This is a genomic window from Variovorax sp. JS1663, from assembly GCF_002157355.1.
GTDB lineage: Bacteria > Pseudomonadota > Gammaproteobacteria > Burkholderiales > Burkholderiaceae_C > Variovorax.
The window spans coordinates 1-51,621 of the sequence record NZ_LYMK01000049.1; the positions used below are offsets into that span (position 1 = coordinate 1).

Genomic DNA, 51,621 nt, shown 5'->3' on the forward strand with positions numbered 1-51,621 from the left:
TTGCTCACGTCGCTCACGTGCACCTTGCCACCGGTCAGTTGCCAGATCAGCCAGCTGTCCACCGTGCCGAAGGCCAGCTCGCCGCGCGCGGCCGCCGCGCGGGCACCGGGCACGTTGTCGAGCAGCCAGCGCAGCTTGGTGCCGGAGAAGTAGGCGTCGATGACCAGGCCGGTCTTCTGCTGGATCACGCCGGTCATGCCGTCCTCGCGCAGCTTCGCGCACAGCGGCTCGGCGCGCCGGTCCTGCCAGACGATGGCGTGGTGCACGGGCTGGCCGGTCTTCCGGTTCCACAGCACCGTGGTCTCGCGCTGGTTGGTGATGCCCACGGCGTGGATGTCCGAGGCCTTCAGCTTCGCCTTGGCCAGCACCTCGCGCGCGGTCGCCAACTGGCTGGTCCAGATCTCCATGGGGTCGTGCTCGACCCAGCCGGGCTGCGGGTAGATCTGCGTGAGCTCTTTCTGGGCGATGGCGACGATGCGGCCTTCGTGGTCGAAGACGATGCTGCGGGAGCTGGAGGTGCCCTGGTCGAGGGCGAGCAGGTAGGTCATGGGATGTCCTCGTTCACGCGGATTCAATGTTCGCGTGCGATCTCGCAGCGTACTTGCGCTTGCTCGAGCAATTCGGGGAAGGGCGCCGGCGGATCGGCGTCGGTGTAGAGGCAGTCGATCTGCGACAGCTTCGCCAGCTCCACCATCGCGGGCCGGTTGAACTTGCTGGCATCGGCGGCCAGCCACACTTCGCGCGCCTGGGCGATGATGGTCTGCGCCACCTTCACCTCGCGCAGGTCGAAGTCGCGCAGCGTGCCGTCGGCCTCGATGCCGGAGACACCGATCACCGCGATGTCGACCTTGAACTGGCGGATGAAGTCCACCGTGGCCTCGCCCACGATCGCGCGGTCTCGCGGACGCACCGAGCCGCCGGCCACGATCACCTCGCAATTCGGATTGCCGCTCAGGATGGCCGCGACATTGAGGTTGTTGGTGATCACCCGCAGCCCGGCGTGATGCATCAGTGCCTTGGCGATGGCCTCGGTGGTGGTGCCGATGTTGAGGATCAGCGAACAGTCGTTCGGCACCCGCGCTGCCACTGCGCGCGCGATGCGCGCCTTGCCTTCGGCATGCAGGCTTTCGCGCTGCTGGTAGCCGATGTTCTGGATGGTCGAGCTCGGCACCCGCACGCCACCGTGGAAGCGCGTCAGCAGGCCCTCGTCGGCCAGGCGCTGCACGTCGCGGCGCACCGTCTGGAGGGTCACTTCGAGCATGTCGGCCAACTGTTCGACGGTGACCGATCCGCGCGCGCGCACGGTGTTGAGGAGCTTGAGTTGGCGGGGATTCGAATTCACGCGAGCAATGAGGGGGCAGGGCGCGTCACTTTAGAACGAAAGAAAACGAATGGACTTGAGGGTTAACACCAGGGAAAATCGCGCATTAAGGAACCAAAATGAAAAAAAGCGAAAACGCCCTAGGCGAGATCCGTGAAAAAAGTCACAGCAACGTGAGTGTCCGCCCTTCATCCTCTTCGGCCCAGCAGGCCACCTGCGACGTGCTCATCGTCGGCGGTGGCATCAACGGTTGCGGCATCGCACGCGACCTGGCCGGGCGCGGCTGGCGGGTTCTGCTGTGCGAGAAGGACGACCTGGCGGCGCACACCTCGTCTTCCTCCACCAAGCTGATCCACGGCGGCCTGCGCTACCTCGAGTACTACGAGTTCTCGCTGGTGCGCAAGGCCCTGCAGGAGCGCGAGGTGCTGCTTCGCAGCGCGCCGCACATCATGTGGCCGCTGCGCTTCGTGATGCCGCACGATCCCTCGATGCGGCCGACGTGGATGGTGCGCATCGGCCTCTTCCTCTACGACCACCTGGCGCGGCGCGAGGTGCTGCCGGGCTCGCGCGGGATCGATCTGCGCGCGCATCCGGCCGGCGCGCCGCTCAAGCCGGCGTGGACGCGCGGCTTCGTCTACTCCGACGGCTGGGTGGACGATGCGCGGCTGGTGGTTCTCAACGCGCTCGATGCGCGCGCCAAGGGCGCCGAGGTGCTGACACGCACGCGCTGCCTGAGCGCGCAGCGCGACGCCCAAGGCTGGACCGCGGTGCTGGAAGGCCCGGCCGGCCGGCGCACGGTGCGCGCCCGCGCGGTGGTGAACGCCGCGGGGCCCTGGGCCGAGGCCTTCCTGCGCGGCGTGGCGCAGCCCGCCCGCGGCGAGGCCCTGGCCACGCGGCACCTGCGGCTGGTCAAGGGCAGCCACATCGTGGTGCCGCGCCTGTTCGAGCACGACCACGCCTACATCTTCCAGAACCCGGACAAGCGGATCATCTTCGCGATCCCCTACCAGGACGCCTTCACGCTGATCGGCACCACCGACATCGAGCTCGGGGGCGACGACCCCGGCGCGGCGCGCATCGCCGCGGAGGAGATCGACTACCTCTGCACGCAGGCCAGCCGCTATTTCGAGAAGCCCATCCGGCCGGCCGACGTCGTGTGGACCTACTCGGGCGTGCGCCCGCTGCTCGACGACGCCTCCGGCGACCCCTCGGCGGTGACGCGCGACTACATGCTCGAATCCAACACCACGGCCGCGCCGCTGCTGTCGGTGTGGGGCGGCAAGATCACGACCTTCCGCAAGCTCGCGGAGGACGCGGCCGACGAACTGGGCCGCATGCTGGGCGAGGCGCGCCCGGCCTGGACAGAGGGTGCCTTCCTGGCCGGCGGCGACCTGTCGGCATGGATCGGCGCGGCGCGCCGGCCCGACGAGGATTTCGAGCGCTTCGTCTCGGCGGTTCGTGCGAAGCATCCCTGGCTGGAGGCCACGTTCGCGCGCCGGCTGGCGCGTGCCTACGGCGCCCGCATTGCGGCGGTGATCGGCGACGCACAGGCAATGGCCGACATGGGCGAAGCGGTGGCGCCTGGCCTGCATGAGCGCGAACTGCGCTACCTGCGGGACGAGGAATGGGCGCGCAGTGGCGAGGACGTCCTCTGGCGCCGCTCCAAGCTCGGCCTGCACTTCACACCCGAGCAGCGCGAACGCGTCGACACATGGATGCGGCAGCAGGCGCGCATGCCGCGGCAGCAAGAGCAAGAAGGAGTTGCATGCAACTGACACTCGAGCGCGTCACCAAGAAGGTGGGTGCGCAGACCTGGCTCTACGAGCAGAGCATCGCGCCGAAGCGTGGCGCGGTCACGGTGCTGCTCGGCGCCACCCAGTCCGGCAAGACCAGCCTGATGCGGCTGATGGCCGGGCTGGACACGCCCACCGAGGGCCTGGTCCTGGTCGATGGCAAGAACGTGACCGGCGTGCCGGTGCGCGAGCGCAATGTCGCGATGGTCTACCAGCAGTTCATCAACTACCCCTCGCTGAAGGTGGCCGACAACATCGGCTCGCCGCTCAAGCTGCGCGGCGAGAAGAACATCGAGGCGCGCGTGCGCGAATTGGCGGAGAAGCTGAGCATCGGCCAGTTCCTCGACCGCTATCCCGCCGAGCTGTCGGGCGGCCAGCAGCAGCGCGTGGCCCTGGCGCGGGCGCTGGCCAAGAACGCGCCGCTGGTGCTGCTCGACGAGCCCCTGGTCAACCTCGACTACAAGCTCCGCGAGGGCCTGCGCGAGGAACTCACCCAGCTGTTCGCCACCGGCGACTCGACCGTGATCTACGCCACCACCGAGCCCGGCGAGGCGCTGCTGCTCGGCGGGCACACGGCGGTGATGGACGCGGGCGAGCTGCTGCAGTACGGGCCCACCGCCGAGGTCTTCCATGCGCCCCAGTCGCTGCGCGTGGCGCGTGCGTTCAGCGACCCGCCGATGAATCTGCTGGCCGGCCGCGTGGCTGCCGGCGGCATTCAGCTCGCGGGCGGGCCGCTGGTGCCGCTGACGCTGTCGGCGGGCATCGAGGGCGCCGTGACGGTGGGACTGCGCGCCAGCGCGCTCGACGTGGCGGCCCGCGAGGGCGACATCGCCATTCCCGGCAGGGTGGAGCTGGCCGAGATCTCGGGCTCCGACACCTACGTCCACGTCGAGACCCTGGTGGGCGAACTGGTGGCGCAACTCACCGGCGTCCACCGCTTCGAGCTGGGCACCGCGATCACGCTGTATTTCCCGGCCACGCAGGCCTATGTGTTCGACGCGTCGGAGCGCTTGGCCGTGGCGCCCGCCTGGCGGCGCAAGGGTGGTTGACATGGCACGCATCGACCTCGACCTGGCCCACGCCTACCGGCCCAACCCCACGCAGGAGAGCGACTACGCGCTGCTGCCGCTGACCATGAGCTTCCGCGACGGCGGCGCCTACGCCTTGCTCGGCCCCTCGGGCTGTGGCAAGACAACCATGCTCAACATCATTTCGGGCCTGCTGGTGCCCTCGCGGGGCACCGTCAGCTTCGATGGGCGCGACGTCACGCATGCGTCACCGCAGGAACGCAACATCGCCCAGGTGTTCCAGTTCCCCGTGATCTACGACACCATGACCGTGGCCGAGAACCTCGCCTTCCCCCTGCGCAACCGCAAGCTCCCCGCCGCGCAGATCAAGAAGCGCGTGGGCGAGATCGCCGAGATGCTGGACATGAGCGGCCAGCTCAACCAGCGCGCCGCGGGCCTGGCGGCCGACGCCAAGCAGAAGATCTCGCTGGGCCGCGGGCTGGTGCGCAGCGACGTCTCGGCCGTGCTCTTCGACGAGCCGCTGACCGTGATCGATCCCAACCTCAAGTGGCAGCTGAGGCGCAAGCTCAAGCAGATCCACCGCGAACTCAAGCTCACGCTGATCTACGTCACGCATGACCAGGTGGAGGCGCTGACCTTCGCCGAGGAGGTGGTGGTGATGACGCGCGGCAAGGCGGTGCAGGTGGGCAGCGCCGACGCGCTGTTCGAGCGGCCGGCCCACACCTTCGTCGGCCATTTCATCGGCTCGCCGGGCATGAACTTCCTCCCGGCGCAGAGCAGCGGTTGGTCGCTGGAGGTCGCGGGGATGCGGCTCACCACCCAGCGGACCTTGCCGGAGGGCGCGCTGAAGCTCGGCATCCGGCCCGAGTACGTGACGCTCGCCGAGCCCAACGCGCCCGGCGCCCTGCCGGCGACGGTGATGCAGCTGCAGGACGTGGGCACGCACCAGATGCTGACCGCGCAGATCGGGGAAAGCGTGATCAAGGCGCGCCTGGATTCCGATGCGGCGGTGCCGCCCAAGGGCGAGGCGGTGTGGCTGAAGGTGGTGGACACGCACACCTGCTTCTATCGGGACGAGGAGTTGGTCGCATGAACGGCAACAACAAGCCCATCAACCAGAAGGCCTGGTGGCTGGTGCTGCCGGTGCTGCTGTGCGTGGCCTTCTCGGCCATCGTGCCGCTGATGACGGTGGTCAACTACTCGGTGCAGGACATCATCTCGCCCGAGCGCCGCGTGTTCGTCGGCACCGAATGGTTCGCCTCGGTGATGCGCGACGACGAGCTGCATGCCGCGCTCGGCCGGCAGCTCGTTTTCTCGCTGGCGGTGCTGCTGGTGGAGATCCCGCTGGGCATCTGCCTCGCGCTGTCGATGCCGGCGACCGGGTGGAAGTCTTCCGCCGTGCTGGTGATCGTCGCGCTGTCGCTGCTGATCCCCTGGAACGTGGTCGGCACCATCTGGCAGATCTACGGCCGCGCCGACATCGGTCTGCTGGGCTACGCGCTGCAGAAGCTGGGCGTCGACTACAACTACACCGGCAGCGCGGGCGATGCCTGGTTCACCGTGCTGGTGATGGACGTCTGGCACTGGACGCCGCTGGTCGCGCTGCTGTGCTATGCCGGCCTGCGTTCGATCCCCGACGCCTACTACCAGGCCGCGCGCATCGACGGCGCCAGCCGCTTCGCCGTGTTCCGCTACATCCAGCTGCCCAAGATGCGCGGCGTGCTGATGATCGCGGTGCTGCTGCGCTTCATGGACAGCTTCATGATCTACACCGAGCCCTTCGTCCTCACCGGCGGCGGCCCGGGCAATGCCACCACCTTCCTGAGCCAGTACCTGACGCAGAAGGCCGTGGGCCAGTTCGACCTGGGCCCTGCGGCGGCCTTCTCGCTGATCTATTTCCTGATCATCCTGCTGCTGTGCTTCATCCTCTACAACTGGATGCAGCGGGTCGGTACGCAGGAAGCGGAGGTGGAGAAATGAACGAGAAGAGATTCCGCAAGCGCAGCATCTTCCTGCTGCTCTACATCCTGTTCGCCCTGTTGCCCATCTACTGGATGATCAACATGAGCTTCAAGACCAACGAGGAGATCCTGTCGAGCTTCTCCTTCTTCCCGCAGCAGTTCACCTGGGCCAACTACGCGCGCATCTTCACGGACGAGTCCTGGTATTCGGGCTACATCAACAGCCTGATCTACGTCGGCATCAACACGGTGGTCTCGCTGACGGTGGCGCTGCCGGCCGCCTATGCCTTCTCGCGCTATTCCTTCCTCGGCGACAAGCACATTTTCTTCTGGCTGCTGACCAACCGGATGACGCCGCCGGCGGTTTTCCTGCTGCCTTTCTTCCAGCTCTACACCACGGTGGGGCTGATGGACACGCACCTGGGCGTGGCGCTGGCGCACCTGCTGTTCAACGTGCCGCTGGCCGTGTGGATCCTGGAAGGCTTCATGAGCGGCATTCCGCGCGAGATCGACGAGACGGCCTATATCGACGGCTATTCCTTCCCGCGCTTCTTCCTCACCATTTTCCTGCCGCTGATCAAGGCGGGCGTGGGCGTGGCCGCCTTCTTCTGCTTCATGTTCAGCTGGGTCGAGCTGCTGCTGGCGCGCACGCTGACCAGCGTGAATGCCAAGCCCATCGTGGCGACCATGACGCGCACGGTGAGCGCCTCGGGCATGGACTGGGCCACGCTGGCGGCGGCCGGCGTGCTGACGATCGTGCCGGGCGCGATCGTGATCTGGTTCGTGCGGCACTACATCGCGAAGGGCTTCGCGATGGGGCGGGTCTGAGGCCAACAACAAGAAAGGAGTGCTGGATGTTCGAATGGATGGTCTGGACCACCCCGGTGGCCGTCTTCTTCTGCTGCATCGCGCTGATGCTCGTGTGCATGACCGTGTGGGAAATCAAGTCGCCCACCACGCTGCGCCGCGGCTGGCTGCCGATGGAAACCACGCGCGGTGACCGGCTCTTCATCGGGCTCTTGGTCGCCGCCTACATCAACCTGATCTACATCGGGCTGGCCGGCAAGCTCCAGGAATGGATGGAGCTGGAGGCCGAACCCTCCATCTGGATCAGCTTCGTGCTGTCGATGCTCGTCCTGGCGCTGATCATGCGCAAGGGTTGAAAGAATCCATTGCTGCTCCACCACGCTTTGTTCACCCCCATGTCGCACGAACCCGCCTCTTCAGTCGGGGAACACCGCGGAACCGGCTTTGCCGGGCCGCTGGTGTTGCCCCCGGCGAGGGGGTTGGCGGACCACACGAAGTGGGGAAGCCTGGGGGAGAGCTCTATTCCACGCTGTCCGGCTCTTCGCTTTCCCGGGGCCGGGATCTGCACAACACCGGGAAGCAACTCGAGGAGACATTCATCATGAAGATTCGCTACACAGCGTTGGCACTGGCAGCGGCCGCCTGTGCCATGCAGAGCGCGGGGGCCGGCGAGGCAGAGGCCAAGAAGTGGATCGACAGCGAATTCCAGCCGTCGACCCTGAGCAAGGAGCAGCAGACGGCAGAGATGAAGTGGTTCATCGACGCCGCCAAGAAGCTGCAGGGCAAGGGCGTGCGCGAGATCTCGGTGGTGTCGGAAACCATCACCACGCACGAGTACGAGTCCAAGACGCTCGCCAAGGCCTTCGAGGAGATCACCGGCATCAAGGTCAAGCACGACCTGATCCAGGAAGGTGACGTGGTCGAGAAGCTGCAGACCTCGATGCAGTCGGGCAAGTCGATCTACGACGGCTGGATCTCCGACTCCGACCTGATCGGCACGCACTACCGCTACGGCAAGATCATGAACCTGACCGACTACATGGCCGGCAAGGGCAAGGAGTACACCAACCCCGGGCTGGATCTGAAGGACTTCATCGGCACCAAGTTCACCACCGCGCCGGACGGCAAGCTCTACCAGCTGCCCGACCAGCAGTTCGCCAACCTCTACTGGTTCCGCGCCGACCTGTTCGCGCGCCCGGACCTGAAGGAAAAGTTCAAGGCCAAGTACGGCTACGACCTGGGCGTGCCGCTCAACTGGAGCGCGTACGAGGACATCGCCGAGTTCTTCAGCGTGGACGTGAAGACCATCGACGGCAAGCCGATCTACGGCCACATGGACTACGGCAAGAAGGACCCGTCGCTGGGCTGGCGCTTCACCGATGCCTGGCTCTCGATGGCCGGCACCGCCGACATCGGCACGCCCAATGGCCTGCCGATCGACGAGTGGGGCATCCGCGTGGGTGACGACAAGTGCACGCCGGTGGGTGCCAGTGTGTCGCGCGGCGGCGCCACCAACTCGCCCGCGGCGGTCTACGCGCTCACCAAGTACGTGGACTGGATGAAGAAGTACGCGCCCAAGGAAGCCACCGGCATGACCTTCGGCGAGGCCGGCCCGGTGCCGGCGCAGGGCCAGATCGCGCAGCAGATCTTCTGGTACACCGCCTTCACCGCCGACATGACCAAGGCCGGCCTGCCGGTGGTCAATGCCGACGGCACGCCCAAGTGGCGCATGGCGCCTGGCCCGAACGGCCCGTACTGGAAGCAGGGCATGCAGAACGGCTACCAGGACGTAGGCTCGTGGACCTTCTTCGCCGCCCATGACGAGAACCGCACGGCGGCCGCGTGGCTCTATGCGCAGTTCATCACCGCCAAGACCACCTCGCTGAAGAAGACCATGGTGGGCCTGACGCCGATCCGCGAGTCCGACATCCAGTCCAAGGCGATGACCGACATGGCGCCCAAGCTGGGCGGGCTGGTCGAGTTCTACCGCAGCCCGGCGCGCGTGGCCTGGTCGCCCACCGGCACCAACGTGCCCGACTACCCCAAGCTCGCGCAGCTGTGGTGGAAGAACGTGGCCGAGGCCGTGACGGGCGAGAAGACCCCGCAGAAGGCGATGGACAACCTGGCCGACGAGATGGACAACGTGATGGCCCGCCTGCAGCGCGCCGGCATGGCCAAGTGCGCGCCCAAGCTCAATGCCAAGGGCGATCCGAACAAGTGGCTGAGCGACCAGCACGCGCCGTGGAAGAAGCTGGCCAACGAGAAGCCCAAGGGCGAGACCATCGACTACGAGAAGTTGCTGACCGCCTGGAAGGAAGGCAAGGCACGCTGAGCGCCTGAAGGCGCCCTGTTCCGAGGGCTGCGGTGCGAAAGGCACCGCAGCCCTTTTTGCTTTGGGGTCTGTGCCTTTGCTAGCCTTCGCGGATGCATGGACGACGCGATCTCATCCTCCTGGCCGCGGCCCTGCTGCTGCAGCGTGCCCATGCGCAGCAGGGCGGCGATGCGATGGCCGGGCGCCTGCGTGCCGGGGGCTGTGCACTGCTGTGGCGCCACGCGCAGACCACGCCGGGCGTCGGCGATCCGCCCGGCTTCAGCCTGGCGCAGTGCAGCACCCAGCGCAACCTGAGCGATGCGGGCCGCGCCCAGGCGCGCGCGGCCGGCGAATGGTTCCGCAGCCGCGGCCTGGCGCCACGCGCGGTGCGTTCCAGTGCCTGGTGCCGCTGCAAGGACACGGCGGACCTGGCCTTCGGCGCGCACGAGTCCTGGACACCCCTCAATTCGAGCTTCGGCAATGCCGCGGTCGCGCCCGAGAACCGGTCGCTGCTGCTGGCGGGGCTGGCGCGCATCCCGGCGGGCACCTTCGAGGTGTGGGTGACGCACCAGGTCAACATCACGGCCTTCACCGGCGAAGCGGTGGCGATGGGGGAGGCGGTGGTGGTGGACCGCGACGGCCAGGTCGTGGCCCGCGGAGGCTTCGGCGCCTGATCAGCCGATGGCCTGGCGCAGGTTGAAGCGGGCCTGTGCCTCGCGTTGCGCGCGGATCGACGGCGTGAGGTAGAGCGGCTCGCGCGCCAGGAAGGCGCCGAGGATCTGGCGCCGCCTCGGCTCGAAGACCTCGGGCGGCACGTGCGCGTATTCGATGCGGATCTGCCGCTCGTATTCGGCGAAGCGCTCGATCGGCGCGCCGAGGATGGCAAGGTCGATGTCGACCAGCAGTTGCGCATCGGCATCCTGCGGCTGGGCCTGGTGCCGGGTCGCCATCACCAGCGCGTGGACGCGCTGCGCGGCATCGGCCGGTGCGCCGGCGCCCAGCAGCGCCTGCCGAGCCCAGTCGGCGCTCAGCGCCTCGTTGTCGTGCCGGTGCACGTCGTAGATCGCGTCGTGGAACCAGAGCGCCAGCGCGATCTCGGCCGGCCGCCGCGCGTGGGTGCGCTCGCGGGCCAGGCCTTCGAGGCATTCGTCCAGGTGCTGCAGGGTGTGGTAGGCGCGATGCGGTTCGCCGTAGCGCGCCTGCAGGCCGGCAAGCAATGCGTCATCGGGCGCAGCCGTGCCGAGTTCGCGCCATGCGTCGAGCCAGGCCGCGCGGCGCGCCTCGGGCTGCATCGCCTATGGCTCCATCGCGGCGCGCACCTCGCGCCCGAGGTCGATCACCGACATCGCGTAGTAGCTGCTCCAGTTGTAGCGCGTGATCACGTAGAAATTCTGCGTGCCGGCCACGTAGCTGGGCGCGTCCGCGCCGTTCTGCAGCTCGATCAGCGCCAGCAGGCCCTTGTGCTTCAGCGCGTCGCCCTCGAGCACGGCGCCGCCGGCCACGAAGGCGTCGGCGCTGAAGCTGGGCAGGATGTCGGGGGCCAGCAGCACGTCCTTCTTGAGTCGGGCCTCGTCGAAGCCGACGGCGTAGATCGAGGGCATGCCCGGCGTCCAGCCGAAGGCCTTGAAGTAGTTGGCCACCGAGCCGATCACGTCGGCCGTGTTGTTGACCAGGTCGATGCGGCCATCGCCGTCGTAGTCGATCGCGTACTTGGCGATGCTGCTGGGCATGAACTGCGGCATGCCCATGGCGCCGGCGTAGCTGCCCACCGGCACCATCGGGTTCTCGGCGGTGCGGCTCTCGGTGCTGAGGAAGCTCTCCAGCTCGCCGCGGAAGAAGGCCTGGCGCTCGGCCGCGCGGGGGTGGCCCTGCGGGAAGTCGAAGGACAGGGTGGCCAGCGCATCGATGACGCGGAAGTTGCCCATGTTGCGGCCGTAGATGGTCTCGACGCCGACGATGCCGACGATGATCTCGGCCGGCACGCCGAACTCGGCCTCGGCCCGCGCCAGCGTGTCGGCATTGGCGCGCCAGAAGCGCACGCCGGCGCCGATGCGCGCCGCGTCGATGAAGCGGCTGCGGTAGACGCGCCAGTTCTTCGCCGTGCCGCGCGGCGCCGGCAGCATCAGGCGCGGCACGTTGGGCAGCAGGCGCGCGTTGCCGATGGTGGCGCGCACCCAGGCGCGGTCGAGGTTGCGCCGCGCGGCCACGTCGTCGGCGAAGCGCATCGCGTCCTCGCGCATGGCGTAGGGCGTCTCTCCGCGCACGACCTTCTGCGCCGCGGCAGGGAGGATGGTGAGGGCGGCGCCCAGGAGGACGAGCGTCGACGAGAGGAGGGCGGTCGGAAGGAGGCGGCGCATGGGGCTCGATTGTGCCGCCCGCGTGCTGCCGGCCCGGACGGGACACATGTGGTTTCAGCGCGGCCAGGACAGGCGCCGGAACTCGGCGCGCAGGGCGGCGAGGCCCGGTCCCGGCGTGGCGGCGTAGCGCTGCGCCTCGAGCTTGAGCAGCCAATCCTGCGCCGCCTGCGCACCGCCGCCGAAGCGCTCGGCCAGCCGGGCCGCCATCTGGCGCGGCGGCGCCGCCTCGGGCAGCTCGATGCCGGCCTGGGCCAGCCGTGCACGCGCCTGGCCCAGGAGCCTGAGCCAGGGGTCGTGCTGGCTGCGTTCCCACAGCGTCCAGCCGGCGCCGGCGAGGCTGGCCACCACCAGCAGGAGCAGCAGCACCGTCGCCAGGTCCTCGAGGCTGGGCGCGTCGAAGCCCAGGTTCTTGAGCAGGTCGAGCTGGCGGTTCTGGGTGTAGTTGAGCACCCACTGGTTCCAGCCGTTGTTCAGCGCCTCCCAGGCGGCGCGAAGGTTCTGCGCCAGCGTGGGGCTGACCGCGACCATCGCGCCTGCGAACAGGCCCGGTTGCGGCGCCAGCCGCTGGAACTGGCCGATGCGGTCCGGCGAGATGGCGGCGGTGGGATCGACCCGCACCCAGCCCCTGCCTTCCTGCCACACCTCGGCCCAGGCATGGGCGTCGCTGTGACGCAGCGTCCAGTAGTTGTCCACGCCGTTGATCTCGCCGCCCTGGTAGCCGGTGACGATGCGCGCCGGGATGCCGAGGGCGCGCATCAGCACCACGAAGGCCGAGGCGATGTGCTCGCAGAAGCCGGCCTTCTTGTCGAACCAGAACTCGTCGGCGGTCTCGTCGCCGTACACGTCGGGCTCCAGGGTGTATCTGTAGCCGCCGGTGCGCAGGCGCTGCAGTGCGGCCTGCACGAAGGCCGGCGTGTCCGCGCCGGCGAGCGCCGGGTCGCCTTTCATCTGTGCGGCCAGCGCGGCGGTGCGCGGGTTGGAGCCGGGCGGCAGCGCCGCGAGGTTGCGCAGGCTGGCATTGCGGCGCAGCGGCCCGCTCTCGAAGCGGGTGAAGCTGCGGGCGCGGTAGCGCACCATGTCGCTGATCGGCCGGGTCGCCGCCCATTGCAGCTCAGGCGTGCCGAACAGCTCGTAGCCGGGCAGTTCGGGTTTGGCAGGAGTGGCATCCAGCGTGAGCAGCCAGGGGCGGTTGCTTGGCTCGAGCGTGACCTCGTAGCCGACGGCCTGGCCCTGCACGCGCAGGTCCTGCGGCGCGGCGCCGCGCGAGAACAGCGGCGCGGCGGTCCATTCGCGGCCGTCGAACTGCGTGAGCACCGGGCCGCGGAAATACAGCTCCTGCTGCGGCGGCGCGCGGTCGCCGTCGAACTTGATGCGCGCCGCGATGCCGTCGTCCAGCGCGAGCCGCGCGATGCTGCCGACCTTCATGCTGTTCGACAGGCCGGTGCGGCCGGCCATGGCGTCGCTGGGCGTGCCCCACAGCGGCGCCATGCGCGGGAAGAGCAGGAACAGCGCCAGCATGATCGGCGCGCCGAGCAGCGCCATCCATCCTGCCGTGCGCCCCGCCTGCATCAGCGGTGGCCGGCCCACCGGCATGTGGGCGTTGACCAATGCGGTCAGCAGGCCCAGCAGCGCCAGCAGCATCGCGAAGGCGGTCGGGAGCGACTGCGAGTAGAAGAAGTTCGTGAGCATCGTGAAGAAGCCCAGGAAGAAGACCACGAAGGCATCGCGGCGCGCGCGCAGCTCCAGCGTCTTGAGCGCCAGCAGGATCACGATCAACGTGACGCCGGCGTCGCGGCCGAGCAGCGTGCGGTGGGTGGCGTAGGTAGCGGCCAGCGTGACGGCGAGCAGGGCGATGCGCCACCACTTGCCCGGCAGCGGCTTGGCCTGCACGGCCAGCGCGCCGCGCCACAGCAGCACGACGGCCGCGAGGGTGCTGCACCACCAGGGAATGTGGGGAAGCTGCGGCAGGAGGATGAGGGCGATGACCGAGAGGAGGAAGAGGGTGTCCCGGGCTTCTCGGGGGAGGGACTGGAGCTTGCGGGAGAGGTTCAGCATAGCGCCAGCACCTCCAGGCACCGCCGGCGGTGCGCTTCCCCTTGTGCCGGCGCCACCGTCCTTCCCGCGACCCGCAAGCCGTAGTCCACGCCCAGCCGATCCGCCATCAGCACCCACGCGCAAAGCCGCGACACCCGTCCCTCCGGATCTCCCAGGCCCGTCGCTTGCGCATCCAGCCACAGCTCCTGCCGCTGCGCCTGCTGCGTGTCCCGGCTCACGAGCTCTTCCGACCCGACGGCCTGCGCCCGTGCCGCGCGCTTCCACACCACCAGCTTCAGCGGATCCCCGCGCCGGTAGGCCCGCACCCCGTCGTACTCGCCGGCCACGCTGGCCCGCAGCGCCGAAGAGGCGGCCTGCCCGGCCAGCGGCTCGCCTGGCGGCAGCGGCGGCGGATGCAGTTCGGGGGCCGGGTACACCAGCACCTGCGCAGCCGGCCGCCACACGGTCCACACGCGGAAGGTGCCGAGCGGAAAGCGGGTCTCGGCCGTCAACGTCGGAACCGGGTGCAATCCGCGCCGGTCGGCCTTGAACGCGACCTCGACCGTCTCGCTGCCCTGCGCCGGCACGTCGCTCCAGGACCACAGCCCGCTGTGGCGGACCGCCAGGCCGATGCCGTAGCGGGTGCTCCGCCGGGTGTTGCTCAACACCACGCGCAGGACGGCCGCCGCCCCCGCGTACTGCGGATCGGGCGCCATCAGCCGCAGCCCCAGCCCGCGCAGCGTTCCATGGCTCACGTGCATGCCGACCGCCACGCTGCCCGCCAGCAGGAAGGTCAGCAGGTAGCCCAGGTTGAGCTGGTAGTTGATGGAGCCGATCAGCAGCAGCAGCAGGGTGGCAGCCAGCATCCAGCCCGCGGGCGTGGGCACGATGTAGACGTTGCGCTGGGTGAGCTCCAGCGTGTCGGAGGGCGGCCGGCGCGACAGGAACCAGCCGTCGACACGCGCGCGGACCGGTGCGAGGAGGCGCGCGGCCGGGTTCACGGGAGGGGGACGGCAGCGATCATGGCGCGCACCTGCTCGAACGCGCCGCGGCCCGCATCGCCGACCGGGGTCATGCGATGGGCGACGGTCTGCGGCAGGACGGCCTGCACGTCGTCCGGTGCCACGTAGTCACGGTTGGCCAGCAGGGCCTGCGCCTTGGCCGCGCGCAGCACCGCGATGCCGGCGCGCGGCGACAGGCCCTGCAGGAACCAGCGGCCGGAGCGGGTGGCGGCGATCAGGTCCTGCACGTAGTTCAGCAGCGGCTCGGCCGCATGCACCTGCAGCACGCGCTGCTGCAGCGCGGTGAGCTCGCCTGCGGTGAGCAGCGCCGGCAGGCCCGCCAGCATCTCGCGCCGGTCGGCGCCGGCGAGCAGGGCGCGCTCGGCGGCGCGGTCGGGGTAGCCCAGCGAGATGCGCATCAGGAAACGGTCGAGCTGCGACTCCGGCAGCGCGAAGGTGCCCAACTGGTCGTGCGGGTTCTGCGTTGCGATCACGAAGAAGGGCGTGGGAAGAGGGCGGGTCTCGCCTTCGACCGTGACCTGCTTTTCTTCCATGGCCTCGAGCAGGGCGCTCTGGGTCTTGGGGCTGGCGCGGTTGATTTCGTCGGCCAGCAGCACCTGCGTGAAGACCGGGCCGGGGTGGAAGACGAAGGACTGCTGCCCGCGGTCGTAGATCGCGACGCCCGACAGGTCGCCCGGCATCAGGTCGGCGGTGAACTGGACGCGCGAGAACTGCAGGCCGAAGGTGTGGGCGAGCGCATGGGCCAGCGTCGTCTTGCCCACGCCCGGCACGTCCTCGATCAGCAGGTGGCCACCGGCCAGCAGACAGGCCACGCAGTCGCGCACCTGCGCCTCTTTGCCCACGATCACCGTGTTAAGCTGACCGAGCAAACTGGCGAGCTTCGCGGCGACGTCCATTTTTGTATCCATATGCAAACAATACCGTAAGCCCTGCGGCCTTGTGCCGCATGAGCCTACGCCGTGACCGACCATGGGCAAAACCGGCTATTTCACACACCGCGACTGCTGGAAGCACGACATGGGCATGGGCCATCCGGAGTGCCCCCAGCGACTCGACGCCATCGAGGACCGCCTTCTGCTGACCGGCGTGGCCGATGCACTTGAGCGCGGCGAGGTGCCGCTGGCCACGCTGCCGCAGATCACGCGGGCCCACAGTGTCGCGCACATGGAGCACCTGGAGGCGCTCAACGACCGCCTGGTGGCCGACGAGCCTGCCGGCGGCCCGAGCTACGCGCAGCTCGATCCCGACACCGCGCTCACGCGCTTCACCATGCTGGCGGCCCGGCGTGCGGCCGGCGCGGCCATCGCGGCGACCGACGCGGTGATCTCCGGCGCGCTGGACAACGCCTTCTGCGCCGTGCGCCCGCCCGGCCACCATGCCTGCCACGACAAGGCGATGGGCTTCTGCTTCTTCAACAACGTCGCGGTGGGCGTGCGCCATGCGATCGAGGCGCACGGCCTGGAGCGCGTCGCGATCGTCGACTTCGACGTGCACCACGGCAACGGCACCGAGGACATCTTCAGCAACGACCCGCGTGTGCTGATGGTGGGCATCTTCCAGCATCCCTTCTATCCCTACAGCGGCACCGACCACCCGGCGTCCAACATGCTCAACCTGCCGGTACCGGCCTACACCAAGGGCATGGACGTGCGCGAGCTCATCGAAGCCTGCTGGATGCCACGGCTGGAGGCCTTCCGTCCGCAGATGGTCTTCGTGAGCGCGGGCTTCGACGCGCACCGCGACGACGACCTGGGCCAGCTGCGGCTCAACGAGAGCGACTTCGCCTGGATCACCGAGCGCATACGCGACGTCGCGCGCCGCCACGCCCAGGGACGCATCGTGTCGATGCTGGAGGGCGGCTACAACCTGGATGCGCTCGCCGCCAGCGTCGAGGCGCACGTGCGGGTGCTGGCGGATCTCTGAGCTGATGAATTTCGACGATTTCACGCAACGCCTCTCGCGGATCGACGCACAAAGCCTCTGGATCGAACTGGCCGTCCTTGTCGGGTGCGTGGCCCTGGCCTGGGGCATCTCCCGCTGGTTCGGGCGCGATCAGCCCAAGGAATCGATCTGGTTTGGCGAGCACACCTTCGACGGCCTGCTGTTCCCGCTGCTCGCGCTGGTGCTGACCGATCTGGCGCGGCGCTTCACGCTCGACTTCCAGCCGGTGCTGGTGCTGCGCATCGCGGTGTCGGTGTTCGTGTCACTGGCGGCGATCCGCTTCTTCGCGCGTGTGCTGCGGGTCGTGTTTCCCGCCTCTGCGCTGGCACGGCTGGTGGAGCGCACCATCTCGTGGATCGCCTGGGTCGCTGCCGTGCTGTGGATCGTGGGCCTGCTGCCCGCGGTGCTCGCCGAGCTGGACAATATCTCGCTGTCCTTCGGCAAGAACCAGGTCAGCCTGCGCACGATGCTCGAGGGCGCGCTGTCGGCCGCGCTGGTTCTGGTGGTCGCCCTGTGGATCGCGTCGACGGTGGAGACGCGCATCCTGCGCAATGCGCTCACCGACCTGTCGATGCGCAAGGTGGCCTCCAATGCGCTGCGCGCCGTGCTGCTGCTGATCGGCCTGCTGTTCGCGCTCTCGGCGGTGGGGGTGGACCTCACGGCGCTGTCGGTGCTCGGCGGCGCCCTCGGCGTGGGCCTGGGCTTCGGGCTGCAGAAGCTGGCGGCCAACTACGTCAGCGGCTTCGTGATCCTGCTGGAGCGCTCCATCCGCATCGGCGACAACGTGAAGGTGGATGGCTTCGAGGGCCGCATCACCGACATCAAGACCCGCTACACGCTGGTGCGGCAGGGCAATGGGCGCGAGTCGATCGTGCCGAACGAGTCGCTGATCACCAGCCGGGTCGAGAACCTCTCGGTGTCGGACCTGAAATTCAACCTCACCACCGCCATCGTGGTCGGTTACGACAGCGACGTGGCCCGCGTGCAGTCCATCCTGTGCGATGCCGCCCGGGCGCAGCCGCGGGTGATCGCCGACCCGGCGCCGGTCGCCTTCCTCACGAACTTCGCGCCCGACGGACTGGAGTTCACGCTCAACTTCTGGATCGCCGACCCGGACAAGGGCAAGGACAACGTGCGCTCGCCCATCAACGTCGCCATCCTCGAAGGGCTGCGCCAGGCCGGCATCGACATTCCCTATCCGCAGCGCGTGCTGCGTGTTGAATCGTTACCTCCGGGTCTATCCGGAACGAGCGAAGCTCGCCTATAATCGTAAAAAAGCACGGTCGTTCTTTTTTCTGCATCGCAGAACGTCGTGATTGAAGTGGACAGTTTGAGAGAGGACCGGTGCCTAAAATCTTCGGTTCCCCTGCACCCCCAGTTTCGCAATTCAATGGAGTCACGCCAATGAAGGTCCTGGTCCCCGTCAAGCGGGTCGTCGATTACAACGTCAAGGTGCGCGTCAAGTCCGACGGCACCGGAGTCGACATCGCCAACGTCAAGATGAGCATGAACCCCTTCGACGAGATCGCCGTCGAAGAGGCGGTGAGGCTCAAGGAGAAGGGCGTTGCCACCGAGATCATCGCCGTCAGCTGCGGCGATGCGAAGTGCCAGGAAACCCTGCGCACCGCCATGGCCATCGGCGCCGACCGCGGCATCCTGGTGGAGACCACCGAAGAGCTCCAGCCCCTGGCCGTGGCCAAGCTGCTCAAGGCCCTGGTCGACAAGGAGCAGCCCCAACTGGTCATCCTCGGCAAGCAGGCCATCGACGACGACGCCAACCAGACCGGCCAGATGCTGGCCGCGCTGGCCGACCTGCCGCAAGCCACCTTCGCCTCCAAGGTCGAAGTCGCCGGCGACAAGGTGAGCGTCACGCGCGAAGTGGATGGCGGCCTGGAGACCATCTCTCTTTCTCTGCCCGCAGTCATCACCACCGACCTGCGCCTCAATGAGCCGCGCTACGTCACGCTGCCCAACATCATGAAGGCCAAGAAGAAGCAGCTCGACACCGTCAAGCCCGAGGACCTCGGCGTGGACGTCAAGCCGCGCCTGAAGACCCTGAAGGTCAGCGAGCCGCCCAAGCGCGGCGCCGGCATCAAGGTGCCCGACGTGGCCACGCTGGTGGACAAGCTCAAGAACGAAGCCAAGGTGATCTGAGGGAAGACTGACATGACCGTACTCGTTATCGCAGAACACGACCACGCCACCGTCAAGCCGGCGACCCTGAACACCGTGACCGCGGGGATTGCCTGCCAGAGCGGCGATGTGCATGTGCTGGTGGCCGGCGCCAATGCGGCAGAAGCCGCGGCCGCGGCCGCCAAGATCGCCGGCGTGGCCAAGGTGATCGCTGCCGACAGCCCCAGCCTGGCGGAGAACCTCGCGGAGAACGTGGCCGCTCAGGTGCTGGCCATCGCCAAGAACTACAGCCACATCCTGTTCCCGGCGACGGCCAACGGCAAGAACGTGGCGCCGCGCGTCGCGGCCAAGCTGGACGTGGCGCAGATAAGCGACATCACCAAGGTGGACAGCCCCGACACCTTCGAGCGGCCGATCTACGCCGGCAACGCCATCGCCACCGTGCAGAGCAGCGATGCGATCAAGGTGATCACGGTGCGCACCACCGGCTTCGACGCGGCAGCCGCCACGGGGGGCAGCGCCACTGTGGAGAACGCCGAGGGCGTGGCCGACAGCGGCAAGAGCAGCTTCGTCGGACGGGAAGTGACCAAGAGCGAACGCCCCGAACTGACGGCGGCCAAGATCATCGTCTCGGGCGGCCGTGCGCTGGGCAGCGCGGAGAAGTTCCAGGAGGTGATGGCGCCGCTGGCGGACAAGCTCAACGCGGGCCTGGGTGCATCGAGAGCAGCCGTCGATGCGGGCTACGCCCCCAACGACTGGCAGGTGGGCCAGACGGGCAAGATCGTCGCCCCGCAGCTGTACATCGCAGCCGGCATCTCCGGCGCGATCCAGCACTTGGCGGGCATGAAGGACTCCAAGGTGATCGTGGCGATCAACAAGGACCCGGAGGCGCCGATCTTCTCGGTGGCCGACTACGGGCTGGAAGCGGACCTGTTCACGGCCGTGCCGGAGCTGGTCAAGGCACTCTGAGCGCCACATTCGACTGAAGACAGGGCATCGTTCGCGATGCCCTTTTCGCATCCGCCTCGCCCCACGTCGCATTGGAGACACCATGAGCTACACCGCCCCCGTCAAGGACATGCTGTTCGACATCGAGCACCTCGCGAACATCGCGCAGGTGGCGCAGATGCCGGGCCTGGAGGACGCCGGCCTCGAAACCGCGCAGGCCGTGCTGGAGGAATGCGCGCGCTTCAACCAGGACGTGATCGCGCCGCTCAACGTGGCGGGCGACAAGCATCCCTCGTCCTTCAAGGACGGCAAGGTCGCGACCACGCCGGGCTTCAAGGAAGCCTTCGCCCAGTACGTGGCGGGCGGCTGGCAGGGGCTGCAGCATCCGTCCGAGTTCGGCGGCCAGGGCCTGCCCAAGACCATCGGCGCGGCCTGCGGCGAGATGCTCAACTCGGCCAACCTGAGCTTCGCGCTGTGCCCGCTCCTGACGGATGGCGCGACCGAGGCCTTGCTGACGGCCGGCTCCGACGAACTCAAGGCGATCTACCTCGAGAAACTCGTGAGCGGCCAGTGGACCGGCACCATGAATCTGACCGAGCCGCAAGCCGGCAGCGATCTCGCGATGGTGCGCAGCCGCGCCGAGCCGCAGCCCGATGGCACCTACAAGATCTTCGGCACCAAGATCTTCATCACCTACGGCGAGCACGACATGGCCGAGAACATCGTGCACCTGGTGCTCGCGCGCGTGTCCGGCGCGCCGGAGGGCGTGAAGGGCATCAGCCTGTTCGTGGTGCCCAAGTTCATGGTCAACGCCGACGGCTCGCTGGGCGCGCGCAACGACGTGCATTGCGTCAGCATCGAGCACAAGCTGGGCATCAAGGCGTCGCCGACGGCGGTCCTCCAATATGGGGACCATGGCGGCGCCGTCGGCTACATCGTCGGCGAAGAGAACCGCGGCCTCGAGTACATGTTCATCATGATGAACGCCGCCCGTTATGCGGTCGGCGTGCAGGGCATCGCCCTGGCCGAGCGGGCCTACCAGCACGCGGTGGCGTACGCGAAGGAACGGGTGCAGAGCCGCCCCGTCGACGGCTCGATCAACGCCAGCGCGCCGATCATCCACCACCCCGACGTCAAGCGCATGCTGATGACGATGCGCGCCTACGTCGAAGGTTGCCGCGCGATGGCCACCACCGCGGCGGCGGCCTACGACGCGATGCACCACCATCCGGATGCGGAAACGCGCCGGCAGAATCAGGCCTTCTACGAGTTCATGGTTCCGCTGGTCAAGGGCTACAGCACCGAGATGAGCCTGGAGGTCGCATCGCTGGGCGTGCAGGTGCATGGCGGCATGGGCTTCATCGAGGAAACCGGCGCGGCGCAGTACCTGCGCGACGCCAAGATCCTCACCATCTACGAAGGCACGACCGCGATCCAGGCCAATGACCTGGTGGGCCGCAAGACGGCGCGCGACGGCGGCCAGGTGGCCAAGGCGATCGCGGTGCAGATCGAGAAGACGGAGGCCGAGCTGGGCGAGAGCGGCAGCGCCGCCGCGGCCTCGATGGCCGCGCGCCTGAAGGCGGCGCGCGAGGCCTTCCTCGACGTGGTGGGCTTCGTGGCAGGGCAGACCAAGGCCTCGCCCAACGCGGTGTTCGCCGGCAGCGTGCCCTACCTGATGCTGGCGGGCAACCTGGCCGCGGGCTGGCAACTGGCCCGCTCGCTGCTGGCGGCCGAGCGGCTGGCCGCGGCCGGCACCGACGTCGACTTCATGAACGCCAAGATCGCCACCGCCCGCTTCTACGCCGAGCACATCCTCAACAAGGCACCCGGCCTGCGCGACAGCATCGTCGACGGCGCCGGGAGCGTGACGGCGCTCGCGCTCGAAGCCTTCTGATCACACATCTTTCACATCCTGAACCCGGAGATTCCATGTCCAAGCTTCCTCCCGTGCTTGCCAAGCTTCCCCTGCCGATCATCGGCTCGCCGCTGTTCATCATCAGCAACCCCAAGCTGGTGATTGCGCAGTGCAAGGCGGGCGTGGTGGGCGCGATGCCCGCGCTCAATGCGCGTCCGGCCTCGCAGCTGGAGGACTGGCTGGCCGAGATCACCGAGGAGCTGGCGGCCTACGACAAGGCCAACCCGGACAAGCCGGCCGCACCCTTCGCGATCAACCAGATCGTGCACAAGAGCAACGACCGGCTCGAGCACGACATGGAGATGGTGGTCAAGTACAAGGTGCCGATCGTCATCACCTCGCTGGGTGCGCGCACCGACGTCAACGACGCGGTCCACAGCTACGGCGGCGTGACGCTGCACGACGTCATCAACAACGCCTTCGCCCGCAAGGCGATCGAGAAGGGCGCCGACGGCATCATCGCGGTGGCGGCCGGGGCCGGCGGCCACGCGGGCATCAAGAGCCCCTTCGCGCTGGTGCAGGAGATCCGCCAGTGGTTCGATGGCCCGCTGGCCCTGTCGGGCTCGATCGCCACCGGCGGCGCGGTACTGGCGGCACAGGCCATGGGCGCCGACTTCGCCTACATCGGCACCGCCTTCATCGCCACCCAGGAGGCGCGCGCGAGCGACGACTACAAGCAGGCCATCGTGGAGGGCACGTCGGACGACATCGTGTACTCCAACCTCTTCACCGGCGTGCACGGCAACTACCTTGCGCCCAGCATCGTGGCCGCGGGCATGGACCCGGCCAACCTGCCGCAGGGCGACGTGAAGACCATGAATTTCGGCGGCGGCGAGGGCAGCAAGGCCAAGGCCTGGAAGGACATCTGGGGCTCGGGGCAGGGCATCGGCGCGGTGACCGAGGTCGCCAGCGCCGCGGCTTTCATCGACAAGCTCAAGCGCGAGTATGAGGAAGCGCGCCAGCGCCTCGCCATCTGAGCACAGCCCCATGTCAGAACTTCCCGTACCGATCGCGGCATCGCGCATGCCGTTGCTCGACACGGTGAAAGGGCTGGCCTGCGTGCTGATCGTGGGTCACCATCTCGCGCGCTACGGCCCGCTGCCGGAAGGCGCATCGCCGCTGGCCCCGCGGCTGTTCGAGTGGCTGGCCCAGGATGGCCGGCTCGCGGTGCAGGTGTTCCTGGTGCTGGCGGGCTTCCTGGCGGCGGGCAGCCTTGCCCCCGAAGGCCTGCTGCGGATCGACCGGCCGTTGGCGCGCGTGTTCCAGCGCTACGGCCGTCTGGTCATGCCCTATCTGGCGGCGCTCAGCTTCAGCGTGCTGGTGGCGGCGCTGGTGCGGCCCTGGCTGAACGACGAGGCGGTGCCGGCCGCGCCGGGCATGGCGCAGCTTCTGGCGCACGGCCTGCTGCTGCAGGATCTGCTCGGCTACGAGGCGCTGTCCACCGGCGTGTGGTACGTGGCGATCGATTTCCAGCTCTTCGTGCTGGCGCTCGCGGCGATCGGCCTGGCCGGGGTGCTGCAGCGGCGCGCATCCCTGGCGCCGGAGCGCGCGCGCTGGCTGGCGGTGGCGCTGGTGCTGCTGCTGGCCGTCGCCTCGCTCGCGGTGTTCAACCGCAATGCGGCGCTCGACGACACCGCGCTCTATTTCTTCGGCGCCTACGGCCTGGGCATGCTGGTGTTCTGGATCGGGCGTGCCACGCGGCGCAGCACCTGGCGGTTCGCAGTGGCCCTGCTGCTGCTGGTGGGCGCATCGGCCCTGGCGCTGGAGTGGCGCAGCCGCATCGCGATCGCGCTGGTCACGGCGCTGCTGCTGGCGGTGGCCCAGCGCCGCGAGCACCTCTCGCTGGCCGCCTGGCCGCCGCTGGTGGGGCTGGGGCGCATTTCGTACTCGCTGTTCCTGATCCATTTCCCGGTGCTGCTGCTGGTGAGCGCCGTGGTCGAGCGGCTGGCGCCGGACAGGCCATGGATCGACCTGTTCGGCCTCCTGCTGACCTTCGTCCTGTCGGTCCTGGCGGCGGTCGCGCTGTACCGCTGGGTCGAGTCGCGGCCGGCCACCTGGCGCGGCGTGCTGGCGCTGTTCGCGGCCCTGCTGGCTTGCGGCGCGGTGGCGCCGGCCTGAGAAAAAAGAGCTCAGCGCCGGGCGGCGAGCGCCTGCGCGTAGTGGACGCCGAAAGTCTGCGCCACCACGTCCCAGTCGTAGCGCTTGGCACGCTGCTGCGCCGACGCCGACATCGCGATGCAGCGATCGGCGCCGAGGCCGGCGAGTTCGCGCACCACCGCCATGTCCGATGCGCTGCCGTCGAAGCCGAGAAAGAAGCCGTTGACCGCGCGTTCGACGAAGCCGTTGATGGGGGCCATGTCGCGGCACAGCACGATCTTGCCGGCCGCCATCGCCTCGAGGATGCCGATGCCGAAGCCCTCGTACTCGCTGCCGGTCACGAACACGGTGCGCTGCCGCAGCTCGCGCAGCAGGTCGGCGTCCTCGATGTAGGGGTGCAGGCGGACAGATTGTTCCAGCCGCAGGGCGGCGATCTGCGCCTGCAGCGAGGCGCCGAGATTGTCGAAGTCCGGGCCCGCGATCAGCAGGTCGATCGCGATGCCCTGGTCCCGGGCCATCGCGACGGTGTCGATGACCGCGTCGATGCGCTTGTTGCGCGACCAGCGGCCCCAGTAGATCCACTTCGTGGGATCTGGCGGGCCTTCCAGCCGGCCCTGCTGGAACTTCGAGAAGGCGATGCCGTTCTCGCACTTCTCGACCCGGTCCGAGAAGCCGCTGAAATAGGCCCGGTCCGATTCGCTGCTGGCGAGGATCTTGTGGTAGTGGCGCAGCAGCAAGCGCATCAGCAGGCGCTCGTGCAGCCACTTGATCGCGCCATGCCGGGTCGTATGGCGAAAGCCGCCGTGCGTGCTGAGCACGGCGGGAATGTGGCGGCACTGCAGCAGCACGTTGCCGGTGAGCATCATCAGTTGCGGGTCGTGCACGTGCAGCAGGTCATAGCCCGCGGCGAGGCGGCCGAACTCGCGCGCATAGCCGGCCAGCCGGTTGCCGACCACGGGCACGCGGTACACGGTGATGCCGTCGAATTCGGCAACGGAGAAGCTCGTGTTCTTCGCCGAGACGTGGGCCACGTCGACGCGGCGGCCCTGGCTGGAGCTGCGCACCGCGAGCTCGCGCACGACCGACTCGATGCCCCCCACTTCGGGGAAATAGGTCGGCGTGATCGAAAGAATCTTCATGGCGCCGTAGCTTAGCGGGTGCAGGCTGCGGTTCCGGGATGGCACTGCGGTGTTGCATTGCCAGGAGGGGACTCATCCCGTATGATTGTGGAAATTTCAGAAAATACTGAAATTACACGAATTCAGAAATGCCACCCTCCGAGCCCAGACCCGCCGCGCTGCCGTCCCTGGCTTCGCCCAGCCTGGCCGGCTTCGCGCAGGGCACCGCCGCGCTGCTGTGGCTGCCGCAGGCGGCGTTGCTGGCCTGGGCGGTCGAGCGCCTGGCGCGAGGCGAGGGGCTGGCGGCGGTGCTGCTGCCGGCGCTGGGCATCGCCCTGCTGGGCGCATTGCGCGCGGGCTGCGAGGCCTGGGGCATGCGGCGCGTGTTCGTCCGGGCGCGCGAGGCGCTGTCGGTCCTGCGGGCACGGGCGGCCTCGGCCCTGGCCGCGCATTCACCGCTGGACCGGGCACGGCCGGCCTCGGGCCTGGCGGCCAGCACGATCGCGGAGCAGGCCGAGGCGGTGGTGCCCTACCTGGTGCGCTACGCCCCGGCGCGCTGGCGGGCGGCGGTCGTGCCGCTGGCGATCCTGCCGCTGGTGGCCGTTCACTCGTGGGTTGCGGCGCTGGTCCTGCTGGTGGCCGCCCCGCTGATCCCGCTCTTCATGGCCATCGTGGGCTGGCGCGCCCGGGCCGCGAGCGAGGCCCACATGGTCGAAGCCGGCGGCATGCAGGCCTTCCTGCTCGACCGGCTGCGCGGGCTGGCCAGCCTGCGCGCCCTCGGTGCCATCGAGGCCACCGCGCTGCGGCTGGGCGAGGCGGCGCAGTCGCTGCGCTGCCGCACGATGGCCGTGCTGCGCATCGCCTTCCTGTCCTCGGCCGTGCTGGAGCTTTTCTCGGCGCTGGGCGTCGCGATGGTCGCGGCCTACGTCGGCTTCCACCTGCTCGGCCATTTCGAGTTCGGCACCTGGGGCCGGCGCCTGAGCCTGGGCGAGGGCCTGTTCGTGCTGCTGCTGGCACCGGCCTTCTTCGAGCCGCTGCGCGAGCTGTCCGCGGTATGGCATGACCGCGCCGCCGGCGAAGCGGCCCTCGCGTCGCTCGACCGGCTGGCGGAGGGCCGGATGGTCCTGCCCGGCGCGCACACCGGTCCCGTGGCCGTCGATCGTGGCGAATCCGGCCCGCCCTCGGTGCATCTGCACGGCCGGGCGGGGGCTCTCGCCGACGGCGCACCGGTCTTCGACGCCTGCGATCTCCACATCGCGCCCGGCGAGCACGTGGCGCTGATGGGCGCCAGCGGCGCCGGCAAGACCTGCCTGCTCAGCCTGATCGCCGGCCTGATGCCTGCGCAGGGCCGCATCGCGATCGGCGGCGTGCCGCTGAACGATCGCAGCGCAGCCTCGCTGCGCCGGCGCATGGCGTGGATGGGCCAGAAGCCCCACGTGTTCGCCGGCTCGGTGGCCTCGAACGTGGCGCTCGGCCGTGCCGGCGTGCACGCGGCACAGGTCGAGGCCGCGATGCGCTTCGCCGCGCTCGATGCGGTGGCGCAGGCGCGACCGGGCGCCAGCCTGGGGGAGGGCGGCCGCGGCCTTTCGGGCGGCGAGGCGGTGCGGCTGGCGCTGGCCCGGCTGGCCGCGCATCCGGAGGCCGATCTGCTGCTGGTGGACGAGCCCACGGCCCACCTGGACAGCGAAACGGCCGCGCGCGTGGCCGATGCGCTGGTCGCGCTCGCGCACGGCAGGACGCTCATCGTCGCGACCCACGATCCCCTGCTGGCCGCGCGCATGGACCGGGTGATCCGTCTCGAGGCGATGCCTGCGGAGGAGGCCGCATGAAGGCCTGGCGCGACCTGCGCGCAGTGGCCCAGGCCTTGTGGAACGCCGAGCGCCGCCGGCTGGCGCTGGGCGCCGGCCTGGCCGCGCTCACCGTGTTGATGGGCATGGGGTTGCTGGGCCTCTCGGGCTGGTTCATCACTGCCACCGCCCTGGCAGGCCTGCAGGCGGCGTCCGCCATCATGTTCGACGTGTTCATGCCCTCGGCCGGCATCCGCCTGCTGGCGCTGGGCCGCACTGCCGCCCGCTATGGCGAGCGGCTGACGACGCACGACGCCACCTTCGCCGTGCTGGCCACGCTGCGCGTGCGCCTGTTCCGCGGCTGGGCCCGGCCCGATGCGGCGCGCCGGCTGCTGGCGCGGCCCGCGCGGCTGCTGTTCCGGCTGAGCGCCGACATCGACGCGCTGGAGTCCTTCTACCTGCGCCTGCTGGTGCCCGCTGCCGCGGCACTCGGCGCGGCCCTGCTGGCCGGGTTGGTGCTCGGCGCCATGCGTCCCTGGATGGGCCTGCTGCTGGCCCTGTGGCTGCTCGGCGCGGGTTGGGGCATCGCCTTGCTGCTCGCGCGGCGCGCGCGGCCGGCCGCCGTGCGGCGTGCGCAGGCCATCGAAAGCCTGCGCGCCCGCGCCATCGACCTGGTCGCCGGCCAGACCGAGCTGGTCATGGCCGGCCGCATCCAGGCCCAGCAGGAAGCGCTGGCCGCGGCCGACCGCCACCTGGCCGCGGCCGATCTCGCCCTGAATCGGCTGGAGGCCGGCGCCGGCGCGGCCTACGGCATGGCCGGCGCCCTGACCCTGGCCGCGGTGTTGCTGGCGGTGGGCCTGCTGACCGGCGAAGGCGCCATCGGCGCGCCCGCAGCAGCCCTCGCGCTGCTGATGGCCTTGAGCGCCATCGAGCCCTTCGCCGCCCTGCGCCGCGGTGCGTTCGAGGCGGGCCGCGCCTGGCTCGCCGCGCGGCGCCTGGCGCCGTACATGGCAGCCGGCGCGGAGGCCTCGGCCGTTCCCGCATTGCCCGACGACGGCTTGGCGCTGCAGTCGCGCGAACTGGTGCTGATTCACCCCGGCAGCCGCGTGCCCGCGCTGCAGCACGGCACCCTGGCCCTGGCCGAGGGCGAACACGTGGCCGTGATCGGCGCGAGCGGCGCCGGCAAGTCGACCCTGCTCGCAGCGACGGCTGGCGAACTGGCGCCCGCGGGCGGCGAGCTGCGGGCGCTGCCCGCCTGCCTGCTGACCCAGCGCATCGACCTGTTCCAGGACAGCCTGCGCGACAACCTGCGCCTGGCCGATCCGGAGGCCGACGACGCGCGCCTGTGGTCCGCGCTCGCGGCGGCCGGCCTGGCGGACGAGGTGCGCGCCTTGCCCCACGGTCTGGCCACCCTGCTCGGCGAGGGCGGCCTCGGCCTGTCGGGCGGCCAGTCGCGCCGGCTCGCGCTGGCCCGCCTGCTGCTGCGAGACCTGCCCTTCTGGCTACTCGACGAGCCGACCGAGGCGTTGGACACTGCCACCGCCCATGACGTCCTCAGGCGGCTGCGCGCCCAGGCTGTGGGCCGGACGCTGTTGATCGCCACCCACCTGCGGCGCGAGGCCGCGCTGGCGGACCGTCTGCTCGTGATGCAGTCCGGCCGCATCGTGGCCGACCTGCGGCGCGGCACGACGGCCTTCGAGGCCGCATTGAACGCATTGCGGCCGGACTAGAGAACCGGACTGAAGAACACGGAAGGAAGAAACCCCATGGACCTCGACATCGTTGCACTCTCGCGCTTCCAGTTCGCGCTCACGGCGCTCTACCACTTCCTGTTCGTGCCGCTGACCATCGGCCTGGCCGTGATCGTCGCCATCATGGAGACGGTCTACGTCATGACCGGGCGCACCATCTGGCGCGACATGACGAAGTTCTGGGGCCTGCTCTTCGGCATCAATTTCGCGATGGGCGTGGCCACGGGCGTGGTCATGGAGTTCCAGTTCGGCATGAACTGGAGCTACTACAGCCACTACGTCGGCGACGTGTTCGGCGCGCCGCTGGCCATCGAGGGGCTGATGGCCTTCTTCCTCGAGGCCACCTTCGTCGGCCTGTTCTTCTTCGGCTGGGACAAGCTGTCCAAGGTCGGCCACCTGGTCACCACCTGGGCGGTGGCCATCGGCTCCAACTTCTCGGCGCTGTGGATCCTGATCGCCAACGGCTGGATGCAGAACCCGGTGGGCGCCGCCTTCAACCCGCAGACCATGCGCATGGAGGTGACCGACTTCTTCGCCGTGCTGACCAACCCGGTGGCGCAGGCCAAGTTCGTGCACACCGTGTCGGCCGGCTACACGGTGGCGGCCATCTTCGTGCTCGGCGTGTCGGCCTGGTACGTGCTGCGCGGGCGGCATCTGCAACTGGCCAAGCGTTCGATGACGGTGGCGGCTTCCTTCGGCCTGGCGGCCTCGCTGTCGGTCGTGGTGCTGGGGGATGAGAGCGGCTACCTCTCGACCGAGCACCAGAAGATGAAGCTCGCCGCGATCGAGGCGATGTGGAAGACAGAGCCGGCCCCGGCCGCCTTCACCGCCTTCGGCTTTCCCGACCAGAAGACGCGCGAGACGCACTTCGCCGTCCACATCCCGGCCGTGATGGGCCTGATCGGCACCCGCTCGCTCACCACCGAGATTCCCGGCATCGACGAGTTGGTGCACCGCGCCGAGCTCAACATCCGCGTTGGCATCTCGGCCTACGACGCGCTGCAGAAGATCCGCGAGGCCGGCAGCAGCGCCGCCGTGCCGGAATCGGCGCGCAAGATCTTCGAGAACAACGGGTATGCCCTGGGCTACGCGCTGCTGCTCAAGCGCTACGTGGACGACCCGCGCAAGGCCACGCCCGAGCAGGTCGCCCAGGCCGCGCTCGACACCATCCCCCCGGTGGCGCCGCTGTACTGGGCCTTCCGCATCATGGTGGGCCTGGGCATGTTCTTCATCCTGCTGACCGCCACCTTCTTCGTGCTGTCCGCGCGGCGGCGGCTCGATGCCCATCCCTGGCTGCTGCGGCTCGCTGTGTTCGCGGTCCCGCTGCCGTGGCTCGCGGCGGAGTGCGGCTGGATCGTGGCCGAGGTGGGCCGCCAGCCCTGGGTGATCGAGGGCGTGCTGCCGACCGCGGTCGCGGTGTCGAACCTCGGCGCTTCCACGGTGCTGTTCACCATCGGCGTCTTCACGCTGATCTACACCGTGCTCTTCGTCATCGAGATGAAGCTGATGCTCAAGGCGATCCGCAAGGGCCCCGAGGAGCACCCCGTGCCGCCGCCGGCGGCCTACCGCGCCGAGGCGGACCCCGAACTCGCTGCCGCGCTCCCGCGCGCCCCGCTCGCCGCCGCCGACTGAAGGAGGAGAACGACCATGGTCCTGCACGAACTGATGTCCTACGAAGCCCTGCGCTTCATCTGGTGGCTGCTGATCGGCGTGCTGCTGATCGGCTTTGCCGTGACCGACGGCTTCGACCTGGGCGCCAACATGCTGCTGCCTTTCGCCGGCCGCAGCGACCTGGAGCGGCGCGTGATCATCAACAGCGTCGGCCCGGTGTGGGAGGGCAACCAGGTCTGGCTGATCCTCGGCGGCGGCGCGATCTTCGCGGCCTGGCCGCAGCTCTATGCCGTGTCCTTCTCCGGCTTCTATCTCGCGATGTTCGCGGTGCTGGTGCCGCTGATCCTGCGGCCTGTGGCCTTCAAGTTCCGCAGCAAGCGCGACGAGCCCGCCTGGCGTGCGCGCTGGGACTGGACCCTGTTCGTCACCGGCCTGGTGCCCTCGCTGATCTTCGGCGTGGCCATGGGCAACGTGCTGCAGGGCGTGCCCTTCCGGCTCGAGAGCGACATGCGCATCTTCTACGAGGGCTCCTTCCTCGCTCTGCTCAATCCATTCGCCTTGCTGTGCGGCCTGGTCTCGGTCGCGATGCTGCTGATGCACGGCAGTGCCTGGCTGATGCTGAAGGCCCAGGGCCCGGTGGCCGAGCGCGCACGCAGCTACGGCAGCGTGGCGGCGCTGCTCACGCTGGTGCTCTATGCGCTGGCGGGCCTGGTGATGTGGTCCTGGATCGACGGCTACCGCGTGACCGGTGCGCTGCCCACCGGCGGCCCGTCGAATCCCCTGCTCAAGACGGTGGCCCACCAGCCCGGCGCCTGGTTCGCGAACTTCGCGGCGCATCCCTGGTTGTGGGCCGCGCCCGGCCTCGGACTGGTGGGGCCGCTGCTGGCCTTCGTCGGCATGCGCGCACGGCGCGAGGGCCTGGCGCTGCTGGCGAGCGCGCTTGGCATTGCGGGCATCATCCTCGGCGTGGGGGCCTCGATGTTCCCCTTCATCCTGCCTTCGTCGCTGGACCCGCGCGCCAGCCTCACGGTGTGGGACTCGTCCTCGAGCCACCTCACGCTGTTCATCATGCTGGTGGTGACGGCGATCTTCATCCCGATCATCGTGGCCTACACCAGCTGGGTCTACAAGGTGCTGTGGGGCAAGGTGGATGCCGACGCCATCCGCGACGAGCGCACCCACGCTTACTGATCTTCGAGCAAAGGAAACGAACCATGTGGTACTTCGCCTGGCTGCTGGGACTGCCGCTGGCCGCGACCTTCGCGGTGCTCAATGCGATGTGGTACGAGCTGATGGACGACGAGGCGATCCGGCGGGACAAGCTGGAGAAGCCTTGAGCTTCCCGCGCGGGTTCAATCCGGGGCCTTGGCCTTCCGCTTCGCCCCTGACAGCCGGTCCTTGAACTCCAGCACCTTGGTGACCGTCGCGCCCATGCCCATCAGCTGTATGGCCGTGTCGGGCGCCAGGCGCTGCACGTCGTCGAACCACTTCATCAGCCGGTCGATCAGGTCGTGCATCTCGCGCATGCGCTGCTGGGCATGGCGTTCCTCGTCGCTGGCAGGCTTCTCGAGCAGGGCCATGCGCAGCATCGACAGCGTGGGCTCGATCTCGCGCCGGCGCCGCTCCTCGGCCAGCACGCGGAAGATTTCCCATACGTCGGAGGGCGCCTCGAAGTACTCGCGCCTGTCGCCGGGCTGATGGCGCAGCTGCACCAGGCGCCAGCTCTGCAGTTCCTTGAGGCCCATGCTCACGTTCGAGCGCGAGAACTCCAGCGCTTCCGCGATCTCGTCCGCGTTGAGCGCGCGCTGGGAGATGAAGATCAGTGCATAGATCTGGCCGACGGTGCGATTGATGCCCCACTTGCTGCCCATCTCCCCGAAATGAGCGATGAACTGGCGGCTGAGCGGGGGCAGGGCGTCGGTAGGCATCGGCCGATTCTCGGGCCGAATTGCTGTAGCTTCAAGAAAGACTGAAATTTCTGCACGCTGCCGAAGGGGCAGGGCAGCCAGCGCGGTTACGCCCAGGGCGTGGGCGCCGGCACCTCGCACACCGGCTCGACGTCCACGCTCTTGAAGTCGGCCGGCGAGACGATCTCCAGGTACTCCATGTCGGGCGAGTAGTCGAACAGGTAGTGCCGGATGCCCGGCCTCTGGTGCACCACGTCGCCGGCCTGCACCAGCGTCTCCTGGTTCTCGTACATGAAGCGGGCCCAGCCCTTGATCATGATCACGATCTGGAAGTCCGCCTCGTGGCGGTGCCAGCCGGTGCCCGCTTCCGGTGCCATGTTGGCCTTGACCAGATGCGCGATCACCTTGCCGTGCGTCGCGTCGGCGATGCCCAGGTCGCGGTACAGGAAGAAGTCGCGCAGGCCGCCCGACACGTAGTCGGTGTCGCCGGGCTTGACGTGGGAGAACTTCGTGTCGGTGCGGTCCAGCATGAAAGCTCCTTGCAGGGTGGGGATGCGGCACCGCAGCATGCATAAAGCATTCCTGCGTCTTCGCCTTGACAAGAAGGTGCGGCGCTTCGACACTCAACCATATGGTTCACTCTGAAGCCGATATCCCGGATGCCGCCAGGCTCGATGCCGTTTTCGCCGCGCTGTCCGATGCCACGCGGCGCGCGGTCCTCGAAAGGCTGGAGCAGGGCGGCGGCCTCACCGTGAGCGAACTCGCGCAGCCGCACGGCATGTCGCTCACCGGCTTCATGAAGCACCTGCGTGTGCTGGAGAACGCCGGGCTCGTGTCCCGCACGAAGGAGGGCCGCATCGTGCGTTGCGAGCTCTCGCCGCAGCCCATGCAGGAGGCCGCCGTGTGGATGTCGCGCTACGAGAAATTCTGGGCCCGGCAGCTCGATGCCCTGGGCCGCTTCCTGTATCACCAAGAGGAAACCGAATGGCGAAGCCTGCCACCCGAGACGAAGAACGCCCCTCCCTCACCCTCCGCCGGCACTACGAAGTCGCCGCCGAGAAAGTCTGGCGGGCGTGGACCGACCCGCAGGCGCTGAAGCTGTGGTTCGGCCCCGCAGAGATCGTCTCGGTGCCGGTGGCGGAGGTCGACCTGCGCGTGGGCGGGCGCTTCCGCGTGGTGATGCTGGCCGAGGACGGCGAGCGCCACGAGGTCAGCGGCGCCTACCGCGAGATCGAGCCGCACCGCAAGCTGGTCTTCAGCTGGGCCTGGGTCAGCACGCCCGAGCGCGAATCGCGGGTGACGGTGCTGATCGAGCCAGCGGGCAGCGGCTGCGAACTGGTGCTGCGCCATGAGCAGTTCTTCGACGAGGCCGCGCGCGCCGGCCACGAGCATGGCTGGACCGGCTCGCTGGTGAAGCTCGATGCCTTGCTGGCCGGGGCCTGATGACCGCGCCGCCGGTCGCCGATGCCGGCGGGCCGTCGGTCCGCGCGGCGGCGGATGCGATCTACCGCAACGAGTCGCGCCGCATCTTCGCGACGCTGGTGCGCCTGCTCGGCGATTTCGACCTGGCGGAGGAGGCGCTGCACGATGCCTTCCGCGCCGCGCTCGAGCAGTGGCCGGCGCAGGGCGTGCCGGCCAATCCGCGCGCCTGGCTGGTCTCGGCCGGGCGCTTCAAGGCCATCGACGGCATCCGTCGCCGCGCCCGCTTCGAGGGCTGGGACGAGGCGGCGGCCGAGGCCATCGCCGATCCCGCGCTGGCCTGGGACCAGCGCGACCCGGATGCAGAGGCCCTGGAGGACGATCGCCTGCGCCTGGTTTTCACCTGCTGCCATCCCGCGCTCCCGCCTGACGCGCAGGTGGCGCTGACGCTGCGCGAGGTCTGCGGCCTTGCGACCGAGGCCATCGCCGCGGCCTTCCTGCTGCCGGCGCCCACGATCGCGCAGCGTATCGTGCGGGCCAAGGCCAGGATCCGCGAGGCAGGCATTCCCTACCAGGTGCCAGTGGTCGCCGAACTGCCCGAGCGGCTCGACGTGGTGCTGCGCGTGGTCTACCTGGTGTTCAACGAGGGCTATGCGGCCTCTTCCGGTGCGGTGCTGACGCGGCCGGACCTGTCGGGCGAGGCGATCCGGCTGGGGCGGCTTCTGGTCGAACTGCTGCCCGAGCCGGAGGCGATCGGGCTGCTGGCGCTGATGCTGCTGCACGAGTCGCGCCGCGCGGCGCGCACGACGGCCGAGGGCGAAATGGTGCTGCTGGAGGAGCAGGACCGCCGCCTGTGGAACCCGGCGCTGATCGGGGAGGGCAGCGCGCTGGTCGAGCGTGCGCTGCGCTCGCGCCGCTTCGGGCCCTACACCTTGCAGGCCGCCATCGCCGCCGTGCATGCCGAGGCGGCCGATCCAGCCGCGACCGACTGGGCGCAGATCGCCGGCCTCTACGACGTCCTGCTGCGCGCCGAGCCCTCACCAGTGGTGGCGCTCAACCGTGCGGTCGCGATCGCCATGCGCGACGGGCCGGGCACAGGGTTGGCACTCATCGACGAACTGCTCGCGCCCGGCGAGCTCGCGGACTACCACCTGGCGCATGCGGCGCGGGCCGACCTGTGCCGGCGCCTGGGCCGCACGGCCGAGGCGCGCGCTGCCTACGAGCGCGCGCTGTCGCTCGCGCGCCAGGCGCCGGAGCGTCAGTTCCTCCTGCGGCGGCTGGCCGCGCTGCCGCCGGCGAAGGATTCATCTTGAAACACGTTCGTCGGCCGGCGGTTGCGTTCGATGTCGATTCCGTCGGTGCCCGTTCGACCAGAGGCATCCCCAACCCTTCAAGGAGATGCAAGTGAAATACCTCTGCCTCGTGTACTTCGACCCGGCACTGCTGGCGTCGATGCCGCCCGGCGAGCGCGACCGGCTGGACAACGATTCGATGGACTACGACGAGACGCTCGAAGCCCGCGGCCAACTGGTCATCGCCGAAGCCCTGCAGCCGCCTGAGACGGCGAAGGTCGTGCACACGCGCGGCGGCGGCCTGTCGCAGACCGATGGCCCCTTCATCGAGACCAAGGAACAACTCGGCGGCTTCATCCTGGTCGACGTGCCGGACCTCAACGCCGCCATCCAGGTCGCCTCGAAAATCCCGCTGGCGAAGTACGGCGCCATCGAGGTCCGGCCCATCGCCAAGGTGGAGAGGAGCGCACCATGAAATACCTCTGCCTGATCTTCGCCACCGACGCGCAGATGAACACGATCCCGCCCGAACGGATGGGCGCCTTCGTCGATGCGCACCTGGACTACGACGACGCGCTGCGCGCCAGCGGCCACATGGTGGCCAGCGAAGGACTGGAGGCGGCGAGCACCGCGGCCGTCGTGCGCGTGCGCAATGGCCGGCTGTCGGTCACCGACGGCCCCTTCATCGAAACCAACGAGCAGCTCGGCGGCTTCTACCTGGTCGAGGCGGCGGGCGAGGAGGAGGCGGTGCGCATCGCGGCCGGCATCCCGTCCTCGCGCATCGGCAACATCGAGGTGCGGCCGGTGCATTCGCTGGTGCGGCCGGAAGGAGGCCGGTCATGAGCGCCCAGCCTGCCATCGCCCACAGGGCCGGCGCGCGCGAATGGACCGGCCTGGCCGCCATCGCGCTGCCCTGCATGCTCTACGCCATGGACCTCACGGTGCTCAACCTCGCGGTGCCGCACCTGAGCGCCGCGCTGCGGCCCACCAATGCCCAGATGCTCTGGATCGTCGACATCTACGGCTTCATGCTGGCCGGCTCGCTGATCACCATGGGCACGCTGGGCGACCGCATCGGCCGGCGCCGGCTGCTGCTGATCGGCGCGGCCTTCTTCGGCTTCGCTTCCGTGCTGGCGGCTTTGTCCACCAGCGCCGAGATGCTGATCGCCACGCGGGCGCTGCTCGGCGTGGCCGGCGCCACGCTGGCGCCCTCGACCCTCTCGCTGATCCGCAACATGTTCCTCGACCCGCAGCAGCGCACCGTGGCCATCGGCATCTGGATCGCCAGCTTCTCGGTCGGCGGCACCATCGGCCCGCTGATCGGCGGCGCCTTGCTCGAGCACTTCTGGTGGGGCTCGGTGTTCCTGGTCAGCGTGCCGGTGATGGCGCTGCTGCTGGTGATCGGGCCCTGGCTGCTGCCCGAGTACCGCGACCCGACGGCAGGCCGGCTGGATGTGTTGAGTGCCGGGCAGTCGCTGGCCGCGGTGCTGGCCGTCATCTACGGCCTCAAGCGTTTCGCGGAACAGGGCATCGGCATCGTGCCCGTGGCGGCAGTGCTGGTGGGTGTGGCGATCGGCTGGGCCTTCATCCGGCGCCAGGGCCGGCTGGCCGATCCGCTGATCGACCTGCGGCTGTTTCGCGCACCCGCCTTCAGCGCGGCGCTGCTGATCAACACGCTGGCCTTCTTCATCGCCTTCGGCAGCTTTCTCTTCGTGGTGCAGTACATGCAGCTGGTGATGGGGCTCTCGCCGCTGCAGGCCGGGCTGTGGAGCGTGCCCTCGGGCGCGGCCTTCGCGATCGGCTCGAACCTGGTGCCGCGGCTGGTGCGCCATGTGCGTCCGGGTTTCGTGATGGCCGGTGGGCTGGCCCTTGCGGCGGTCGGCTTCGCGCTGCTGGCACAGGTGGACCGGCGCGACGGCCTGCACCTGCTGGCCGGCGCCTATGCGCTGCTGTCGCTGGGCCTGTCCTTCGCGTTCACGCTGGCCGTGGACATGATGGTGGGCACCGCGCCGCCGGAGCGCGCGGGCGCGGCCTCGGCCATTTCGGAGACCAGCTCGGAGTTCGGCGGCGCGCTGGGCATCGCGATGCTGGGCAGCCTGATCGTCGCGGTCTACCGCCATGCGATGGCGGGCGCCGAGCTGGCCGGAGTGCCTTCCCGGCTCCAGGAGGCGGCACGCGCCAGCCTGGGCGTGGTGGACGACATCGCCGCGGGCCTGCCCGGTCCGGCCGCGGCGGCCCTGCTCGAGTCCTCGCGCGAAGCTTTCGCCCAGGCCTTCCGGCTGACCTGCTCGATCAGCGCGGCCATCGCGCTGGCGACCGCGCTGCTGGCCGCCCTGATGCTGCGTGGCGTGGGCAGGCCGCCGCAGGCGGCGGCCGCATCAAGTCCTTGTCCCGGCGAAGCCTGACGCCTTGCTGGGATAATCGCCGCCCATGAGCGGCAACACCTTCGGCACCCTGTTCGCGGTGACCAACTTCGGCGAATCCCATGGTCCCGCGATCGGCTGCGTCATCGACGGCTGCCCGCCCGGCATGGCCCTCAGCGAGGCCGACATCCAGGGCGACCTGGATCGTCGCCGACCCGGCACCAGCCGCCACGTGACCCAGCGCAACGAGCCCGACGCCGTGCAGATCCTCTCCGGCGTCTACGAGGGCCGCACCACCGGCACCCCGATCGCGCTGCTGATCCAGAACACCGACCAGCGCAGCAAGGATTACGGCCAGATCTCCCAGCAGTTCCGCCCCGGCCATGCCGACTTCACCTACTGGAAGAAGTACGGCATCCGCGACCCGCGCGGTGGCGGGCGCTCCTCGGCGCGGCTGACCGCGCCGATGGTGGCGGCCGGCGCGGTGGCCAAAAAGTGGCTGTTCGAAAAGTACGGCACCGTTTTCCGCGGCTGCATGGCACAGATCGGCGAGATCGAGATTCCCTTCGAGCGCTGGGAGCACGTGCCGAACAATCCCTTTTTCGCGCCCGTCGCCGATGTCTCCCGGCTGGAGGCCTACATGGACGCGCTGCGCAGGTCGGGCGACTCCTGCGGCGCGCGCATCCGCGTGACGGCCTCGAAAGTGCCGGTGGGCCTGGGCGAGCCGCTGTTCGACAAGATGGACGCCGACATCGCCTGGGCCATGATGGGCATCAATGCCGTCAAGGGCGTGGAGATCGGCGCCGGCTTCGCCAGCGTGGCGCAGCGCGGCACCACGCACGGCGACTCGATCAGGCCTGATGGTTTCGACAGCAACAACGCCGGCGGCACGCTCGGCGGCATCACGACCGGGCAGGACCTGGAGGTGAGCATCGCGATCAAGCCCACCAGCTCGATCATCAGCCCGCGCCAGTCCGTCGACATCCACAACCAGCCGGTCGAGGTCGTCACCAAGGGCCGGCACGACCCCTGCGTCGGCATCCGCGCCACGCCCATTGCCGAGGCGATGCTGGCCCTGGTGGTGATCGAGCATGCGCTGCGCAACCGCGCCCAGTGCGGCGACGTGATCGGCGCGCCCGATCCGGGGCAGTCCGCGGCAGAGGGAACGTCGCCGCAGGCGTCCTTCCTCTAGTGGCGCCGCCACCCGCCGGCGGCCGCGGCCACCTGCTGGCCTTCGCGGTTCTGTCGGCGAGCTACTTCGCCCACATCGGTTTCTTCAACCCCTACCTGCCGCTCTGGCTCAAGGACCTGGGGCTGCCGATCTTCATCATCAGCCTGCTGACCTCGGTGCAGTCGATCACCCGGGTCTTCGCGCCCTATGCGTGGGGGGCGCTCAGCGACCACACCGGCCAGCGCGTACTGCTGCTGCGCATCAGCGCGGGGGTGGCGCTCGTCGCCTCGCTGGGCCTGTGGTGGAACGGCGGCCCCTGGTGGCTGGGGCTGGTGCTGCTGGTGATGTTCACCCACACCAGCTCGATGATGTCGCTCACCGAGGCGGCCATGGCGCACCTGGTGGCCGGCGACTGGGGGCGCTACGGGCGTATCCGGCTCTGGGGTTCCGCCGGTTTCCTGGCGACCGTCTTCATCGCCGGCGAATGGTTCGAGCGCTTCGGCATGGGCCATTTTCCGGCCTGGGCGGGCGGTACGCTGGCCATCGTGCTCATCGCGACCCTGCGCCTGCCCGACATGCGCGACCCGCCGCTGGCCCATGCGGCGCAGAAGGAGCCCGTCGGCCCCGTGCTGCGGCTGCCGGCCGTGCGCTGGTTCTTCGCCTCGCTGTTCTTCCACGTGATGGCACATTTCGCGGTCTACGGCTTCCTGTCGCTGTACCTGGACTCGCTCGGCTACGGCAAGGGCGTGATCGGCCTGCTGTGGGCGCTGTCGGTGGCGTCCGAGGTGGGGTGGTTCTTCCTGCAGGGGCGGTTGCTGGGCCGCTTCGCGATGCCGCGCTGGCTGCTGATCTGCGGCGTCGCCGCGGTGCTGCGGCTCGGCCTCACCACGGGGGGCGGCGCATGGCTCTGGGCGCTGGTGTGCGCGCAGCTGCTGCACGCGCTGTCCTTCGCCGCGCACCACACCACCTGCGTCGCGATGGTGTCGCGCCATTTCCCCGGGCGGCTGCGCGGCCGCGGGCAGGCGCTCTTCACCGTGATCGGCTATGGCTTCGGCGGCGTGCTGGGTGTGCTGGCGGGCGGGGCGATCGCGCAGCACTACGGCTACGTGGTGATGTTCGGGGTGGCGACGCTGCTGGCAGTGGCGGGCAGCGTGTGTGCCTGGCGGACGCAGCGGTTGGAGTCGGGCGGTTGACGGTACCGGGGCGTCATCGCTAAAGTAAGGATTCCTTACTTCAGGGATATTCCATGCTCGCCAAGATGACCTCCAAGAACCAGTTGACGCTGCCGCGCAGCGTGACCGACCAGGTGGGCGCGGCCGAATACTTCGACGTGGAGGTGCGCGAGGGCCAGATCGTTCTGACGCCGGTGCGCATCCAGCGCGGCGATGCGGTGCGGGCCAAGCTCGCGGCGCTGGGCTTGGACGAAACCGATGTCCGCGACGCCATCGACTGGGCAAGGCAGGGCGCCGAGTCCGAGCAACTGCTGGCCGCCGAGCCGCGGCCGACCTATCGCGCCACCTCCTCCAGGAGCAGGCGCAAGGCCTGAGCGATGGCCGCTGCCGTGCGAGTGGTGTTCGACACCAACGTGGTCCTGTCCGCTCTGGTGTTCGGCGGGCCTGCAACGCGCCGGCTGCGCGGGCTGTGGCAGCAGGGGGCCTGCACGCCCCTGGTCAGCAGGGCGACGGCCGGGGAGCTGGTGCGGGTGCTGGCCTATCCGAAGTTCAGGTTGTCGCCGGCCGAGCGCGAGGAACTGCTGGCCGACTACCTGCCTTACGCCGAGGTGGTCATGCTGCCCGAGCCGCCACCCGCCGTGCCGCCGTGTCGCGATCCCTTCGACCTCCCTTTTCTGCAGCTGGCTGCAGCCGGCAAGGCCACGTTGGTCAGCGGCGACCGCGACCTGCTGGTGCTTGCCGGGCAGGCCGCCTTTCCCATCGTCGGGATCGAGCCTTTTCTGGGAGGCTTCGACGCCTCCCGAACGTAGCCTCAGCGCAGCTCCGCGCGCCTCGGAAGGTCCGCGCCGCGGCGCGAGCAGGTGAGGGCGGCTGCGCGGGCCGCGAAGCCGAGGGCTTGGCCGAGCGCTTCGGCGCCGAGCCCGGCGAGCGCCTCGGGCGTGAGGGCGTCCTGCTCGTCCAGCCAGGCCAGCAGCGCCGCCTGGAAGGTGTCGCCGGCGCCGACGGTGTCCACCACCGTGACGGCCGGGGAGGGCGTGTCGATGCGGCGTTCGCGGGTCCAGGCGGTGGCCCCGTCGCGGCCGCGGGTGACGACCACCAGCGCCGCGCCCAGCGCCAGCCAGCGCGCGGCCACCTGCTCGGGCGTCTCGTCCGGGTAGAGCAGGGCCAGGTCCTCGTCGCTGGTCTTCATCAGGTGCGCGATCGGCGCCATGAAGGCGACCACCTCGCGCCAATGCGCCAGGTCGGGCTCGACGTTGAGGCGCACGTTCAGGTCATAGGCGACCAGGCGTTGCACGCACTCGCGCGCGGCCAGCGCACGCAGGGCGCTGCCCACCGGCTCCACCGCCAGCGCGTAGGAGCCGAGTTGCAGCACGCGTGCGGCCGATGGCAGCGCCGGCAGGTTCTCGTGCGTGATCTGCCGGTCTGCCGCGTCCTTGCCGTGGAAGGCGTAGCGCGGCACGCCGGCGGCGTCCACGCTGACCACGCTGAGCGTGCTGGGCGCGTCGCTGCGCAGCACCAGCGAGGTGTCGACGCCCTCGGCCCGCAGCGAGGCCAGCAGCCGCTCGCCCGAGGCGTCGGTCGACAGGCCCGTCAGGAAGGCCACCGGCCGCTCCAGCCGCGCCAGCCCCTGCGCCACATTGAGCGGCGAGCCGCCGATGCGCGCATCGAGCGCCAGGCCGGTGGCCGTGGGCTCGCCCATGTAGACGTCCATCAGCGCTTCGCCGCAGACCACGAACATGGCATACCTTCGAAGAGTTTCATGCGGTTGATACCGAGACCAGTCCGCCGCCGGGCCGCCCCAAGGCGGACTGAGGCCCCCTCGGGGGGGCGCGAGTACACGAAGTGACGGAGCTTGGGGGCCATATTCAGCGCGGGGCTTGCCAGCCTTTGTAGTCCTTGACGTTGGTGCGCGTGATCAGCGTCGAGGGCAGCAGCGTCATCGGGTCGGCGGGCTTCTTGCCGTTCATGATGTCCTGGCCGATCTCCACCGCCTTCTGCGCGATCATGTACGGGTCCTGGCTGGCGGAGGCCTGCACCTGGGTGTCGCTCTTGAGCGCGGTCTCGATGTCGGGCGCGCCGTCGACCGAGGTGATGATGATGTTCTTGCGGTTGAGCTGCCGGGCCGCCAGGTCGGTGCCGATGGCCTGCGGGTCGTTGATGGCGAACACCGCATCCACCTTGGGGAAGCGCGTCAGGTGGTTCTGCATCACGTTGAGCCCACCCTCGCGCGAGCCCTTGGCGTCCTGGTCGTCCGACAGGATCTTGATGTCCGGGCTTTTCTTCAGCACCGACTTGCAGCCGTTGACGCGGTCGATCACCGCCGACACCTGCGGCCCGTTCTGGATGATCACGTTGCCCTTGCCGCCGAGCTTCTCGACGATGTACTGGCAGGCGATCTCGCCGGCCTGCACGTTGTTGGTCTGCACGGTCGCGTCGGCGCCGTTGGCCGCCACGTCCACGCCCACCACCACGATGCCGGCCTTCTTGGCCTTCTGCAGGGCAGGTTCGATGGCCTTGGCATCGATCGCGTTGACCAGGATCATGTCCACGCCCGAGGCGATGAAGCCGTCGATCTGCGAGAACTGCTTGTTCAGGTCGTAGTCGGCCGACAGCGCGTTCACCTTCGCGCTCGGGTTGTACTGCTTGACCTTCGCCTCCGCGCCCTTGGCGAGCGAGACGAAGAAGGGGTTGCCCATCGAGCCGAGCGTGATGCCGACGCTCTTGATCTGCTTGTTCTGGGCCTGCACGGCGGAGGTGCCGAGCAGCGAGGCCACGAGGGCCAGGGCGATCATGGATTTGCGCATGGGAGAGTCTCCAGGGTGGTTGTAGAGGAAGGGAAGGGGTCAGGTACGCGCCGAATCTTTTCGGCGATAGCGGTCCAGCGCGACCGCGCCGATGATCACCAGGCCCTTGACGATGTACTGCCAGATGTCGGACACGCCCATCAGGATCAGGCCGTTGGTCAGCACCGCGATGATCAGCGCGCCGACCAGCGTGCCCAGGATGGAGCCGGTGCCACCGACGAAGCTGGTGCCGCCCAGGATCACGGCCGCGATCGCATCGAGTTCGTAGGAGGCACCCAGCTGCAGCCCGTTGGCCGCATAGAGCCGGGCCGAGGCCATCACGCCGCCCAGGCCGGACAGCAGCCCCGAGGCGCAGTACACGAACAGCAGCACCGCCCAGACCTTGATGCCGGCCAGCCGCGCCGCCTCCGGGTTGCCGCCGACCGAGTAGATGTTCAGCCCCAGCACCGTGCGGCGCAGGATGAACCAGGACAGTGCCACCACCGCGAAGGCGATGATCACCAGCCAGGGCACGCCCAGCACCTCGCCGTTGCCGATGAAGGCGAAGGGCAGCTGGGGGTTGAACACCGTGGTGTCGCTGCCCAGCAGCCGCGCGATGCCGCGCACCGCGGTGAGCGAGCCCAGCGTCACGATGAAGGGCGGCAGCTTGAGGAAGGCGATCAGCACGCCGTTGATCAGCCCGAACAGCAGGCCGCAGCCCAGGCCCGCCGCGATGCCCAGCATGCCCAGGCCCGGAATGGTCGACACCAGCATCGCGGACACGGCCGAGGCCGCGAGGATCGAGCCCACCGAGAGGTCGATGCCCGCGGTCAGGATCACGAAGGTCATGCCGGCGGCCAGCACGATGTTGATGGAGGCCTGCTGCGAGACGATCGACAGGTTCTGCAGGCTGAAGAAGTTCTCGCTCGCGAAGCTGAAGCCGATGCACAGCAGCACCAGCACCGGCAGCATGCCGAGGGCGCGCATGATGTCCTTGCCGGAGGCGCCGCGCAGGGCGCCGGGCGCGGGGGGGTGGCCGACCGCCGCGAAGGCGGGAAGAGTCTGCTTGCTCATGATGTCTCCTGGGGGATGGGGTCCGTGCGAAACGTCAATGCAGCACGGGGGCATGGATGGCCGCCGCGCCGGTGGCCAGCGCGACGATGTTTTCCTGCGTGATGGCCAGGGCACTCGAGCCGCCGACCTCGCCGACCAGGTGGCCTTCGCGCATCACGATCACGCGGTCGCAGATGCCCACCACCTCGGCCAGTTCGCTGGAGATGACGAGCACGGCGACGCCGCGGCGCGCCAGCTCGTCGATCAGCCGGTAGATCTCGCTCTTGGCGCCGATGTCCACGCCGCGCGTGGGCTCGTCCAGGATCAGCACGCGGGGAGCCAGCTCCAGCAGCCGCGCGAGCAGCACCTTCTGCTGGTTGCCGCCGGAGAGCGAGCCCACGTTCACGCGCGGCGAGGCCACCCGGATCGACAGCTGCGAGATGGCGTCGCGGGCGCGCTGCGCGGCGCGTTTGCCGTCCATCACGCCGCCGGCCTTCGCGTCGCGCGGGCTCACCATGACGTTGATGTTGTCGCGCACCGAGAGGTCGAGGAACAGGCCCTGGCCCTTGCGGTCCTCGGTCAGGTAGAGGATGCCGGAGCGGATGGCGTCGATCGGCCGCTGGATGTCGAGCACGGGGCCGCTGCCGTTGAGCTGGACCTCGCCGCCGGTGCGCACGTCGGCGCCGAAGATCAGCCGCGCCAGCTCGGTGCGGCCGGCGCCGACCAGTCCGGCCAGGCCCAGCACCTCGCCCGCATGCAGCTCGAAGCTACAGCCGTGCACGCGCCGGCCGTCGCGCAGGTCGCGCACGGTGAGCGCCGTCTCGCCCGTGTGCTGGCCGTGGTGCTCCTTGCGGTAGAAGCCGGAGAGGTCGCGGCCCACCATCATCTTCACCAGCTTGTCGCGCGACAGCTCGGCGCGGGCGAGGGTGCCGACGTAGCTGCCGTCGCGCAGCACCGTCACCTCGTCGGCCAGCTCGTCGATCTCGTCCATGCGGTGGCTGATGTAGAGGATGGCCAGGCCCTCGTCGCGCAGCCGGCGGATCAGCGCGAACAGGCGGTCGGTCTCGTGGGTGGACAGCGGCGTGGTCGGCTCGTCCATCACCAGGATGCGGCAGTCGAAGTGCACGGCGCGCGCGATCTCCACCAGCTGGCGCTGCGCGATCGACAGCTCGGCCACGCGGGTGGACGACCCGAAGTCCGCGCCCAGGCGCTTGAGCGTGGCCTCGCACGCGGCATGCATGCCGGCGCGGTCGACCAGGCCGCCGCGGCGCAGCGGCCGGCCCATGTAGATGTTCTCGGCTGCCGTGAGGTTGGCCGCGAGGCTCAGCTCCTGGTAGATCACCGACACGCCCAGGTGCTTGGCCGCGAGCGGCCCGTCGATGTGCACCGGCTTGCCGTCGATCAGGATCTCGGCGCCGGGGTCGGGCATGTAGGCGCCCGACAGCACCTTCATCAGCGTCGACTTGCCGGCGCCGTTCTCGCCCATCAGGGCGTGCACGCGGCCGGCGCTGGCGCGCAGCTGCACGTCCTGCAGCGCCTTCACGCCGGGGAAGGTCTTGGAGATCCTGCGCAGCTCGAGCAGCGCGGGCGGGGAGTCATGCATTCGCCGTCTCCTGTGAGTGGGGGTGGAAGCGACCGCGCAGCAGGTCGGCGCGCGGCGAGAAGTTGAAGAACATCGGCAGGCTGGCCGCGCCGATGGCGCCGGCGTCGGCTCGGAAGCTGCCGCGCACGATGCGCGGGGTCTGGCGCGCCTCGGGCGCGATGGCGCGCAGGCCGGCGTCGAGGGACTGCATCAGTTGGTCGATCAGGCCGCTGTCGATGTCGCAGTCGATCACCACCACCGGCAGGTCCAGCACCGCGAGCGAGGCGCGGGTGGAGGGCACCAGCGCGTCGATGCAGTCCTCCAGCCATTCCTGCACTTCGGCGCGGCCGGCCTGCACGCAGGCCTCCAGGTCGGCATGGCCCTGCACCGCGATGCCGTGGTGGCGCAGGTGGCGGGTCAGTGCGTTCAGCGAGGCGCGCGACAGCAGGATGTCCCAGCGCCGCACCGGCGCCGGCGCGGAGTCCAGCCGGCTGGGCGGCACCGGCATCAGGCCGAGGTCGGCCGCGTTGCCGGTGCTGCCGCGCAGGCTCTCGCCGCCGATCACCGCGCCGGCACCCAGCGCCGCCCCGATGAAGACGTAGAGGAAGTCGTTCTCCTCGCGGCCGATGCCGAAGAACAGTTCGGCGATCGCGGCGGCGTTGCCGTCGTTCTCCTTGAACACCGGCTGGCCGGTGGCCTGCGCCAGCATTTCGCCGAAGTCCACCTCGTCCCAGATGCGGAAGTCGGCCTCCAGGTCGAGCTCGCGCAGCCACGCGCCGAGGTTGTAGGGTTGGGCCAGGCCGATGCCCGTCAGGCGGCGGCGCTGCGCGGCATCGAGGCGTTCGGTCATGCGCTGCACGTCCTCGCGCACCAGGGCCAGGGCCTTGTCGGGGTGGGGCAGGAGCACGTCGTGCGCCGCACGCGCGAGGATGCGGCCGCCCAGGTCGATCAGCACGGTCTCGATGCTGGTGCGGTCCAGCCGCACGCCGATGCCGTAGGCGCCCTCGGGGTTGACGCGGTAGAGGCCGGCGGGCTGGCCGCGCTGGCCTTCCTGGCGCCGGCCGGCCGGCTCGATCAGCCGCGACTCCTCCAGCGACTGCACGATGCTGCCCACCGCGGTGTTGGTGAGCTGGGCCCAGCGCGCCAGGTCGGCCTTGGAGGCCTCGCCGGCCCGGCGCAGGCGCTGCAGCAGGCTGCGCTCGTTGTAGAGGCGCAGGTTCACCGAGTTGGTGCCTCGACCGGGGCCGGCTGTCGTCACGGGCTGTCTCCTTGCGGCTTATTAATTAATTCAAGTTGAATAAATAGTAGAAGCCGATGCGTCGAACGCCATCCAGGGTTAACCCGGAAAAATGCAAGAAAGTATGGAAACAGGCCCTTCGGGCGCAGCGGACCCAGGGGCCGCGTGCATCCCCGTATCGGGCGAGCGGGTGCGCTCGGGGCTCGATCGACGCCTAGGGGACACGGCGCCTGGGGCGCCAGAATCCCAGTACAAACCCCCATTTCGCGCGAATATCGTACGAAATTGATCGATCATCGATTCGTCGCGCTGGCCAAGCCGTTGCCCGCAGGGGTGCCCGCCGCCTACAGTCCGCTCCGCCCACCCCCAACGGAGACACACCTCATGAGCAAATCCCAGGAGCACGAGCCGCAAGGCCGGCATCAGTCGAAGAAGGCCGCCGCCAGCGGCTGGATCGGCTCGGCGCTCGAGTACTACGACTTCTTCATCTACGCGACCGCGGCTTCGCTGATCTTTCCGCAGATCTTCTTCCCCAAGGGCGATCCCGCCATCGCGATCGTCGCTTCGCTGGCGACCTACGGCGTCGGCTACGTGGCCCGGCCCATCGGCGCCTTCTTCCTCGGCCACTGGGGCGACACCCACGGCCGCAAGCAGGTGCTGGTCCTCTGCATGTTCCTGATGGGCTTCTCGACCATCGCGGTCGGCCTGCTGCCCACCTACGACCAGGTCGGCCTGCTGGCACCGGTGCTGCTGGTGGTCTGCCGCCTGGTCCAGGGCTTCGCGGTTGCCGGCGAAATCTCGGGCGCCAGCTCGATGATCCTGGAGCACGCGCCCTTTGGCCGGCGCGGATTCTTCGCCAGCTTCACGCTGCAGGGCGTGCAGGCCGGCCAGATCCTGGCCGCGGCCGTGTTCCTGCCGCTGGCCCACTACATGCCCACCGAGGAGTTCAACAGCTGGGGCTGGCGCATTCCCTTCCTGCTGAGCTTCATCGTGATCGTCGCCGGCTACATCATCCGCAGGGAAGTGGACGAGACGCCCGCCTTCGCCGAGGAAGGCCAGCAGCAGCAGCGCCCGCGCTCGCCCATCGTCGACGCCTTCAAGTACAGCTGGAAGGACATGATCCGCGTCATCTGCATGGCGCTGATGAACGTGATCCCCGTCGTCGCCACCATCTTCGGCGCGGCCTATGCGGTGCAGTCGGCCTACGGCATCGGCTTCGCGAAGGACATCTACCTGTGGATTCCGGTGCTCGGCAACATCCTCGCGGTGGTGGTCATTCCCTACGTGGGCAACCTGTCGGACCGCATCGGCCGCAAGCCGCCCATCATCTTCGGCGCGCTGGCTTCCGGGCTGCTGGCCTTCGGCTATCTCTATGCGATCAGCATCAAGAGCGTGCCGCTGGCCATCTGCATGTCGCTCCTGATGTGGGGCGTGGTCTACCAGGGCTACAACGCGGTGTTCCCGAGCTTCTACCCCGAGCTCTTCCCGACCCGCACCCGCGTCTCGGCCATGGCGATCTCGCAGAACATCGGAACCGCCATCACCGCCATGCTGCCGGCCCTGTTCGCCACGGTGGCGCCTCCCGGCGCGGCCAACATCCCGCTGATCGTCGGCTCGCTGGCCTTCGGCATCACGGTGATCGCGGCGATCGCTGCGCTGAGTGCCCGCGAGACCTACCGCATCCACATGAACGACCTCGGCAATGCCGACGCGGTGCCGGTGCCGAAGCCGGAGTACGAGCGGCTGCGTGAGGAGACGCTGGTCCAAGGGCGAGCGATGAAGGCGGCTTGAGAAGCATTGAGATCGTGTCGGGTTCGGAGGAACTCGACGCCGTCAGTCGATGAAAGCGGGAAAGGGCAATGTGGAGTCATTGCCCTTTTTTGCGTCCGCCCTTGCCAGCGTTGCCGCCTTCTTCAAGTGCTTTTCGCGCTCGACAATCGCCAGCGCCTTCGCTCTGGCATCGCCGTACTTGGAAATCACGAACGCCTGGAATTGAGTGATGTTGCCGACGCGCGTGCGCGCCACCCATGCTTGGGGAACCCCATTGCGGCCTATGCGTAGGTGCACGCCAGAAACGCCAGAGGTGTTGCTGCTGTTGGTGAAGCCGGTGCTTGGCACTCGCAAGGCTATTGGAGGGTCAACCACGACGGCCTCGGGATCGGGCGCGTGCGCATCAAGATGCCGAAGTCCTTCTGCATTCAGCCTACCCCCGAGATGCAGCCGTGGTTCCCATTTGCACATGGTGCAGTTGCGGCATTTGGCCCGCGATAGCTTGGCGAAAATGTTGCGCCACTGCTCGTTGTGTGTGTGCAAAGTTGCCTAAGAAACACGATTGAGCGTAGACATACTGATGCTATCGCGAGGCTCTACCTCGAACGGAGCTTGGATTTTGTCCAATCCAAGCCAGTCCGAAGTAGTTTCTCGCCTGGATGTCCTTGCCCAGCATATGAGCTTGAGCGTCATATCCTGTGTCGCAGGCACCTTGCAGCCGTGGTTTGATTTCGCGCCCAGCAATCATTGACGACTACGAGCGGTACTCCTGTTCTGTCGGAAAAAGCCTTCGCTGCCAAATCAACGGCAACCGAGTCAACTATTGCCTTCCCCGTACTCGGCGCGAACGCCTGCTCCAGCAATCCGTCCACCCCGGCCCGGGCTCTCGTCGGATCGATGAACCGGCGGTGAGGTGCCCAACTACCGCGCTCACTGCCCGGGGGCGCGCAACTGTCGCCGTTGCCGTTCTTGCGATCAGCGAGCGCGCCTGAATTTTTCTTTAATCCAAGACCACATCGATCGAAGCAACTCCTCTCCTGTGTTCCCCTGTCCGAGTTTTTCCATTTGAGAGCCCATTCCCAAGATGGCAATAAACAGTCCGGCGATCACTGAAACAAAATACCAACCAGAACCGGGAGCATCAAGCAGTAACCATGGTCCCAAACCTACTAGCAAAGCAACTATCAGGGCAACGTCGAACAATAGCTTTCTCACTGAGAACCTCTTCGAATTGAGTCGTCAACAAGGTCTCTGGTCTTGACCCCATCCCACGGACAGGTACTTGCTTGAATCTCAAGCGCTCTCGGGTGCAGGGTTATCCACGGCGTCGGTCGGCGCTTGCGACGAACCGACCGACGCGGTGGGTAACCCGTGTTCATGGGCGCGATCGTTGTTCGCGCGTTGTTTCTCCTCGAATTGCATTGGTGACAGGTAGTCGAGCGCCGAGTGCAGCCGGCGCGGGTTGTACCAACCTTCGATCCAGGTGAACACGGCCGTCTTTGCTTCGCTCTTGCTCGTCCACTTCCTGCGGGCGATCAGCTCGCATTCGAGGCTCGCGAAGAAGCTCTCGGCCATGGCGTTGTCGTACGCGTCGCCCACCGTTCCCATCGAAGGACGCACACCCATCTCGCGACAGCGGCTGCCGAAGGCAATGCTGGTGTATTGGCTGCCTTGGTCCGAGTGGTGGATGACCGAGTCGGGTCTACGCGTGTGCAACGCCATGTTCAGCGCTGCCAGCACGAGGTCGGTCGTCATCTGCTCGCTCATGGACCAGCCCACCACCTTGCGGCTGAATGCGTCGATGACAACGGCCAGGTAGACGAAGCCCGTCCACGTCGGCAAGTACGTCATGTCGGCGACCCACAGTTGGTCAGGCGCATCCGCGCGGAAGCGCCGGTTCACCAGATCGGGCGCCGGTCGCTGTCGCGCGTTGCGTTCGGTGGTGACGGTGAACCCTCGCCGGCGGCTGACACCTCGGATGCGCGCGTTGCGCATCAGGCGGGCCACGCGCTTGCGGCTCGCTTGTTCGCCATCCATGCGCAGTTGTGCACGCACGCGAGGCATGCCATAGGTTTCATCTGAAGCCTTGTGCACCTGTCGGATCTTCTCGGTGAGCAGGGCGTTGCTCATTGCCCGCGCGCTGGGCATGCGGGCGCACCAATCGTAGAAGCCGCTGTGCGAAACACCGAGTACGCGGCACGCGGCTCGCACGCTCAGACGGCGCTGGGGGTCGGCCTGGATCGCGCTCACGAGCTCGAAGACGGCGTGGACGTCTTGTCGTGCCTCGCGGCGAACCAGGCCGTAGCCTTTACCAGAATGTCGCGCTCCTGCTCGACCTGGCGCAGCTTGCGCCGCAATCGCACCAGCTCTTCGCGTTCGGCCATCGTCAGGCCTTCCTTGCCGGGCAAAGGCTTGCCACTGTCACGCGCGCTCTGCGCGATCCAGTTGGTGATGCTCTGCGCGCTCGGGCCGAACTCACGCGAAAGCTCTGCGGGCGTCCTGCCGGCCTGCGCCAGCTCGACGATCTGTTGACGAAATTCCGCCGGATACGGCGGCTTTGATTTGGGCATTCGGGACTCCACTGATGTGAACAGTATGGCGTCCGTGAAAGGGGGTCAACTTCAGTTAGCGAGACTCCTGATGCCAGGTACGAGGCTTTCAAGCCTGTCGCCATGGTGATTAGATCGTCGCCGGCACGTTGGCCGGGTATAGCGATGCTGGTGCCCGTGGCGGCACGAATTTCTTGGGCGACCTGAACGTTGTTGCTTATGGCAAAGCCCTCTCGGCTGACACAGGCGGTTTGGACCTTCGATGGATCACCACTTGCCAAACTCAATCCCCAACTGGCATTGTCGTTGTAGCGATTGACGTAGTGTCCCAATTTGTGTGAAACGACGCCCACGAACGTTACGGCACTATTAAACCAAGTCGCTCCTAAAATCACCTTGGAAATTCCGCTGGCATCCGAGAAAAAGGCGGCACTTCCTGCCGTCTCAGCAAAAATCGCCGAAGCCCTTCCTGATTTGATGTCCACCTCCATCAAGTGGAGCTGAGATTTAAGCGTCTCCGATGAATTGATTAGACGCAAAACCTCCATCCACTGAGTAGAGTTGAATTTAGTTTGAATATCTTTAAAAACAATAGAAGTCTGGGCAATATTGGTTGTCGGCATGATTTAACTCCCTTAAATTTTATTCAATTGTCAAACGGAAAAAGCACCCAGATTCTTCATCAGATTCGAGCGAGTACCGATAATTCTCATTTAAGCGATAGTGAAGCACTACGACATGAGCGCCTACAAGACGATCAACCGCCTCCGGCGTAGATATATTGACGTATCGAAACGGCTGAGCCAGATTAAGACCAAATGGTTTTCCAGACAAATCGATCCATATTTTATTTTTTATACAATAATTTGAAGTTTTAATATCAATGCGCACATTTGTCGTCATCCCCCTATTGATCTCGAAGCGAGAAAGGGCGAACGATTCAATATCCCACCCCAGCTCTTGAATTACCTTTTTGATTTTTTCCTTGATCTGAGCCTCGCTATCTGCCTCCATCTCCAACTCATGTACGGCTCGCAAGAATTTTTGCGCCGCAATTTCGGGCGGCGTTGACGCCAGTACTTTTTTTTCTGATTCTGTGGCTTTTTGCAAAACTTCTTCTTGAGCAAAGATCGGAAAAAAGGCCTGGCAACTCAGCCAACAGATCAACAAGCGCTTCATACCCAAATCCGCCAGCCGCTTTCATTTGCCGCTATTGACGAGGTAATTAGTCGGAAAGCTTCGCCACTGGTGGTGTCGCCGCCATCGATGGCTATGTCAGCGGCATCGACCAGCAGCACGTCGTCGCCGGCTCCGCCCGAGAGGCGGTCGGCGCCCGTGGAGCCCGCCAGCCAGTTGGCCTGCGCATCGCCGGTGAGGGTGTCGTTGCC

The 51,621-nt window shown here is 68.3% G+C and carries 50 protein-coding genes and 1 pseudogene; 31 read left to right on the forward strand and 20 right to left on the reverse strand.

Annotated elements, in window-relative coordinates; genetic code table 11:
- Together A8M77_RS28930 and A8M77_RS28935 are read right to left on the reverse strand one after the other, a co-directional pair.
- A partial coding sequence (locus A8M77_RS28930) for an FGGY family carbohydrate kinase (protein ID WP_272947462.1) occupies nucleotides 1–548 on the reverse strand: 548 nt, incomplete at its 3' end.
- Between the two features lie 23 nt (nucleotides 549–571).
- Complete coding sequence (locus A8M77_RS28935; RefSeq protein ID WP_086924923.1) at nucleotides 572–1,342, reverse strand: DeoR/GlpR family DNA-binding transcription regulator; 771 nt, start codon at nucleotides 1,340–1,342, stop codon at nucleotides 572–574.
- A gap of 98 nt (nucleotides 1,343–1,440) precedes the next feature.
- Between A8M77_RS28935 and glpD the strand changes: the two genes are divergently transcribed.
- From glpD to A8M77_RS28975, 8 genes are all read left to right on the forward strand, one after another.
- Nucleotides 1,441–3,096: a glycerol-3-phosphate dehydrogenase gene (gene glpD, locus A8M77_RS28940; protein ID WP_086924924.1), complete on the forward strand. Its 1,656-nt coding sequence runs from the start codon at nucleotides 1,441–1,443 to the stop codon at nucleotides 3,094–3,096.
- A complete protein-coding gene (locus A8M77_RS28945; RefSeq protein WP_086924925.1) occupies nucleotides 3,087–4,163 on the forward strand; it encodes an ABC transporter ATP-binding protein in 1,077 nt (358 codons plus the stop codon). Before glpD ends, A8M77_RS28945 begins: the two co-directional genes overlap by 10 nt.
- A 1-nt stretch (nucleotide 4,164) precedes the next feature.
- Nucleotides 4,165–5,235: an ABC transporter ATP-binding protein gene (locus A8M77_RS28950; RefSeq protein WP_086924926.1), complete on the forward strand. Its 1,071-nt coding sequence runs from the start codon at nucleotides 4,165–4,167 to the stop codon at nucleotides 5,233–5,235.
- Complete coding sequence (locus A8M77_RS28955; protein WP_086924927.1) at nucleotides 5,232–6,122, forward strand: carbohydrate ABC transporter permease; 891 nt, start codon at nucleotides 5,232–5,234, stop codon at nucleotides 6,120–6,122. Before A8M77_RS28950 ends, A8M77_RS28955 begins: the two co-directional genes overlap by 4 nt.
- A complete protein-coding gene (locus A8M77_RS28960) occupies nucleotides 6,119–6,931 on the forward strand; it encodes a carbohydrate ABC transporter permease (protein WP_086924928.1) in 813 nt (270 codons plus the stop codon). Before A8M77_RS28955 ends, A8M77_RS28960 begins: the two co-directional genes overlap by 4 nt.
- Nucleotides 6,932–6,957: 26 nt before the next feature.
- Nucleotides 6,958–7,266: a DUF2160 domain-containing protein gene (locus A8M77_RS28965; protein WP_086924929.1), complete on the forward strand. Its 309-nt coding sequence runs from the start codon at nucleotides 6,958–6,960 to the stop codon at nucleotides 7,264–7,266.
- Between the two features lie 245 nt (nucleotides 7,267–7,511).
- The gene (locus A8M77_RS28970) at nucleotides 7,512–9,242 is read left to right on the forward strand and encodes an ABC transporter substrate-binding protein (RefSeq protein ID WP_086924930.1); all 1,731 of its coding nucleotides are present in this window, start codon (nucleotides 7,512–7,514) and stop codon (nucleotides 9,240–9,242) included.
- Nucleotides 9,243–9,334: 92 nt separating this feature from the next.
- Nucleotides 9,335–9,895: a histidine phosphatase family protein gene (locus A8M77_RS28975; RefSeq protein ID WP_202820671.1), complete on the forward strand. Its 561-nt coding sequence runs from the start codon at nucleotides 9,335–9,337 to the stop codon at nucleotides 9,893–9,895.
- Here the strand turns inward: A8M77_RS28975 and A8M77_RS28980 are convergent, their stop codons facing one another.
- The 5 genes from A8M77_RS28980 to A8M77_RS29000 are packed head-to-tail and all read right to left on the reverse strand — an operon-like array spanning nucleotide 9,896 to nucleotide 15,530.
- On the reverse strand, nucleotides 9,896–10,513 hold the full coding sequence (locus A8M77_RS28980; RefSeq protein ID WP_086924931.1) for an HD domain-containing protein: 618 nt from the start codon (nucleotides 10,511–10,513) through the stop codon (nucleotides 9,896–9,898).
- A gap of 3 nt (nucleotides 10,514–10,516) precedes the next feature.
- Entirely contained in the window at nucleotides 10,517–11,578 is a 1,062-nt protein-coding gene (gene mltB / locus A8M77_RS28985; protein ID WP_086924932.1) for a lytic murein transglycosylase B, read from the reverse strand.
- Between the two features lie 54 nt (nucleotides 11,579–11,632).
- Complete coding sequence (locus A8M77_RS28990) at nucleotides 11,633–13,633, reverse strand: transglutaminase family protein (protein ID WP_086924933.1); 2,001 nt, start codon at nucleotides 13,631–13,633, stop codon at nucleotides 11,633–11,635.
- Nucleotides 13,627–14,613: a DUF58 domain-containing protein gene (locus tag A8M77_RS28995; RefSeq protein ID WP_086924934.1), complete on the reverse strand. Its 987-nt coding sequence runs from the start codon at nucleotides 14,611–14,613 to the stop codon at nucleotides 13,627–13,629. The genes A8M77_RS28990 and A8M77_RS28995 overlap by 7 nt, the downstream gene beginning before the upstream one ends.
- On the reverse strand, nucleotides 14,610–15,530 hold the full coding sequence (locus tag A8M77_RS29000) for an AAA family ATPase (protein WP_086924935.1): 921 nt from the start codon (nucleotides 15,528–15,530) through the stop codon (nucleotides 14,610–14,612). The genes A8M77_RS28995 and A8M77_RS29000 overlap by 4 nt, the downstream gene beginning before the upstream one ends.
- Nucleotides 15,531–15,603: 73 nt before the next feature.
- Here A8M77_RS29000 and A8M77_RS29005 point away from each other — a divergent pair, with 73 nt between their 5' ends.
- The 7 genes from A8M77_RS29005 to A8M77_RS29035 all read left to right on the forward strand — a co-directional run bounded on the left by A8M77_RS29005 (nucleotide 15,604) and on the right by A8M77_RS29035 (nucleotide 23,689).
- The gene (locus tag A8M77_RS29005) at nucleotides 15,604–16,557 is read left to right on the forward strand and encodes a histone deacetylase family protein (protein ID WP_086924936.1); all 954 of its coding nucleotides are present in this window, start codon (nucleotides 15,604–15,606) and stop codon (nucleotides 16,555–16,557) included.
- Between the two features lie 4 nt (nucleotides 16,558–16,561).
- Nucleotides 16,562–17,842, forward strand: coding sequence for a mechanosensitive ion channel family protein (locus A8M77_RS29010; RefSeq protein ID WP_086924937.1), 1,281 nt, complete (start codon nucleotides 16,562–16,564; stop codon nucleotides 17,840–17,842).
- 137 nt (nucleotides 17,843–17,979) lie between these two features.
- On the forward strand, nucleotides 17,980–18,729 hold the full coding sequence (locus tag A8M77_RS29015) for an electron transfer flavoprotein subunit beta/FixA family protein (protein WP_086924938.1): 750 nt from the start codon (nucleotides 17,980–17,982) through the stop codon (nucleotides 18,727–18,729).
- A gap of 12 nt (nucleotides 18,730–18,741) precedes the next feature.
- A complete protein-coding gene (locus A8M77_RS29020) occupies nucleotides 18,742–19,677 on the forward strand; it encodes an electron transfer flavoprotein subunit alpha/FixB family protein (protein WP_086924939.1) in 936 nt (311 codons plus the stop codon).
- Nucleotides 19,678–19,759: 82 nt separating this feature from the next.
- Nucleotides 19,760–21,550, forward strand: coding sequence for an acyl-CoA dehydrogenase (locus A8M77_RS29025; protein WP_086924940.1), 1,791 nt, complete (start codon nucleotides 19,760–19,762; stop codon nucleotides 21,548–21,550).
- Nucleotides 21,551–21,585: 35 nt separating this feature from the next.
- Complete coding sequence (locus A8M77_RS29030) at nucleotides 21,586–22,548, forward strand: NAD(P)H-dependent flavin oxidoreductase (protein WP_086924941.1); 963 nt, start codon at nucleotides 21,586–21,588, stop codon at nucleotides 22,546–22,548.
- A gap of 10 nt (nucleotides 22,549–22,558) precedes the next feature.
- Nucleotides 22,559–23,689 carry an acyltransferase family protein gene (locus tag A8M77_RS29035; RefSeq protein ID WP_337590033.1) on the forward strand — a complete coding sequence of 377 codons (1,131 nt, stop codon included), beginning with the start codon at nucleotides 22,559–22,561 and terminating at the stop codon, nucleotides 23,687–23,689.
- 11 nt (nucleotides 23,690–23,700) lie between these two features.
- Here the strand turns inward: A8M77_RS29035 and A8M77_RS29040 are convergent, their stop codons facing one another.
- Nucleotides 23,701–24,807 (reverse strand): glycosyltransferase family 4 protein, encoded by a 1,107-nt coding sequence (locus tag A8M77_RS29040; RefSeq protein ID WP_086924942.1) that lies wholly within the window; start codon nucleotides 24,805–24,807, stop codon nucleotides 23,701–23,703.
- Between the two features lie 128 nt (nucleotides 24,808–24,935).
- Here A8M77_RS29040 and cydD point away from each other — a divergent pair, with 128 nt between their 5' ends.
- The 5 genes from cydD to cydX are packed head-to-tail and all read left to right on the forward strand — an operon-like array spanning nucleotide 24,936 to nucleotide 31,272.
- Nucleotides 24,936–26,615 carry a thiol reductant ABC exporter subunit CydD gene (gene cydD / locus A8M77_RS29045; RefSeq protein WP_086924943.1) on the forward strand — a complete coding sequence of 560 codons (1,680 nt, stop codon included), beginning with the start codon at nucleotides 24,936–24,938 and terminating at the stop codon, nucleotides 26,613–26,615.
- Nucleotides 26,612–28,303: an ATP-binding cassette domain-containing protein gene (locus tag A8M77_RS29050; protein ID WP_086924944.1), complete on the forward strand. Its 1,692-nt coding sequence runs from the start codon at nucleotides 26,612–26,614 to the stop codon at nucleotides 28,301–28,303. The genes cydD and A8M77_RS29050 overlap by 4 nt, the downstream gene beginning before the upstream one ends.
- 36 nt (nucleotides 28,304–28,339) lie before the next feature.
- Entirely contained in the window at nucleotides 28,340–29,956 is a 1,617-nt protein-coding gene (locus tag A8M77_RS29055; RefSeq protein ID WP_086924945.1) for a cytochrome ubiquinol oxidase subunit I, read from the forward strand.
- 15 nt (nucleotides 29,957–29,971) lie between these two features.
- The gene (cydB, locus tag A8M77_RS29060; protein WP_086924946.1) at nucleotides 29,972–31,126 is read left to right on the forward strand and encodes a cytochrome d ubiquinol oxidase subunit II; all 1,155 of its coding nucleotides are present in this window, start codon (nucleotides 29,972–29,974) and stop codon (nucleotides 31,124–31,126) included.
- Between the two features lie 23 nt (nucleotides 31,127–31,149).
- Nucleotides 31,150–31,272: a cytochrome bd-I oxidase subunit CydX gene (cydX, locus tag A8M77_RS29065; protein WP_086924947.1), complete on the forward strand. Its 123-nt coding sequence runs from the start codon at nucleotides 31,150–31,152 to the stop codon at nucleotides 31,270–31,272.
- 15 nt (nucleotides 31,273–31,287) lie between these two features.
- Here the strand turns inward: cydX and A8M77_RS29070 are convergent, their stop codons facing one another.
- Nucleotides 31,288–31,863, reverse strand: coding sequence for a GbsR/MarR family transcriptional regulator (locus A8M77_RS29070; protein ID WP_086924948.1), 576 nt, complete (start codon nucleotides 31,861–31,863; stop codon nucleotides 31,288–31,290).
- Between the two features lie 86 nt (nucleotides 31,864–31,949).
- On the reverse strand, nucleotides 31,950–32,372 hold the full coding sequence (locus A8M77_RS29075) for a cupin domain-containing protein (protein WP_086924949.1): 423 nt from the start codon (nucleotides 32,370–32,372) through the stop codon (nucleotides 31,950–31,952).
- A gap of 101 nt (nucleotides 32,373–32,473) precedes the next feature.
- Here A8M77_RS29075 and A8M77_RS29080 point away from each other — a divergent pair, with 101 nt between their 5' ends.
- From A8M77_RS29080 to A8M77_RS29125, 10 genes are all read left to right on the forward strand, one after another.
- Entirely contained in the window at nucleotides 32,474–32,938 is a 465-nt protein-coding gene (locus A8M77_RS29080; protein WP_086924950.1) for an ArsR/SmtB family transcription factor, read from the forward strand.
- Nucleotides 32,827–33,285 carry an SRPBCC family protein gene (locus A8M77_RS29085; RefSeq protein ID WP_086924951.1) on the forward strand — a complete coding sequence of 153 codons (459 nt, stop codon included), beginning with the start codon at nucleotides 32,827–32,829 and terminating at the stop codon, nucleotides 33,283–33,285. The genes A8M77_RS29080 and A8M77_RS29085 overlap by 112 nt, the downstream gene beginning before the upstream one ends.
- Nucleotides 33,285–34,574, forward strand: coding sequence for an RNA polymerase sigma factor (locus A8M77_RS29090; protein ID WP_086924952.1), 1,290 nt, complete (start codon nucleotides 33,285–33,287; stop codon nucleotides 34,572–34,574). The genes A8M77_RS29085 and A8M77_RS29090 overlap by 1 nt, the downstream gene beginning before the upstream one ends.
- A 91-nt stretch (nucleotides 34,575–34,665) precedes the next feature.
- Nucleotides 34,666–35,028: a YciI family protein gene (locus A8M77_RS29095; RefSeq protein WP_086924953.1), complete on the forward strand. Its 363-nt coding sequence runs from the start codon at nucleotides 34,666–34,668 to the stop codon at nucleotides 35,026–35,028.
- Entirely contained in the window at nucleotides 35,025–35,396 is a 372-nt protein-coding gene (locus tag A8M77_RS29100; protein WP_086924954.1) for a YciI family protein, read from the forward strand. Before A8M77_RS29095 ends, A8M77_RS29100 begins: the two co-directional genes overlap by 4 nt.
- Nucleotides 35,393–36,958: an MFS transporter gene (locus A8M77_RS29105; RefSeq protein WP_086924955.1), complete on the forward strand. Its 1,566-nt coding sequence runs from the start codon at nucleotides 35,393–35,395 to the stop codon at nucleotides 36,956–36,958. The genes A8M77_RS29100 and A8M77_RS29105 overlap by 4 nt, the downstream gene beginning before the upstream one ends.
- Nucleotides 36,959–36,983: 25 nt before the next feature.
- Nucleotides 36,984–38,108 carry a chorismate synthase gene (gene aroC / locus A8M77_RS29110; RefSeq protein WP_086924956.1) on the forward strand — a complete coding sequence of 375 codons (1,125 nt, stop codon included), beginning with the start codon at nucleotides 36,984–36,986 and terminating at the stop codon, nucleotides 38,106–38,108.
- Nucleotides 38,108–39,280, forward strand: coding sequence for an MFS transporter (locus A8M77_RS29115; protein ID WP_086924957.1), 1,173 nt, complete (start codon nucleotides 38,108–38,110; stop codon nucleotides 39,278–39,280). Before aroC ends, A8M77_RS29115 begins: the two co-directional genes overlap by 1 nt.
- A 53-nt stretch (nucleotides 39,281–39,333) precedes the next feature.
- Nucleotides 39,334–39,633, forward strand: coding sequence for an AbrB/MazE/SpoVT family DNA-binding domain-containing protein (locus tag A8M77_RS29120; RefSeq protein WP_086924958.1), 300 nt, complete (start codon nucleotides 39,334–39,336; stop codon nucleotides 39,631–39,633).
- 3 nt (nucleotides 39,634–39,636) lie between these two features.
- Entirely contained in the window at nucleotides 39,637–40,068 is a 432-nt protein-coding gene (locus A8M77_RS29125) for a putative toxin-antitoxin system toxin component, PIN family (RefSeq protein ID WP_086924959.1), read from the forward strand.
- 2 nt (nucleotides 40,069–40,070) lie between these two features.
- On the opposite strand, the gene A8M77_RS29130 is transcribed toward A8M77_RS29125, so the two are convergent.
- From A8M77_RS29130 to A8M77_RS29150, 5 genes are all read right to left on the reverse strand, one after another.
- On the reverse strand, nucleotides 40,071–40,997 hold the full coding sequence (locus A8M77_RS29130) for a carbohydrate kinase family protein (RefSeq protein ID WP_086924960.1): 927 nt from the start codon (nucleotides 40,995–40,997) through the stop codon (nucleotides 40,071–40,073).
- 127 nt (nucleotides 40,998–41,124) lie between these two features.
- A complete protein-coding gene (locus A8M77_RS29135) occupies nucleotides 41,125–42,063 on the reverse strand; it encodes an ABC transporter substrate-binding protein (RefSeq protein WP_086924961.1) in 939 nt (312 codons plus the stop codon).
- Nucleotides 42,064–42,102: 39 nt separating this feature from the next.
- The gene (locus A8M77_RS29140; protein ID WP_238137019.1) at nucleotides 42,103–43,029 is read right to left on the reverse strand and encodes an ABC transporter permease subunit; all 927 of its coding nucleotides are present in this window, start codon (nucleotides 43,027–43,029) and stop codon (nucleotides 42,103–42,105) included.
- 121 nt (nucleotides 43,030–43,150) lie between these two features.
- A complete protein-coding gene (locus tag A8M77_RS29145) occupies nucleotides 43,151–44,698 on the reverse strand; it encodes a sugar ABC transporter ATP-binding protein (protein ID WP_086924963.1) in 1,548 nt (515 codons plus the stop codon).
- Nucleotides 44,691–45,935: an ROK family protein gene (locus tag A8M77_RS29150; RefSeq protein ID WP_086924964.1), complete on the reverse strand. Its 1,245-nt coding sequence runs from the start codon at nucleotides 45,933–45,935 to the stop codon at nucleotides 44,691–44,693. Before A8M77_RS29150 ends, A8M77_RS29145 begins: the two co-directional genes overlap by 8 nt.
- Before the next feature lie 363 nt (nucleotides 45,936–46,298).
- On the opposite strand from A8M77_RS29150, the gene A8M77_RS29155 reads away from it, so the two are divergent.
- Nucleotides 46,299–47,705, forward strand: coding sequence for an MFS transporter (locus A8M77_RS29155; RefSeq protein WP_086924965.1), 1,407 nt, complete (start codon nucleotides 46,299–46,301; stop codon nucleotides 47,703–47,705).
- Nucleotides 47,706–47,747: 42 nt separating this feature from the next.
- Here the strand turns inward: A8M77_RS29155 and A8M77_RS36255 are convergent, their stop codons facing one another.
- The 5 genes and pseudogenes from A8M77_RS36255 to A8M77_RS36260 form a co-directional block, all read right to left on the reverse strand.
- A complete protein-coding gene (locus A8M77_RS36255) occupies nucleotides 47,748–48,227 on the reverse strand; it encodes a hypothetical protein (RefSeq protein ID WP_158101018.1) in 480 nt (159 codons plus the stop codon).
- Nucleotides 48,228–48,659: 432 nt separating this feature from the next.
- A complete protein-coding gene (locus A8M77_RS35625) occupies nucleotides 48,660–48,899 on the reverse strand; it encodes a hypothetical protein (protein WP_143694797.1) in 240 nt (79 codons plus the stop codon).
- Nucleotides 48,900–48,977: 78 nt separating this feature from the next.
- Nucleotides 48,978–50,254 (reverse strand): IS3 family transposase gene (locus A8M77_RS29165; protein WP_443272951.1). Its coding sequence is split into 2 segments (ribosomal slippage): nucleotides 48,978–49,996 and nucleotides 49,996–50,254, totalling 1,278 coding nucleotides; the frame shifts between segments, so codons are not numbered across the junction.
- Between the two features lie 621 nt (nucleotides 50,255–50,875).
- On the reverse strand, nucleotides 50,876–51,412 hold the full coding sequence (locus A8M77_RS35630; protein ID WP_143694798.1) for a hypothetical protein: 537 nt from the start codon (nucleotides 51,410–51,412) through the stop codon (nucleotides 50,876–50,878).
- Nucleotides 51,409–51,621, reverse strand: a pseudogene (locus tag A8M77_RS36260) (hypothetical protein); the annotation flags it as partial. The pseudogene A8M77_RS36260 and the gene A8M77_RS35630, both read right to left, overlap by 4 nt.

Bases quoted from the DNA above. Each gene is read 5' to 3' on its own strand.
- A8M77_RS29105 (WP_086924955.1), top strand. From the start codon at position 35,393: ATGAGCGCCCAGCCTGCCATCGCCCACAGGGCCGGCGCGCGCGAATGG.
- A8M77_RS35630 (WP_143694798.1), bottom strand. From the start codon at position 51,412: ATGAAGCGCTTGTTGATCTGTTGGCTGAGTTGCCAGGCCTTTTTTCCG.
- A8M77_RS29090 (WP_086924952.1), top strand. From the start codon at position 33,285: ATGACCGCGCCGCCGGTCGCCGATGCCGGCGGGCCGTCGGTCCGCGCG.
- A8M77_RS29075 (WP_086924949.1), bottom strand. From the start codon at position 32,372: ATGCTGGACCGCACCGACACGAAGTTCTCCCACGTCAAGCCCGGCGAC.
- cydX (WP_086924947.1), top strand. From the start codon at position 31,150: ATGTGGTACTTCGCCTGGCTGCTGGGACTGCCGCTGGCCGCGACCTTC.
- A8M77_RS29070 (WP_086924948.1), bottom strand. From the start codon at position 31,863: ATGCCTACCGACGCCCTGCCCCCGCTCAGCCGCCAGTTCATCGCTCAT.
- A8M77_RS29030 (WP_086924941.1), top strand. From the start codon at position 21,586: ATGTCCAAGCTTCCTCCCGTGCTTGCCAAGCTTCCCCTGCCGATCATC.
- A8M77_RS29135 (WP_086924961.1), bottom strand. From the start codon at position 42,063: ATGCGCAAATCCATGATCGCCCTGGCCCTCGTGGCCTCGCTGCTCGGC.
- A8M77_RS28950 (WP_086924926.1), top strand. From the start codon at position 4,165: ATGGCACGCATCGACCTCGACCTGGCCCACGCCTACCGGCCCAACCCC.
- A8M77_RS28955 (WP_086924927.1), top strand. From the start codon at position 5,232: ATGAACGGCAACAACAAGCCCATCAACCAGAAGGCCTGGTGGCTGGTG.
- A8M77_RS29025 (WP_086924940.1), top strand. From the start codon at position 19,760: ATGAGCTACACCGCCCCCGTCAAGGACATGCTGTTCGACATCGAGCAC.
- A8M77_RS29000 (WP_086924935.1), bottom strand. From the start codon at position 15,530: ATGGACGTCGCCGCGAAGCTCGCCAGTTTGCTCGGTCAGCTTAACACG.
- A8M77_RS29120 (WP_086924958.1), top strand. From the start codon at position 39,334: ATGCTCGCCAAGATGACCTCCAAGAACCAGTTGACGCTGCCGCGCAGC.
- A8M77_RS29050 (WP_086924944.1), top strand. From the start codon at position 26,612: ATGAAGGCCTGGCGCGACCTGCGCGCAGTGGCCCAGGCCTTGTGGAAC.
- A8M77_RS28960 (WP_086924928.1), top strand. From the start codon at position 6,119: ATGAACGAGAAGAGATTCCGCAAGCGCAGCATCTTCCTGCTGCTCTAC.
- A8M77_RS29040 (WP_086924942.1), bottom strand. From the start codon at position 24,807: ATGAAGATTCTTTCGATCACGCCGACCTATTTCCCCGAAGTGGGGGGC.
- A8M77_RS29155 (WP_086924965.1), top strand. From the start codon at position 46,299: ATGAGCAAATCCCAGGAGCACGAGCCGCAAGGCCGGCATCAGTCGAAG.
- A8M77_RS28945 (WP_086924925.1), top strand. From the start codon at position 3,087: ATGCAACTGACACTCGAGCGCGTCACCAAGAAGGTGGGTGCGCAGACC.
- A8M77_RS28975 (WP_202820671.1), top strand. From the start codon at position 9,335: ATGCATGGACGACGCGATCTCATCCTCCTGGCCGCGGCCCTGCTGCTG.
- cydD (WP_086924943.1), top strand. From the start codon at position 24,936: ATGCCACCCTCCGAGCCCAGACCCGCCGCGCTGCCGTCCCTGGCTTCG.
- cydB (WP_086924946.1), top strand. From the start codon at position 29,972: ATGGTCCTGCACGAACTGATGTCCTACGAAGCCCTGCGCTTCATCTGG.
- mltB (WP_086924932.1), bottom strand. From the start codon at position 11,578: ATGCGCCGCCTCCTTCCGACCGCCCTCCTCTCGTCGACGCTCGTCCTC.
- A8M77_RS28980 (WP_086924931.1), bottom strand. From the start codon at position 10,513: ATGCAGCCCGAGGCGCGCCGCGCGGCCTGGCTCGACGCATGGCGCGAA.
- A8M77_RS29055 (WP_086924945.1), top strand. From the start codon at position 28,340: ATGGACCTCGACATCGTTGCACTCTCGCGCTTCCAGTTCGCGCTCACG.
- glpD (WP_086924924.1), top strand. From the start codon at position 1,441: ATGAAAAAAAGCGAAAACGCCCTAGGCGAGATCCGTGAAAAAAGTCAC.
- A8M77_RS29080 (WP_086924950.1), top strand. From the start codon at position 32,474: ATGGTTCACTCTGAAGCCGATATCCCGGATGCCGCCAGGCTCGATGCC.
- A8M77_RS29010 (WP_086924937.1), top strand. From the start codon at position 16,562: ATGAATTTCGACGATTTCACGCAACGCCTCTCGCGGATCGACGCACAA.
- A8M77_RS28965 (WP_086924929.1), top strand. From the start codon at position 6,958: ATGTTCGAATGGATGGTCTGGACCACCCCGGTGGCCGTCTTCTTCTGC.
- A8M77_RS29015 (WP_086924938.1), top strand. From the start codon at position 17,980: ATGAAGGTCCTGGTCCCCGTCAAGCGGGTCGTCGATTACAACGTCAAG.
- A8M77_RS29035 (WP_337590033.1), top strand. From the start codon at position 22,559: ATGTCAGAACTTCCCGTACCGATCGCGGCATCGCGCATGCCGTTGCTC.
- A8M77_RS29020 (WP_086924939.1), top strand. From the start codon at position 18,742: ATGACCGTACTCGTTATCGCAGAACACGACCACGCCACCGTCAAGCCG.
- A8M77_RS29125 (WP_086924959.1), top strand. From the start codon at position 39,637: ATGGCCGCTGCCGTGCGAGTGGTGTTCGACACCAACGTGGTCCTGTCC.
- A8M77_RS28970 (WP_086924930.1), top strand. From the start codon at position 7,512: ATGAAGATTCGCTACACAGCGTTGGCACTGGCAGCGGCCGCCTGTGCC.
- aroC (WP_086924956.1), top strand. From the start codon at position 36,984: ATGAGCGGCAACACCTTCGGCACCCTGTTCGCGGTGACCAACTTCGGC.
- A8M77_RS28990 (WP_086924933.1), bottom strand. From the start codon at position 13,633: ATGCTGAACCTCTCCCGCAAGCTCCAGTCCCTCCCCCGAGAAGCCCGG.
- A8M77_RS29100 (WP_086924954.1), top strand. From the start codon at position 35,025: ATGAAATACCTCTGCCTGATCTTCGCCACCGACGCGCAGATGAACACG.
- A8M77_RS29140 (WP_238137019.1), bottom strand. From the start codon at position 43,029: ATGCGCGCCCTCGGCATGCTGCCGGTGCTGGTGCTGCTGTGCATCGGC.
- A8M77_RS29130 (WP_086924960.1), bottom strand. From the start codon at position 40,997: ATGTTCGTGGTCTGCGGCGAAGCGCTGATGGACGTCTACATGGGCGAG.
- A8M77_RS29085 (WP_086924951.1), top strand. From the start codon at position 32,827: ATGGCGAAGCCTGCCACCCGAGACGAAGAACGCCCCTCCCTCACCCTC.
- A8M77_RS29145 (WP_086924963.1), bottom strand. From the start codon at position 44,698: ATGCATGACTCCCCGCCCGCGCTGCTCGAGCTGCGCAGGATCTCCAAG.
- A8M77_RS29005 (WP_086924936.1), top strand. From the start codon at position 15,604: ATGGGCAAAACCGGCTATTTCACACACCGCGACTGCTGGAAGCACGAC.